General features: G+C 39.1%; 49 protein-coding genes and 2 pseudogenes (1 of these 51 running past the window's edge). 10 read left to right on the forward strand and 41 right to left on the reverse strand.

The window, feature by feature from the left end; translation table 11 throughout:
• The 41 genes and pseudogenes from BCU68_RS03235 to BCU68_RS03435 form a co-directional block, all read right to left on the reverse strand.
• Window positions 1-152, reverse strand: a pseudogene (locus BCU68_RS03235) (3-deoxy-manno-octulosonate cytidylyltransferase); the annotation flags it as partial.
• A gap of 9 nt (window positions 153-161) precedes the next feature.
• Window positions 162-887 carry an HAD family hydrolase gene (locus BCU68_RS03240; protein WP_102563371.1) on the reverse strand — a complete coding sequence of 242 codons (726 nt, stop codon included), beginning with the start codon at window positions 885-887 and terminating at the stop codon, window positions 162-164.
• Window positions 888-985: 98 nt separating this feature from the next.
• Window positions 986-1,786, reverse strand: a pseudogene (kdsA, locus tag BCU68_RS03245) (3-deoxy-8-phosphooctulonate synthase); the annotation flags it as partial.
• Between the two features lie 116 nt (window positions 1,787-1,902).
• Window positions 1,903-2,667: a hypothetical protein gene (locus tag BCU68_RS03250; protein ID WP_102563373.1), complete on the reverse strand. Its 765-nt coding sequence runs from the start codon at window positions 2,665-2,667 to the stop codon at window positions 1,903-1,905.
• A gap of 90 nt (window positions 2,668-2,757) precedes the next feature.
• Window positions 2,758-3,489: a 3-deoxy-manno-octulosonate cytidylyltransferase gene (locus BCU68_RS03255; protein ID WP_241901260.1), complete on the reverse strand. Its 732-nt coding sequence runs from the start codon at window positions 3,487-3,489 to the stop codon at window positions 2,758-2,760.
• Window positions 3,486-4,142, reverse strand: coding sequence for an HAD hydrolase-like protein (locus BCU68_RS03260; RefSeq protein ID WP_102563374.1), 657 nt, complete (start codon window positions 4,140-4,142; stop codon window positions 3,486-3,488). The genes BCU68_RS03255 and BCU68_RS03260 overlap by 4 nt, the downstream gene beginning before the upstream one ends.
• On the reverse strand, window positions 4,126-5,742 hold the full coding sequence (locus tag BCU68_RS03265) for an aldolase catalytic domain-containing protein (protein ID WP_102563375.1): 1,617 nt from the start codon (window positions 5,740-5,742) through the stop codon (window positions 4,126-4,128). The genes BCU68_RS03260 and BCU68_RS03265 overlap by 17 nt, the downstream gene beginning before the upstream one ends.
• Before the next feature lie 573 nt (window positions 5,743-6,315).
• Window positions 6,316-10,962, reverse strand: a complete 4,647-nt coding sequence (locus BCU68_RS03270; protein ID WP_102563376.1) for a hypothetical protein — start codon at window positions 10,960-10,962, stop codon at window positions 6,316-6,318.
• Between the two features lie 12 nt (window positions 10,963-10,974).
• On the reverse strand, window positions 10,975-11,967 hold the full coding sequence (locus BCU68_RS03275; protein ID WP_102563377.1) for a KpsF/GutQ family sugar-phosphate isomerase: 993 nt from the start codon (window positions 11,965-11,967) through the stop codon (window positions 10,975-10,977).
• 13 nt (window positions 11,968-11,980) lie between these two features.
• Window positions 11,981-13,096: a Wzz/FepE/Etk N-terminal domain-containing protein gene (locus tag BCU68_RS03280; protein WP_198591675.1), complete on the reverse strand. Its 1,116-nt coding sequence runs from the start codon at window positions 13,094-13,096 to the stop codon at window positions 11,981-11,983.
• Complete coding sequence (locus tag BCU68_RS03285; RefSeq protein WP_102563379.1) at window positions 13,080-13,865, reverse strand: ABC transporter permease; 786 nt, start codon at window positions 13,863-13,865, stop codon at window positions 13,080-13,082. The genes BCU68_RS03280 and BCU68_RS03285 overlap by 17 nt, the downstream gene beginning before the upstream one ends.
• Window positions 13,866-13,870: 5 nt before the next feature.
• Window positions 13,871-15,091, reverse strand: coding sequence for a phosphoribosylamine--glycine ligase (locus tag BCU68_RS03290; protein WP_102563380.1), 1,221 nt, complete (start codon window positions 15,089-15,091; stop codon window positions 13,871-13,873).
• 2 nt (window positions 15,092-15,093) lie between these two features.
• Window positions 15,094-16,866 (reverse strand): polysaccharide biosynthesis/export family protein, encoded by a 1,773-nt coding sequence (locus BCU68_RS03295; protein ID WP_102563381.1) that lies wholly within the window; start codon window positions 16,864-16,866, stop codon window positions 15,094-15,096.
• A 6-nt stretch (window positions 16,867-16,872) separates the two neighbouring features.
• Window positions 16,873-17,298, reverse strand: coding sequence for a hypothetical protein (locus BCU68_RS03300; protein WP_102563382.1), 426 nt, complete (start codon window positions 17,296-17,298; stop codon window positions 16,873-16,875).
• A gap of 439 nt (window positions 17,299-17,737) precedes the next feature.
• Window positions 17,738-18,904 (reverse strand): nucleotide sugar dehydrogenase, encoded by a 1,167-nt coding sequence (locus BCU68_RS03305; RefSeq protein ID WP_102563383.1) that lies wholly within the window; start codon window positions 18,902-18,904, stop codon window positions 17,738-17,740.
• A 121-nt stretch (window positions 18,905-19,025) separates the two neighbouring features.
• Window positions 19,026-20,822 (reverse strand): hypothetical protein, encoded by a 1,797-nt coding sequence (locus BCU68_RS03310; RefSeq protein WP_102563384.1) that lies wholly within the window; start codon window positions 20,820-20,822, stop codon window positions 19,026-19,028.
• 52 nt (window positions 20,823-20,874) lie between these two features.
• Window positions 20,875-21,435: an outer membrane beta-barrel protein gene (locus BCU68_RS03315; RefSeq protein ID WP_102563385.1), complete on the reverse strand. Its 561-nt coding sequence runs from the start codon at window positions 21,433-21,435 to the stop codon at window positions 20,875-20,877.
• A 45-nt stretch (window positions 21,436-21,480) separates the two neighbouring features.
• A complete protein-coding gene (locus BCU68_RS03320; protein ID WP_133126124.1) occupies window positions 21,481-23,664 on the reverse strand; it encodes a YjbH domain-containing protein in 2,184 nt (727 codons plus the stop codon).
• 126 nt (window positions 23,665-23,790) lie between these two features.
• Window positions 23,791-25,737 (reverse strand): nucleoside-diphosphate sugar epimerase/dehydratase, encoded by a 1,947-nt coding sequence (locus BCU68_RS03325; RefSeq protein WP_102563387.1) that lies wholly within the window; start codon window positions 25,735-25,737, stop codon window positions 23,791-23,793.
• Window positions 25,738-25,861: 124 nt separating this feature from the next.
• Window positions 25,862-27,040, reverse strand: coding sequence for a DegT/DnrJ/EryC1/StrS aminotransferase family protein (locus BCU68_RS03330; protein ID WP_102563388.1), 1,179 nt, complete (start codon window positions 27,038-27,040; stop codon window positions 25,862-25,864).
• 4 nt (window positions 27,041-27,044) lie between these two features.
• The gene (locus tag BCU68_RS03335; protein WP_102563389.1) at window positions 27,045-27,677 is read right to left on the reverse strand and encodes an acetyltransferase; all 633 of its coding nucleotides are present in this window, start codon (window positions 27,675-27,677) and stop codon (window positions 27,045-27,047) included.
• A complete protein-coding gene (locus tag BCU68_RS03340) occupies window positions 27,670-28,266 on the reverse strand; it encodes a sugar transferase (RefSeq protein ID WP_277868776.1) in 597 nt (198 codons plus the stop codon). The genes BCU68_RS03335 and BCU68_RS03340 overlap by 8 nt, the downstream gene beginning before the upstream one ends.
• Window positions 28,266-29,384 (reverse strand): glycosyltransferase family 4 protein, encoded by a 1,119-nt coding sequence (locus BCU68_RS03345; RefSeq protein WP_102563391.1) that lies wholly within the window; start codon window positions 29,382-29,384, stop codon window positions 28,266-28,268. Before BCU68_RS03345 ends, BCU68_RS03340 begins: the two co-directional genes overlap by 1 nt.
• Before the next feature lie 425 nt (window positions 29,385-29,809).
• The gene (locus tag BCU68_RS03350) at window positions 29,810-30,880 is read right to left on the reverse strand and encodes a glycosyltransferase family 4 protein (protein WP_102563392.1); all 1,071 of its coding nucleotides are present in this window, start codon (window positions 30,878-30,880) and stop codon (window positions 29,810-29,812) included.
• 5 nt (window positions 30,881-30,885) lie between these two features.
• Window positions 30,886-31,779 (reverse strand): glycosyltransferase family 2 protein, encoded by an 894-nt coding sequence (locus BCU68_RS03355; protein WP_102563393.1) that lies wholly within the window; start codon window positions 31,777-31,779, stop codon window positions 30,886-30,888.
• Window positions 31,780-31,782: 3 nt separating this feature from the next.
• Window positions 31,783-33,003 carry an O-antigen ligase family protein gene (locus tag BCU68_RS03360; RefSeq protein ID WP_102563394.1) on the reverse strand — a complete coding sequence of 407 codons (1,221 nt, stop codon included), beginning with the start codon at window positions 33,001-33,003 and terminating at the stop codon, window positions 31,783-31,785.
• Complete coding sequence (locus tag BCU68_RS03365; RefSeq protein ID WP_102563395.1) at window positions 32,993-33,886, reverse strand: glycosyltransferase; 894 nt, start codon at window positions 33,884-33,886, stop codon at window positions 32,993-32,995. The genes BCU68_RS03360 and BCU68_RS03365 overlap by 11 nt, the downstream gene beginning before the upstream one ends.
• Window positions 33,876-34,397: an acyltransferase gene (locus BCU68_RS03370; protein WP_102563396.1), complete on the reverse strand. Its 522-nt coding sequence runs from the start codon at window positions 34,395-34,397 to the stop codon at window positions 33,876-33,878. Before BCU68_RS03370 ends, BCU68_RS03365 begins: the two co-directional genes overlap by 11 nt.
• A complete protein-coding gene (locus tag BCU68_RS03375) occupies window positions 34,382-35,764 on the reverse strand; it encodes a hypothetical protein (protein WP_102563397.1) in 1,383 nt (460 codons plus the stop codon). Before BCU68_RS03375 ends, BCU68_RS03370 begins: the two co-directional genes overlap by 16 nt.
• A gap of 73 nt (window positions 35,765-35,837) precedes the next feature.
• Entirely contained in the window at window positions 35,838-36,377 is a 540-nt protein-coding gene (rfbC, locus tag BCU68_RS03380; protein ID WP_102563398.1) for a dTDP-4-dehydrorhamnose 3,5-epimerase, read from the reverse strand.
• Between the two features lies 1 nt (window position 36,378).
• Window positions 36,379-37,263 (reverse strand): dTDP-4-dehydrorhamnose reductase, encoded by an 885-nt coding sequence (gene rfbD, locus BCU68_RS03385; RefSeq protein WP_102563399.1) that lies wholly within the window; start codon window positions 37,261-37,263, stop codon window positions 36,379-36,381.
• Window positions 37,263-38,150 (reverse strand): glucose-1-phosphate thymidylyltransferase RfbA, encoded by an 888-nt coding sequence (rfbA, locus tag BCU68_RS03390; protein ID WP_102563400.1) that lies wholly within the window; start codon window positions 38,148-38,150, stop codon window positions 37,263-37,265. Before rfbA ends, rfbD begins: the two co-directional genes overlap by 1 nt.
• Entirely contained in the window at window positions 38,150-39,247 is a 1,098-nt protein-coding gene (rfbB, locus tag BCU68_RS03395; RefSeq protein WP_102563401.1) for a dTDP-glucose 4,6-dehydratase, read from the reverse strand. Before rfbB ends, rfbA begins: the two co-directional genes overlap by 1 nt.
• A gap of 4 nt (window positions 39,248-39,251) precedes the next feature.
• Window positions 39,252-40,274 (reverse strand): NAD-dependent epimerase/dehydratase family protein, encoded by a 1,023-nt coding sequence (locus tag BCU68_RS03400; protein ID WP_102563402.1) that lies wholly within the window; start codon window positions 40,272-40,274, stop codon window positions 39,252-39,254.
• 110 nt (window positions 40,275-40,384) lie between these two features.
• Window positions 40,385-41,665 carry a Vi polysaccharide biosynthesis UDP-N-acetylglucosamine C-6 dehydrogenase TviB gene (tviB, locus tag BCU68_RS03405; RefSeq protein ID WP_102563403.1) on the reverse strand — a complete coding sequence of 427 codons (1,281 nt, stop codon included), beginning with the start codon at window positions 41,663-41,665 and terminating at the stop codon, window positions 40,385-40,387.
• A gap of 82 nt (window positions 41,666-41,747) precedes the next feature.
• A complete protein-coding gene (locus BCU68_RS03410) occupies window positions 41,748-43,955 on the reverse strand; it encodes a polysaccharide biosynthesis tyrosine autokinase (protein WP_102563404.1) in 2,208 nt (735 codons plus the stop codon).
• Between the two features lie 138 nt (window positions 43,956-44,093).
• Window positions 44,094-44,534, reverse strand: coding sequence for a phosphotyrosine protein phosphatase (locus tag BCU68_RS03415; protein ID WP_102563405.1), 441 nt, complete (start codon window positions 44,532-44,534; stop codon window positions 44,094-44,096).
• A gap of 82 nt (window positions 44,535-44,616) precedes the next feature.
• Window positions 44,617-45,738: a polysaccharide export protein gene (locus BCU68_RS03420; RefSeq protein ID WP_102563406.1), complete on the reverse strand. Its 1,122-nt coding sequence runs from the start codon at window positions 45,736-45,738 to the stop codon at window positions 44,617-44,619.
• Between the two features lie 863 nt (window positions 45,739-46,601).
• Complete coding sequence (locus BCU68_RS03425) at window positions 46,602-46,943, reverse strand: hypothetical protein (protein WP_102563407.1); 342 nt, start codon at window positions 46,941-46,943, stop codon at window positions 46,602-46,604.
• A 2-nt stretch (window positions 46,944-46,945) separates the two neighbouring features.
• Entirely contained in the window at window positions 46,946-47,419 is a 474-nt protein-coding gene (locus BCU68_RS03430; RefSeq protein ID WP_102563408.1) for an N-acetylmuramoyl-L-alanine amidase, read from the reverse strand.
• Window positions 47,406-47,999, reverse strand: a complete 594-nt coding sequence (locus BCU68_RS03435) for a hypothetical protein (protein ID WP_102563409.1) — start codon at window positions 47,997-47,999, stop codon at window positions 47,406-47,408. Before BCU68_RS03435 ends, BCU68_RS03430 begins: the two co-directional genes overlap by 14 nt.
• Window positions 48,000-48,493: 494 nt before the next feature.
• On the opposite strand from BCU68_RS03435, the gene BCU68_RS03440 reads away from it, so the two are divergent.
• The 10 genes from BCU68_RS03440 to neuC all read left to right on the forward strand — a co-directional run.
• Window positions 48,494-49,120: a helix-turn-helix domain-containing protein gene (locus BCU68_RS03440; RefSeq protein WP_157935158.1), complete on the forward strand. Its 627-nt coding sequence runs from the start codon at window positions 48,494-48,496 to the stop codon at window positions 49,118-49,120.
• Window positions 49,107-49,571 carry a replication protein P gene (locus tag BCU68_RS03445; protein WP_102563411.1) on the forward strand — a complete coding sequence of 155 codons (465 nt, stop codon included), beginning with the start codon at window positions 49,107-49,109 and terminating at the stop codon, window positions 49,569-49,571. Before BCU68_RS03440 ends, BCU68_RS03445 begins: the two co-directional genes overlap by 14 nt.
• 92 nt (window positions 49,572-49,663) lie before the next feature.
• Window positions 49,664-50,170 carry a hypothetical protein gene (locus BCU68_RS03450; protein WP_102563412.1) on the forward strand — a complete coding sequence of 169 codons (507 nt, stop codon included), beginning with the start codon at window positions 49,664-49,666 and terminating at the stop codon, window positions 50,168-50,170.
• A gap of 106 nt (window positions 50,171-50,276) precedes the next feature.
• The gene (locus tag BCU68_RS03455; RefSeq protein ID WP_102563413.1) at window positions 50,277-50,510 is read left to right on the forward strand and encodes a hypothetical protein; all 234 of its coding nucleotides are present in this window, start codon (window positions 50,277-50,279) and stop codon (window positions 50,508-50,510) included.
• A 134-nt stretch (window positions 50,511-50,644) separates the two neighbouring features.
• Window positions 50,645-51,370 (forward strand): YjbF family lipoprotein, encoded by a 726-nt coding sequence (locus BCU68_RS03460; protein WP_241901261.1) that lies wholly within the window; start codon window positions 50,645-50,647, stop codon window positions 51,368-51,370.
• Complete coding sequence (locus BCU68_RS03465) at window positions 51,370-52,236, forward strand: capsule biosynthesis GfcC family protein (RefSeq protein WP_102563414.1); 867 nt, start codon at window positions 51,370-51,372, stop codon at window positions 52,234-52,236. The genes BCU68_RS03460 and BCU68_RS03465 overlap by 1 nt, the downstream gene beginning before the upstream one ends.
• A 3-nt stretch (window positions 52,237-52,239) precedes the next feature.
• Window positions 52,240-54,612 carry a YjbH domain-containing protein gene (locus tag BCU68_RS03470; RefSeq protein ID WP_102563415.1) on the forward strand — a complete coding sequence of 791 codons (2,373 nt, stop codon included), beginning with the start codon at window positions 52,240-52,242 and terminating at the stop codon, window positions 54,610-54,612.
• 232 nt (window positions 54,613-54,844) lie between these two features.
• Window positions 54,845-55,525, forward strand: a complete 681-nt coding sequence (locus BCU68_RS03480) for an acylneuraminate cytidylyltransferase family protein (RefSeq protein WP_102563417.1) — start codon at window positions 54,845-54,847, stop codon at window positions 55,523-55,525.
• Window positions 55,525-56,568: an N-acetylneuraminate synthase family protein gene (locus BCU68_RS03485; RefSeq protein ID WP_102563418.1), complete on the forward strand. Its 1,044-nt coding sequence runs from the start codon at window positions 55,525-55,527 to the stop codon at window positions 56,566-56,568. The genes BCU68_RS03480 and BCU68_RS03485 overlap by 1 nt, the downstream gene beginning before the upstream one ends.
• 1 nt (window position 56,569) lies before the next feature.
• Window positions 56,570-57,671, forward strand: partial view of a UDP-N-acetylglucosamine 2-epimerase gene (gene neuC, locus BCU68_RS03490; RefSeq protein ID WP_102563419.1) — the 5' portion only. 26 nt of this gene lie beyond the right edge of the window; 1,102 of the gene's 1,128 nt are visible here — the first part of the coding sequence; it begins with the start codon at window positions 56,570-56,572; the stop codon falls past the right edge of the window.

Below are 57,671 nucleotides of genomic sequence, written 5' to 3' on the forward strand. Positions count from 1 at the left end.
TCATCAGTCGCGACATAAATACGCTCAAAGTACCCTAAAACTTGCTCAACAACTCTCGCGATCATCGGTTTACCGCAAATATCGAGTAATGGTTTTCCTGGTAAACGAGAAGATCCAAAACGAGCAGGAATAACAATTCTAATTTTAGACATAAAAAACCTTTAATTAATAGATTGGCTATGCTGTTCAATTACAGCAAACATTTCATCGGGGTGGTCAATAGTATAATTAGCTAAAGATGAAGTCGTTTCTGCCTGATAAGATACCCATACCGATGCAATATCACTATTTGCAGCACCAATAATATCGCACTCATAAGAGTCACCAATATGAATAACTTCACTGGCTTGTACTTTTGCTAAGTTAAGTGCCTTAGTAAAAATAGATTGAGCAGGCTTCTCTTCTGGCTCATCACCTCCCACAATAATATGATCGGCATATTGGCTCATTGCAACAGCTTTTAATTTAGGATGCTGTGAAAACCCAGGGCCATTAGTAATAACAACAAGGGTATATTTTTCTCTAAGTGCAACAAGCTTATCTTCAACGCCAGCAAAAAAGTCAAAGTGATCCATTCTTGACTGATCAAAAGTAACCTGTAAGGCGAGAGCTTCCTCTTTGCTGATCAATACATCCTGCTCTCTAGCAATTAGGATAATAAGATGTGTTCGATACTCTAATTCATCATTTAATAGCGTTAGTAACTCAGGATAATCTGCATGAAGCCGTTTATAAAAACCATCGGTATAACGCTGTACAAAAAGGTTAGAGTCCATCATTGGGTAATGACGTTCAATCGATTCTGTTAACGCCTCACTTGCTTTTCGGTTTGAATAACTTGTATCGCAAAGTGTTTCATCCATATCAAAAAATATAGCTTTTAACATCTGTATACCTATTGCAAAAATCAGATAAAAATAAAGCAACCATCGGTTGCTTTATTTGATTATATTCCATCTTTATTACACGGAATCTAATAACTATCCTATGACAGGCTATCTTCTAGATATGGACGACCTTTAACAGCTTCATTGATTTCAACTAGCACCGTTAGCATCTCTTCCATCTTATCTAATGGAATCATATTTGGTCCATCACATAAAGCATTGTTAGGATCTGGATGGGTTTCCATAAAGATACCATCCACGCCCACAGCAACCGCTGCACGAGCAATAGGCGGAACATAAATACGGTTACCACCAGTAGAACCATTTAGCGTTCCTGGCATTTGCACACTGTGTGTAGCATCGATAATAACCTTACATCCAGTTTCACGCATAATTGCTAAACCAGGCATATAGTTAATTAAAGCCCCAAAACCAAAGCTCGTACCACGATCGCATACCCAAATATCATCATTTCCAACAGCACGGCACTTTTCAACAACAGGCATCATGTCATGAGGTGACATCCACTGCCCTTTCTTGATGTTAACCGGCTTACCTAAAGCAGCAACGCGTTGAATAAATTCTGTTTGACGAACTAAGAAAGCAGGCGTTTGCAGAACATCTACAACCGATGCAACTTCATCAAGTGGTGTTGTATCATGAACATCCGTTAATACTTTTACGCCTAGCTCTTTTTTTGCTTTTTCTAGAATACGTAGACCTTCATCGATACCAGGGCCAGTGAAAGCTGAAGCACTAGAGCGGTTTGCTTTTGTAAAAGATGACTTAGCAATATATTCAATGCCAAGTTTATTCGTAATTTCTTGTAACTTCCCAAACGTATCTAGTACCAAACCTTCTGACTCGATAACACATGGACCTGCGATTAAAAACATATTTCTTCCTGTTCCTTACAAAAGGTAATGAGTAAAATTATAATTTCTACTATTAAAGTAATAACAAATATTTGACTTTAAATCCTAGAAACCTCAACAAACGCAGCTATGAATAATATTTAACAGTCAGACTCCCCTTTAAAAGGATATAAATTTTTATATTTCATCATCATTTTTTTAGCTTTTTTTGTTCTATTTCTCATCCATGATTTATTATTTAAAGGCCTAGGTAGTGCAGGAATACCTGCTGCTATATGTCGAGAAGGCACATCTTTAGTCACTACTGAGCCTAAAGCAATAATACTGCAAGCTCCAATACGAACATCTTTAAGAATGCTAACTCCATAACCAACCCAAGTATAAGGCTCTATAATAACAGATTTTTTAGGTTCATTTATTTGCACCATAGATTCCATATCAACAATAGGATGTCCATCAGCTCCACGAATGATAACATTTTCAGCTAACATGCAGTCATCACCAATTATAATAGAAGCAGCAAAACCAGTTGTTGATCCACCTAGGTTCCATGTATTATTTGAGGTAGTTGTAACTCCATTGCCTACCACTATAGAACCTTCACTTCTATTAGCTAAAATTGAAGTACTTTTAAGATCACAATTATCACCAATATAAACAGTAATATTGGATTGCTTTATTGATATAGATGTTTTTTTTAATTTTACATTTTCACCAATATAGATTTTAGTATTATTAACCCCTTCCCTAATTTTAATAATTAAACCAGGTAATGATTTTGTTTTAGTGTAGATTAAATTATTAAGTTTGAAATTTAATTTTTCTGAGTAATCCATATAATTACGTTCTGACAAATCAAAGCCATCTATTATTTTCAAGGATTCTGATTTGGTTATTTGATCCATTGAGTTAAACCTTAAGTCATAATAATTTGAAATGAAATACTTACTATTTAGTTGTTTGATTTATGCAACTTAAAAATAGCATCATTACCACTAGGACAACTTATCAATAACCCTCTGAACATCATGTGGAACATCTACTGCTAAAGAGCCAGAGTCAACTTCGACCATATCAACTAAATAATCAGATTCTAAAAATCTTAAAATTTCAATGTCTTCTACCTGCTCATGCTTTGTTTTTTCTTTATTTTGATAGAAAAAATTTAGCTGTTCTCTTGAGAAGGCATAAATACATACTTGCTTATAACCAAAATGATATTTCCCAGCTTTAGTCAAAGGTATACCTGATCTACTCATATAAAGTAATCTGCCAGATTGACTGAATGTAACTTTTGGCACAGTATATGAAAAGAACTCGGCCTCTGATGCTATAGGGCACATAGCGTTAGTAACATTGCCTGTTTTTAAAAATGCTTTAATAACTGTATTAATATCATCAGGGTTAATTAAAGGCTCATCTCCTTGGACATTAACAATAAAATCACAATTAAGCTGCAAATTTGCTTCTGCTAAACGATCTGTTCCTGTCAGACACTCAGCACTAGTCATTATAACTTGCCCACCAAAAATTTTAACTGCATCCTTTATACGTTCATCATCTGTTGCAACATAAACTTTATCACAGCCAACCGCTTCACAACATCGCTCCCAAACATGTTGAATCATAGGTTTTCCGCAAATATCAACAAGAGGTTTTCCAGGAAAACGACTTGAAGAAAAGCGAGCTGGGATGACTACAGAATAAGTCAATTTGTTATTAATCACTGATGTACCTCATTAAAATCATCTATTATTTGAAATTGATATGTGAGCTGTAAATCAATAACTTTATTCCTAACATTTGAATAAGGTAAGTATCCAATAAATTCAATTTCATTTATTTTTGAAGCTTCAAAATCAGATACAGCATCTCCAAACATAACAGCGTTAGTTGTTTTTTCAGCCTCTAAAATAGACCGTACCAAATCATTTTTAGGTGTTGGCGACCCATATATTTCTTTAAAGTATAGATCTAGTCCTCTTTGTACAAAGATGTCCCTCAACTCTTGTTGCTCAGAGCCACTTGCTACATATTTATTCCCATTCAACGAGCTAATTAATGATATAAAACCAGGTGTAACATCTGCATTTAAATATAACTCTTTACATTGGGATGAAAATAAAGATAGTAATTTACTTTTAAGCGTATCTTTATTTTCTTCCACTGGTAAAAAGTCATTAAAAAACACATCTACATGATGAAATCGTGATCTACCAAAATTATTCGAAAAATAATTAACACATTGATTAATTTCTTCATCTTTAAAAGAAAGAGCACGAAGTGCTCTTTCCATTGCGTCAATTTTCAATTGGTTTGAATTTAAAATAACACCATCACAATCAAAAATATAAACATCATAATTATGAATGGATTGCATAAATAGAGCCTTTTGTTATTGGGTAAGAGGTTGGTGTTAAAGAAACAATAGATTGTGCTTTTGATAAATTTCCGTATTGAGCAATGATATCTAACATTTCAGTTTGTCGACGATCACCTTTATCATAGCCATCAAACCCAACTAAATTAATTTTACTTGGGTTTGCCATAACCAACAAACCAAACAAATAAGCGCTAGTTAAATCATAAGGTGCATTTATCAATTCATCTTCAACTGAAAAATGATTGCAATTGCTATTAAATCCTACATCAAGAATTGTTAAATCTTTAATTACATTGATTTCTTCACTACTAAACCGATGCTTAGGTAAAATAACAGGTACCTGAATATCTTTATATAATACAGATTCAGATAGGAACTTAGCATTATGTGAAACAACAACATAATCCATCAAAGCTTCATCTAAATGCTTATTTAAATTAACCGATATAACAATTGGTTTCTTTTCTTTTATATATAACTCAATTGCATTTTTGTAGCGCTCGCAACTACTACCATTTGCCACAACTAATACTTCTTCACCTACAAACTTATTCACTAAATCTGTTGTTCCACCAATATCTTTTGTCGATGATGTAAAGCTCAATGCTGTTTCAAGTACCGAACCATTATACGAAGTGGTTCCTTCAAGGTTATTTAAATAACCAATCGCACCTACGATTTCTTCAGTGCCATAGTGTTTATTTGATAATAAATTTTGAATATAGGTTGGGTGTACATCATTTTGTGCACCTAGAAAGTACAGTAAGTTGCTTCCCCAACCATAATTTTTTTGCATTGACTCAAAATGACGAATGACAAGATCGTAGACTGGTTTGGCATTATATTTATTGCAACCTTGTTTTTCTATCACTGCCAATAGGTTTTCAGTTTGAGTATTACCTGCGCCACGTCCCATACCAGTAATAGTTGTATCTAACCAAGTCACACCTGCTTTTGATGCAGCTAATGTATTATCAAGCCCTTTTCCCATGTTATTATGAGTATGGATTCCTAAATCGCCCTCCCACTCTTGACGTAATGCTGCAACAATGCGTTCAACTTCTGTACTATCCATATTACCTAAAGAATCAGCAAAATAGAGCGTATCTAAAACTTCCCACTCTTTAGCTTGTCTAGCCTTATCTGCAATAACTTCATTAGGCTTTCCACCTGCTTGCATAAGATTATAACCAACAAGATAACCCATCGATTTTAATTTTTTCACAATAGGTCCAGAGTGTTCAACTTCAGTGAAGTGAGCAGCAACACGAACGAGACTAATCTTACTTTCGACTGCAGGAATAAATAACGCATCAATTGCTGCTTCTACACCTAAAGGTGAAGATAAAATTGTTTTAGCATCAACCATTACTCCATATATTGGACCATCAGGTAAGTTTAATGTTCTCAGGTGCTTTTCTGTTGTATAAGCATACGCACCTAAAAAGCCGACTTGAGGGAAATTCCGTAAGCCTAACTCTACATAATCAATATTTGCCTCCATCACTGAGGCTAAATAAGCCTCAACAACTTCAGGAGCAAAGTCCCAATTATTGTAGTAGCCACCATCTCGTAAAGTACAATCTAAAATTTTCATATAAGCACACTTTAATATTAAAAAAACAATTATCTCACAATGAAGATAAAATGAAGTAAACATGTTTTTAAATACATAGCAAAATATAATGACACATACTCTACAGGAGTATCAAAAAACTTATTCAGAAGATACGACCAAATAAAAAACAGATTATAAATCAACTTCAACCATCATCAAAAAACTTCTTTATATTGCTTATTAAAACAACAGCAAAGTAATATCTAGCACTTCAAGCCCCTGATATTAAAACTAAATATTTACAATAAACCTAAAAATAAGCACAGTAGCTTTAAATTAATATTCATCCTTACATTCACTCAGTAATAATACGTATCTTCATGACTTAAAACACATAGACAGTACGGCATATGAGTTAATGATGATTTCCGTTATATTATATATAACCAACCATAGATAAATAATCTTTCACTTTCACTTTCACTTTCACTTTCAAAGTGAAAATTAATATTGAATAGTGAGCACCTGAAGTTAATAAACATCATTTATAGAATGCAAATTATCAACGAAGTGCGCACATAAAAGTGATGTTACCTAGTCAAGTTTAATGCATCACCTTGTCGCTAAATTAATAACTGGATATTCTGGCTTATTTTCTATAATCCATTCAATGCAATCGTCAATTTCGCATCGTTGATGTGTTTCTGGATGAAAAAACATTGTGTAATTAAAGTAAAATCCTGCGAACAAAGATTCTATAGATATATCTCGTCTCGGGTTATCCATTTTTACCATATCATGGGTAAGTCCCCACCCAGAGTAAAAAGGAACACCGAAGCAACGTACTGACTTTTTAGCTAATAAAGCTTCAAAACCAACACCACTTGTCATAACATAGACTTCATCTACTTGTTTAATTAGTGAAATCACATTACATTGCTGATCGATAATAGTTAATTTATCGTTGCTTAAAAGGTGGCTAATTGCATTCAAATTCCCTCCTTTTGCACCAGCGACGGTTTCAGGGTGCAACTTTAATATCACCTCACTATCAGTTTGAGATAAAGCAAATTCAACCATATCAGTAAATGAGTAACTTTCACATTGACCATAAATTATTGAGTTATCATTTTCAGTTTGATCTATAACTAATATTCTATGACTGGTTTTTTTTCTTTCCAAGATAATATCTGGTGAATTATTATATTTCGTAATATTATTATCAACTATCTTATCTATCATTCTTTTTGCATGAACAATTTTATCAATAGATAATATTTCCTGACTAGAATTAAGAATACTCTCTATTCTAGATGGGCTGGTCGTATCATAAAAAATACCGATATCATCAAGTATTAATGAAAAATTAAATTTTTTGTCACTTGGTAAATTCATCGATGAAATAAAACCATATTCAACCAATATATAATCACCATTATAATTTAAAGCATGGTTTTTTGCTGCAATACCTGTAGGTGAGCGACCAAACCCTAATATACAAGGTTTAAAGTCCATTTCTGACTTTAGGTTTTTTAAATGATTATCTAGTAATGCAGGGCTTATAAACTCTGCATTGTTACTGTTAAAATCATATTGTTGTAAAACTTTAGAAGTACATATTAATGGGTTTGAACCGTTGATTTTTTCAATTGAAAATTCATTATTTGCTTCAGTACAACTATGAGTACTTATTGTGTTAATATTATTTCCTATTCGTTTTTCTAATGACTCTTTTTTCATTAAAAATGATTGAGGGGTAATTATATCACTTCCTGGTTTAAAACAAATTTCATCAAATATTTTTTTCTCATTAGACCAATTATGACGAATTCCAGCATAGGCACTTGAATCACTACAATGATACACTTCATCAATATCACTCTGTTCGGAAAAAGATACACCATAATAATGATGAGGATGAAGTGGACCTATTAGCTTATACAGTGAATAGCACATCATTAAGCCTGATGTTGGAGGGCAACCTAGTTTTGATTGTAGTTCATAAAAATGATTTTTATTAAAAAAGCTTAATGAAATGCTTTCATCGACATAACCAAACATCGATTCCCAATCAGGGTATGGTCTATTAATTCTATTCGAGCCACTGAAAATAATTAATTTTAAATTTGGATCTATGTTATTTTTCACGTATGGGTGAAAAGGCATTCTAACCCATACATCTACTTTTGACCCATAATCTTGGCAATGTGGATAATCTGTTGAGTATGAATTAAATCTAATTACTAAACTGGTACTATCAATTAACGAACCTTTCTTCTTACCAATTTCATTTGGAGCATTTCCTACAATACAAACTGAACCGTTAGCTTTTAAAACAAGTTCTTCAAATTTATTTTGTTCTGATAAAACTTTTGAAAATCCTTTGTCTTCTGAGTCGGTAATTAAATTTTTGGCTACATTGCTTGCTTTACTTAGCTTGTACCTTAAAGGTAAAAAATTTTTTCCGTTCACATTAGTAGTTAAAGCTTTTTTATAAAATAAATTTGATTCTGAAATCTTTCCTATTTCACTTAACATTGAAGCATAAAGTAACGATAAATTGCCATATGCTTTAGATTTCTTTTGCTCAGAAGAGCAAGATGCTAAAACATTTTTTATTTGTTTTAATATATCTTCTGATAAGTTAAAAGCTTCCCACATGAAATAAAAGTAAGCATAGTAGCGATGATTAAACGTAGGGTCTAATGATAAAGAACGCTTAAAATCATTTGCAGTGCTCATTGTTAACTCACCAAGTTTTAATCTATACTGAGCTCTTAAATAATAAGCTTGAGATGTTGCCCCTTGGATAATCATTTTTTCATCTAATAGAGAAATTAATTCTTTATATTCACCTTTAGATGATAATAACAATTCATTTACTTCGAAGTATTCATTACTACCTTTAATTAAATTAAGAGTATTTATGTCATCTTCGATGCCTTCATAAATTAATAAATTTCTTAGGCACTGAACAATGTTATCGTACCTATCCGTTCTAACAAAATCTTTTGAGTTATTTTTACATGAATTATTCGATACCTTTTTCATTCTAATTAGTAACTCAATACATTCCTCTACTGTAATATATTCTTTTTTATATGGGTCAAAGTATTTAGGGTATAGTATGTAAGCGCCAGCAACCAACTCTTGAATTGACAATTCACGTTTTCTTCTTATGTTACTTTGTCTATCATCTGTCAACCCCCAACCAGAATAAAAAGGGCAACCTAAAGTTGTTACTTTTGTCCCTCTTAATAAAGCTTCAAATCCAGCTAAAGATGTTATTGTATAGACATGATCAATTGTAGTAAGTGATTCAGAAAGTGGTATATCACACTCTATAACCTCACAAATATGTTTAAGCTTATTATGAACAGAAATGGCTTTACGCTTATTGTTTATAACATCTGGGTGAGGCTTATATAAAATTTGCGAGTCTGGGTTCTCCAATACTGCAATATTAATTAAGTCATTATTTGTTAAATTATCTTCGCACCCATACTTTATTGAAGTATTATTTTCAATTTGACCTATAACTAAAACCCTATGTTTTGTTTTTGCTCCATATATATCTTCAATATTAACTGAATTAGAATGGTTGTATTTACTTAACTTATTATCCACCAGATTCTTAATAAGATTATCAGCTCTTTGTAATAATTTTTCATCTAATGAAAAGTCATAATTATTAAAAATATCCTCTAAATCAGAAGAAGAGCGCGAATCAAAGTATAAAGTCCCACTTTTATCTAGCACAAGAGAAGCTGGTAATTCATGATCAAATCCCAAGCCAATTGAATGAAAAAATCCATCCTCCATTCTATATAAGCTTACTCCCCTCTCCTTAGCTAAAGTAGTAAATTCAGGGTCTTCATTATAACCCCAAATAATGATTCTATGATTTATTGAATCTCCATCTATCTTAGCAAAAACTTTTTTCGCTGACATGCTGAATTTATAAAAAACCCAATCATATTCTGGGTATTTATTTTCTATATACTTTCTTTTCCAGTCATTAATTAATATACCATGTGCTACTGGTTTTCTTTTCACTTCAATTAATGAGTGGTTTGAATTGTTTTTTTCAATAAGGTAGTGCATATTGACTAAAACATCTTTTAATTTTATTCTTTCCGGTAAGAATGGATCAAAATAATCAGGGTATAATATATAAGCACCAGCAAAAACTTCTTCTACTGTCAATGTTCTAGTGCGTCTTGGGTTATATTGTAGATCTTGAGTCAATCCCCATCCACTATAAAATGGGCAGCCCATTGTTGTAACTTTTATGCCTCGAAGAAGTGCTTCAAAACCTGCCAATGACGTTATAGTATAAAGTTCATCAATTGAATCAAATGAATCAACTAAAGACAATGGCTCTGTAACTACATAAGCAAATTGGCTAATAACATCAAGCGAAGTTACTACTTCTCTCTTCCCTGCAAGCGTATCAGGATGAGGTTTAAAGAATATTTGAGCATCTGGGTGATCTTTACGGGCTTGAGAAACTAATGCACCATTATTCAATTTCCTATCTGCACCATATTTAATAGATGCATCACTTTCTACTTGTCCAATAACTAATATTCGCTTTACACCCTCAACTGCTGAGCAATATTTAGCATATATTTCTTCTGCAGATTTCCTTTCAATATGATTATATTTACTAACACCATTATTTAAAAGTAAATTCAATGACTCTCTAGCATTCGCCATTAATTCCTTATCACCACTAAAGTCATAAGTATTTAAAATATTCTCTAAATCAGAAGAAGAGCGAGAATCAAAGTATAAAGTCCCACTTTTATCTAGCACAAGAGAAGCTGGTAATTCATGATTTGCTCCTAACCCAATTGAACGAACGAAACCATCTTCCATCCTATATAGTTTAACTCCTTTCGCCTTAGCTAAGGTAGTAAAGTCAGAAATTTCATTATAACCCCAAACAATAATCCTATGCTTTGTTAAGTCCCCACACATTTCATCAAAAACTATTTTTGCTGATGTTTTAAATGGATAGAATATCCATTGATATTCAGGGTATTTCTCTTCAATATAAGCCCTCTTCCAGTGGTTTATACGTATACCATGAGCTATAGGACGAGAACTAGAATTAATTAGTTTGGCATTATTTCTTTTTCTTACACATTTCATTATAAAGGAATGGGATAAGAAACCTTTAAATATTGAAGTGTACTTTAATATTACATCTTTAGGTTTAAATATTACTGTTTTTATTTTTGATTGAATACTCATCCTTGATTTACCTTAATATAATGTATTAATTTGAATTAAACCTGTAACACTTTCAGAACTATTAAGTACAATAAGCGTCGATATATCATTGCTTTTCATTATTTCTTCAGCTTCATTTAGCATTTTACTTTCTAAACACGTTTTAGGTGACTGGCTCATCACACTCTTCGCTATTAATTCACTTAATGGTTTATCTGAAACCAATGAACGACGTAAATCACCATCTGTAATAATACCGACAAGATTGTTATCTTGGAGAACAATGGCAACACCTTTGCGTCCTTCGTTCATCTTAACAATAACATCCGTCATTTTATCTTCAGCATTAACAAGCGGTAAATTATTGCTTGTCATTACATCTTTAACTTTCGTTAATAAACGCTTACCTAGTGAACCACCTGGGTGGAAGCGTGCAAAATCATTAGGTTCGAATTGACGCATTTCCATTAGTGCTACAGCTAAAGCGTCACCAACGGCAATCGTTAATGTTGTTGATGTCGTTGGTGCTAAGTTATTAGGGCAAGCTTCTTTATCCATGACTAACTGCAATGTAGCGTCACTATTTTTGCTCAGCGTTGAGGTTGTCTTACCCGTAATCGCAATGGTTTTATTACCAAAAGAACGTAGAGAAGGGATAAGTTGAAGAACCTCATCAGTCTCACCACTATTAGAAATCAAAATAATGACATCTTCTTTAGTAATCATCCCTAAGTCGCCATGGAATGCTTCACTAGGATGTAAGAAAAAAGCTGGGGTGCCAGTCGATGCTAGTGTTGCCGCAATTTTAGTCCCTACATGGCCAGACTTACCCATGCCACAGATAATAACATGACCTTTACAGTTAAACATAAAGTCTAACGCTTTAAGATATTCTTCATTATCAATATTACTAGCCATAATATTGAGTGCATCGGCTTGCTGTGAGTATGTATTTTTGATGGAGCATACCGAAAACTCTTTTTTTTCATTTGACGTATAGTAAGTAGCAATATCTAAGTTTTTCATTGTTATTCTCAGTTTATTTTAATTCATTAATTGTGGCAAAAACTATTTTCATGGTCCCGGAAAAAATTATTAGTAGTAAAGCAAGTAATGAAATATTGTAAAATACTTCCGGATATTTGTTTTTTTCAGGTACTTTTGCTTGGTCAACAACAATTAGGAACTTTAACTGTCTATAAGCTTCTATGCGGGATTTTTCCATTGAAACCGTTGATGATGTAAATGATCTTATTGCCAGTTCTAAATCTATTTTTAGATTAGCAAACTCACTCAATACATTATTTATTGACTCTGAAGATTGTGAATCTGTTAATCGTGATTTTTCTTTTATCAACTGAGACTTTAAAGAGTTTAATTCATTCTTTACCGCTAACACTTGTGGTGCACTATCTGCCATCAAAGCTTGTAATGCTGTCAACTCAGTATTTTTTTTCGCTATTTCCCCTTCAATGGAATATGAAATTTGGCTTAATGCCATACTCTCCGTCTCAGGATCAAGTAAGTTATGTTTATTCTGAAAATCATTAATACTCTTCTGAGCACTTTGTAACCTAACTTCTACCTCTTGGTGTTCTTTTTTTATAAATGTTAGTTGCGCTTCAGCAAGTTGATGTCCGATATTATTGATAAACCATTCCGATCTTTCTGAGATGGCATTAACAATTTCATAAGATAGTATAGGTTCAAAAGCTTGGGCATAAACACTAATAGTTGATGACTTCTCGTCTATCTCAATAGTTAATAACTGTTGGTAATATTGATAAAAATCTTCATAGGAACTATCTTTACTCAAACGACTAAAAATATCATACTGATTATCAGTATAGTGTTCTTTTATGCTTAGATTGTCTTCTAGATAGTTAAGCATATCACTAGAATGTATATAAGACTGAACCAACTGAATATCTTGACTATTATTTGCAACTCCTAAACCGCTCAACAGTGCCATACTAGGATCCATGGTTGACATCCCGTCTGGTTGTTGAATGGTTAATTGTACTTTAGATTCATACCTTGGACTTGCTAATAAAAGTTGATATATAGAAAATATAACTAAAGGTACAACTATAATAAGAAGGAAAATTTTTTTCTTGATATATTTAATCATTGTATATCTATCTGTTGATTGCATGTTTCCACGTAGCATGATAACAGCATAAGGAAAAGAAAAAGAAAATAAGCGTGACAAAGTTTAGGTACATAATATCTAAACCATCAATACTATAAGTTGAATAAGCAAAGTGTCGAGAGTACTCTATCGCATGTAAAATGGGATTCCATGTGAAGTACTTCCATAACTCTGGGGGAATATCCTGCAGACTAAAAAATGCTCCCGATATAAAAATCAACGGCCTGAGTAGTAAAGTCCTTACTTTATTAACCTCTGGAATATAACAAATAATTAAAGATAGCAGTAACCCAATACTTGTAGCTAAGATCCAAATTTGGAAAAAGCAAAACATGACACCTAGTAAATTACTTATGCTTATTTCAACCCTAAGAAAGTAGGCAATAATAAAGATACAGATAACAACAACAATTCGGCTTAACAACTCAAATAAAGCTATTGCAATCACAGCACTGATAGGTTGAACTTGTCTAAAGGCAAAGAGTGGTTTACTCGAATTAATGGAAGAAGAAATTACACTTAATGTTTCCATGAAAAATCGAATTAACAGTATTCCATAGACCATAAAGAAGAATGTGGGCAAGGTATGGGTTTCCCCACCATCAATACTCCCCCTGATTAAAGTTAACACCATTATAAATATTAATGGTGAAACTACTGACCAACTTACTCCCAATTTATCATTAAATTTACTACGAATTTGTCGAACAAAGATAGCAAATATGACATCTTTCCAAACGGCAAGTATTGATCTCTTTCTTACTGAACCCATTAATTTTATACCAATAATTGATTTAGCTTATTTTCTAATAATTCACTTTTGTATGAATAACCAGCACCATAAACTAAGTAATTTTTTTTAAGTTTATTTAAATACTCTTTCCTTAATGCTATATCTTGTTTTTCTAATAAAGAAATGTCACTAATGGAACTATGTGTTGCTATGTTTTTATATTTATACGATGAGTCACCAATAATATACAATGGCGTTGCAGTGGATAACACGGTAATAATTGCACTTGAGTTAATTGAAATAACTAGCTTTACTTCTTTTGCTAACTGCTTAACACTACCTGATACTAAATTAGATGAAGGCTTTATTTGATATCCACTATCATCTAATGGGTGCTTCTTTATTAATAAATTCAGGTTGTTAATGGTACAGAAATGCTCTACTTTATCTATCAAATCTTGATTTGAGAAAAATGAACTATACATTAAAAATTGTGAATCTGACTCTAACTGTAAGAGTAACAATACACTTTTAGTATTAACTTCTACATCATCAAAATTTTGTTTATAGCGTATGTTTAAGGTCCTTCTAAGATATTTCCTAATGCTATACCCATTATGCATGTAGCTTAGTATTCCTTTCGATGCTAGTTTTTTTTCTATAAAGAACAGACTAAGAAACAAACAAAAGAAAGCTTTAGATTTACGAGAATCATGCCCATGCTTAACTCGGAAAGGCGCTGATGATGCCACTTCTTTATCCAAAAGACCCACATTTGCTGTGGCATTAACGCCTTGGTTATCAATCACCGTAGTATTTGGCCTAATTAAGCCCTGCTCCGTGACTAAATATTGTATCTCTAATTCTTTACACAACATAACAGCAATAGCATGATACCAGCGAGTATCATTGTGTAAGACAACGAGGTTCACACCTTTAGTAGTAATAAACTCTTTTAAGCCAAGATAAAATTTAGCCATATAGTTGAGTTCAGAAGCAGTTAACCTCCTACCTTCTACTTTTTTGGCATAAGCATGGTGATAAGTAGAGAGTGACGTAATTTTATTTAATAGACCTTCATCAACTGGGGCTTTTACAGAGTTAATCAGAGATGTCGCTAAAGTCATTTTAAACGTTGGTAAGTAAATTCTCTTCGAGCGACATGATGTAACGGCATACTTCTTTTTTGCTACGATATCAGCAATATGTTCATGTAACGGTGAGTACATTGGATCTAAAGAAAGTAACGTATAATCTTTCTTCATCACTAATTAACCACCACATTCGCTGCAATGGCGATTTGATAGATGATTTGAGTAATATCTTTAATCGATTGCATGGTTTTGGTATCCACTTTAGGTAGTACTAAAATTTGGTCACCTTTGGCAATAGGTTGCTTGCTGGCAAATTCGACCAAACCATTCGCACGTACAATGGCAATACGGGTATCTTCAGCGCGATCGGTAAAACCACCTGCCCATGCAATGTAATCATCCACGCTGGCATCAGGGTTAAACACCACGGCTTGCGGCATTAATACTTCACCCGCGATTTGCACTAAGTCGGTTTTGTATGGGATCACGACTTTATCGCCCTGCTCTAGACGAATATTAGCAATGTTACCGGCATCAGACACAATCACTTTACCGAGTGGCTCAACCTTGCGCGCACGTTCAGTAAACTGCATCACCATTTCCGCTTCTTTAGCACGAATTGCTGCTTCACCATCAGAAGAAGCAGGTGCAGTAAAGACACTGCGCTCTAATCGATCAAGAGACTCATTGAGCATCTCTTTTTGCTTTTGCGCCACACTATCACGCAGGATATAAATCGACTGGTAATCTGTTAACTGCGGCTCAATGGGAATATGACTAAGCAGGTCATGTAAACGCGTGGTTTTATTCACAGCAAAATACGATGGGCCTAGATAGCTACCCATGAGCTGCACATCAATAACCTGTGCGTGTAAATCATCATTAAAAATCACTTTATCGCCATCTTGCAGCGTAAAGTTCAAGAAATCATTATATGGCATATAAAGCGAGAACGGCCCAGACTCACGGTTACCAATAATACCGACATGGCTCACTTTCGCTAACGGACGAGAGTATTGCGTTAATTCCGTGCCCGTTGCCGCCGCATCGTTTTCTAACTCAAAGCGGAATGGATTTCTTACCCCACCAGACACGGTAATCGCCGCTTGCTGAGGTTTCACTAAAATCACATCACCATCTTTAAAGCTCACCTCTGGCATCGTACCAAGGCGAATAAAGTCATACAGATCAATATCAGCAACAATCTTATTATTACGCAGCACCTGAATCGCACGGTAACTGCCTCGCTCTGGATCAATGCCCCCAGCGCGCTTTAAATAATACAACACACTATCTGATGCCATACCTGCATATTGACCAGGGCGAATAACCGGCCCAGAAAGATAAATACTCACAGGTGTTGAAGTCAGAAGGTTAACGTACACATTGACGTTATTGGTGTAGATCGTTTTAATCTTTGAGGTCACAAAACCGTTAACTTCACTGGCTCGTAACCCTTGAACCTTGATTGGTCCAATTTCAGGAATAAAAATATTACCTTGGTTATCAACGGTCGCGACATTGGAGTAGTTCACCGCACCCCATAACCAAATATTAATTTTATCACCGGCAGCAATCAGATAATTATCGTTTAAGCCATCACTACGCTCAGTTTCATAACCACCAGCAAACAAGTTAGCACCATATGGCGGTGGGTACGCTTCGCCACTCGAAGGCAATAACTGGCGAACATCAGTCTCACCTGGCAGCAGTAAATTATTACGATTCTCTGCGCTATATGACCCTTGTGACAATGCCTCGTTTGGGCTTAATGCCGTAGGTGGAACATTCGCACCACTGGTTGCAACAGAACTAGCAGGCAGAGCGTAAGAGCTTGCATTACCTGATTGCTGAGCTAAAAGCGGATTAGCAGAGACAGAAAAAGTCGCAGCTTGCGTAATAACAGCCACTAAACCGGACCAAAGAGATAAACGAAGAATTTTCATAAAAGCCTACAGCTGAACTGAAGAAGAAGACTGGATGATATTAGGCACGAGGAACCACGCACGCTCTAATAACTCATCGCTAGCAGGAATAGTCGTTAATTGCTGGTTTGTACATGCAACGCGAATCGATGGACCTTGCTCAGAACCGTGTGCTGTCATAGAAACAGCATTCACTTTTGCGAAGGTTAGCTCGCGACAAGTGTGACCAAGGCTTGAGGTATAAAGCGGCCCCATTTGAATACGATACTCAGGGTGGATCAGATCGACCTTTCGTCCATCTTCTAAATCTTGGCTATATTGCTGGGGTACTTGAATACCGAGTGGCTGAGTGCTTGGCTGCACTAAAGGTAAACTAGCTTCTACCTGCCTTGGCTGACTGCTACACCCTACTAAAAAAGCAAAAACCAGAGTCATATAAAATCGAGGTTGCATGGTAAGTTATCCATATTTAGGCACGCTACCGCCCATTGATATTAGCGAGAAATCAAACGTCGCAAGATGAAATACTGTAAGAAGTGAGGTAAAAAAATAAACAAACGATTGCTTATCTCCTACCTATTGAAACCTCTAGGATTATACCGATTCATGCTAAAAATGAAAGATATCAGAAATTAAATCAGAATTTTGTTTCATAGTAAGTTCAAGTACCTTAGTACAAAAATGATAACAAAAGCGGTAATTTAAGGTTAAAAATGATTAAATAACAAACATGTAGAGTAATTAGACTATTCTCTTTAGGTTTATTATAAATTAAGACAAAATAGGCAGGAAAAAACAAAGAACAATGTAACTGGCCATCAACAATAAAGGAGATGTATATAAGTACACCCCCCTATTTCGACCGTGTATATATCGAGTCAACTAGCTCTATTTAATCAGAACCAAATAGATCACGAGTATAAACTTTATCTTCCACATCACGAATCTCATCGACCATACGGTTTGAAACAATGACATCACAAGACTGCTTAAACTCATCAAGCGATTTAATGACTTTAGAGTGGAAAAACTCCTCCTCATCCAGTACAGGTTCATAAACCACAACCTCAATACCTTTTGCCTTTAAACGCTTCATAATGCCTTGCACAGAAGATGCACGGAAATTGTCTGAGCCCGACTTCATGATCAAACGATAAATACCAACACGCTGTGGGTTACGCTTTAAAATAGAGGCAGCAACAAAGTCTTTACGAGTCATATTGGCATCGACAATCGCACCAATAATATCATTAGGTACATCGGCATAATTTGCACGAAGTTGCTTAGTATCTTTTGGTAAACAGTAACCGCCATAGCCAAAGGACGGATTATTGTAGTGATTGCCAATACGAGGATCTAAGCCAACACCTTGAATCACCTGACGAGCATCAAGATCATGCGTTTCAGCATAACTATCAAGTTCATTAAAGTACGCCACACGCAAAGCAAGATAAGTATTAGAAAACAGCTTCACCGCTTCTGCTTCAGTTGCGTCAGTAAATAGAACATCAATATTCTCTTTAACTGCACCTTCCACTAATAAGTTAGCAAACACTTCAGCACGCTCACTACGCTCACCAACAATAATACGTGATGGATGTAAATTATCGTATAGAGCACGACCTTCACGTAAGAACTCTGGCGAGAAAATTAAATTATCACAGCCAAACTCCTCTTTAATGCGTGCCGTATACCCAACAGGGACAGTCGATTTAATCACCATCACCGCATTTGGACTCATCTCCATCACCTCTTTAATTACCGCTTCAACAGAAGAAGTATTAAAGTAATTCGTTTCTGGATCATAATCGGTTGGCGTAGCAATAATGACATAGTCTGCATCTTTATAGGCTAACGCTTTATCTAAAGTAGCTGTAAAGTTCAATGCTTTATTAACAAGAAAATCTTCAATCTCCACATCAACAATAGGCGATTGTTTATCATTAAGCATGGCTACTTTTTCAGCAATAATATCCACCGCAACCACTTGATGGTTTTGCGCTAGTAACATCGCATTTGATAAGCCAACATATCCTGTTCCTGCAACGGCAATTTTCATCTTAGTCACTCTATCTATATGCTCATAATTATTTACATCATACCACTGAATAACAACAATAATATGTCAAAAAAAAAGAGAGCCACAAAAGCTCTCTTTTTATTTCGGTTAAAAAGTGGAATTAATTACCACCACCACCGCCGCTACCACCGGTTGTAATACAAGAGCCAGCATTGAAGTCTAGCGTTGCATCAACAACCAGTTCATCACCGGTTAACACAACGGTTTCAGAAGCACTGCTTTCACCTTGCACTTCACCATTTAATAAGCCTTCAACGAAATACGTACCAGGCTCTAAGGTTAATGTTTGTGAAGAACCAGCATCAACCGTAAAGGTACTTAACGCATAGTTAATACCACCAATCACACGATAGATAGTGACTAAGCCCGTTTGCGGCGTCACATCATCCGTGTCAGAACAAGTACTTTGTAGTGCTAATGAGTAATCAATATCAGCAACAGCACCAACGCCTTCTAGAGTAATAGTTGCACCATCAAGCGCACAGAAGTTTTGATCTTGCAGCGTTCCATCCGTCACAGTAAGCGCATTACCGTCCGCATCGGTAGCCTCAGTAATTAAGCTTACAGGATCTTCCGAGCGATATTTCGAAATGTACACTTCACCTTCAGCCTTGGTTGGAACTTTCGCTAAAGTAATTGCACCGAAGTTTTCTAGGTAACGCTGCGTCCAACCACCGCCATTACGGGTGAGTACAATATCAGACTGGTAACTCTCCGATGTGCCATCGACCAAGGTGATCGTTGGTGCTGGACAGTTAGTTTCTAGATACGCAAGACTGAAGTAGGAAAGGTGGTCGATCTGGGCAGCAACTGAATAAGTATTGGCATCGGCGTTGAACTCACCAATTTGCTCTTCACCTTGAGACTTCCATTGACCATCTTGCTCATTGTAAGACCACACAGGAATGATATCGCCAGTTTCAATTGGGTCACCATCGGCAGAGAGTGTTGCGGCTGGCACTTCAAAGTTAAGGGTAATCGCCGGGTCGAAGTTAGTGATTAGATCGCCACTTTCGGTTCTCATCTCAATCGCCGTAAAGCCAGCTGTTACAAATGACACGTCATCTGTCGTCGCTTCGCCATCTTCATCAAGAATAGACGATGGTGCTAGACCACCAGGGAAGGCAAGAAGTACTGAATCGGTCGTAGTATCAGTAGAGCCGCTTGGTTCATTAGAAAAATAAACCACGTTCGCTTCAACTGGACCTGTTACCGGTTCGCCATCTGCAGTCATCATTTTTGTGCCCGCAGGCATATCAACATTGACCGTACCACTGGCAACGGCCGCCGCATTGTTGGCGTCTTCATCAGGTACCGGCGTTGCAATCACAATCGCTTCTGTTGTTGCACCATCATCACCGACAGCAACCGTTTCTGTACTACCCGTTGCTGCTGTGGTGGATTCACCTGAGTTATCGACCACTTGCGGTGATAAAGTGACAACACCAAATACCGTTGAACCTTCTGGCACATCGGCATCAGCAGGCATAGTAACTTGCGTACCACCGGTAAAGTAGCCATCCGCCGTCACGACCAAATCAAGCAAAATCGCTGTCGTTGGTGATGCATCAGTACGGGTAAGAATAAAGCTGCCTGTGTCTGTGGTGTAGGTTACTTTCGTTGTATCAGAGGTCGCTTTCGTTGCCGCGCTTTCAACTGCAGTCGCACCCGTTATTTCTAACGAGCTTAACTCATCCGTTGTGCCTTCTAAGGTAAAGCTAGCTGCTTTGGTTAGCGTCCCTTCACCAATACCTTCTAAAAAGACCGTATAAGGGGATTTAAATGCTTCGGCTTCACCTGGTGGGGTCACAACCTCTGCATAGTTTTTATTGTCTGATCCGTCACAGCCAGTCAGTACTGCCAGACCAATCATTGTGGCTAATATCGTTTTATTCATGTTTAAGCCCTATCACTTAAGTTATCCATTGCATTATGAGACCGCGTTATTGTTAAAACGCGTATAGAACACCAATGCTGTAAGTATGGAAGTCCGGTGACCCCCCGATATTGTTGTAGAACTTGTAATCAACAAGTGCGTTCCAATTTGGGTGGAACTTATAACCTGCGCCGAACCCTAACGTGCCCGACAAACCATTATCATCACAACATGCTGCGCCATTGCCTCGCCATCCATAAGAGATCGCACCGACACCGGCAAACACATCAAACTTTTCATTGATGTCATAAACATATTTCGCAGCCAACTCAAAACCCGTCGCAGTAAAATCACCTTGTGTATCTTTCAGTTCGATTTTACCCAGATCAACATAACTGACTTCAAGCGCCAGCCAAGGCACTTGATGAAAGCGCATACCCGCAAACACACTCCAAGCAGTGGTACTTTTGTCGATACCTGTGACATTAGTCACCGCTTTGTCCATATCCGCAACTTGGCCTCCACCAACTTTGGCACCAACATAAACAGTAGGGTGAGTTGCCTCCTGCGCATAAGTAGAAAATGCTGCGAAGGTTGATACTACTGCGAGTGCCAAACAACGTTTTTTATCCATTGTATTTCCTTTTTTCCTAGCCTAATGAATTAGAATAAGAGTGACTTACCGATAGAGAACGTAAGCATCCTTAAGTCGGGTGAGATTGGCATTAATATAACGAGCTGACAGCCTATCTCGGTTGTAATAACTACGATCTAGTTTGTTTTGTAGATCGGAAGTTTGTGCCAAGTCACCATCAATCCTATTGACTTGATTGCGAACCATTGTCCGATAACCCCACGTCCACTCTTCCGTTCCTTTAATTTGAATCGGGTCGGGAGCCATATCTTTTCTAAAGCTAAGCGGTATAGAAAAATTTAGGCCAGCAAAACTTTGATCGGTATGTTGGTAAAAAATACTCACAGCAGTATCACCAAACCAATGCTTACTGGTTACGGTAAAGCCACTGTCTCCATGCCAATACTCACCGGCATTCGCTTCAAGCGCCCAGTCGTATTGATCGAAATAGTAACGGTAGTGAGCTAACACTGGCGTTGCGTCTTGCTGTGTCGAATCTTCTCTATTCTCATAATAAGAAGCTTCCAAACCTAACTTATGCGCCCCTTGTGGTGACTGCCAACGAAACTCCGCCGTCCCCCCTACATAATCACTTTTGATTTGCCCAACACTGAATTGAGTGAAGACATCGGCAGGAAGCTTAAAGCCTTGGTGGAATAAGATTCTATCGACCGTGCTTTTATGTCGAGCATCAGCAAAGGCCTTACCATCTTCAAAATCATCGGAGTGTGAAAGCGGTAACAAGTGACGCACATCCAACGAACCGCCCGTCCAAATCGGCAGTTGTACATTGGTAGAAAGTGCCAGAGAATAATCAAACACGCCTCTTTCTGTACCTATCGTTGAGTACAAACTTGGCGATAAAATCACTCTTGGTTTAAAGGTATGGGTATTATCGCGATCGGTTAACCATGTGGCTTTATCGTGGGTACGAGGAGAATTATTCACCGCTAAACGAGGTAAAGTGCTCGGCGAACTATCCGCTTGGAAAATCGCGTGTAAGTCCTGCTCCGAGCCAGCAACACTGAGCACGGGAATATTATTATTAAGCAGCACAAACTCAAACGACGGGTAATTCGAAAGCTCACTGATCACCCCTAAAATCACCCCAATCGCATCTAGTTCATTACGGTTAAAGAGGTTATTTTCCGCTTTCACTAACAAGGTGTGCTGACTTTCACCCACTGATACATTTTCAAAGCCATAGTCGACTAACAGGTTACTAATCAGGGTTAATTCAGAGTAGTTAGCGGCCGGTGATACGCTCGCATCCACTTTCTTCTCACTCACGGGCTTAGCGATCACAACATCTTCAATGACCACAGGCTCAGCAATGACCGCATTCGTTGGTCGAGCAGTATCCACACCAACATCACCTTGCCCACGCTCATAACGAGAAGATAAATGAGTACCAGCAAGAGGAACCGTTAACCCTAAGCCTAGCCACTGATTGTCTCTGCCATAAGGCGCATCTGAATTGGAATAAGCTTGATAAGTAAGATTGGCAGTCATGCCAAGTGGAAGCCATTCTTGCGGCGTAAACGCTTTAATACCGGCATTCATCCCCGAGCCATCATAATCAGCAACCACTTGTAGCCATTGCCAAGGTTGATACTCAATGCCGCCAAAAGGACCAGAAAGGTAATTAGGCCCCATTTGGTGTTCACTATCGCCACCATTTTCTCCAAAACCGAGCGACAGACGAAACTGATCTAACTGCTTACTCGCCACGCCATAATAGGTTCGGTGATGCACCGCCTGACCGCCAAGATCACTACCACCAATGGCAAACTGAAACCAATTATCAGGAATAAGCCAATCAAAGCTTAACTTCGCAGATGCCGACAAATCACAATGGTTGGCACAAGAGCTAAAATCTTGATACGTATTTTGAAACGAAACCTCTAAATCAGGAAACAGACCGACCGCCAGCAATAACGTATTGTGCGGCCCCCGGCTATTACCGAGATCGCTATCGACCCCTTCCTCTTGATGGTAATTAAACGAGACTTCACCAAACGGTAGGGTTTCGGCATTCGGGGTACGTAACAGCCCAGAACCACCGGTCTGCGCCATTGAAGTACGAAAATACACGCTGTCACGGCTATGACTTTCCGCTAATGCATAAGGCGACACGCACAGCGATAAATAACACACTGGTGCGAGTGCCCACTTTATCGCAATGGATAGATGTTGATATCTCACGCTTTCTTTAAGATTTATAAACAAGACTAAACTTCCCTATCAGTCATTCATAACAAGAATTAATTGATCAAAAAATGAGCACACCAATTAACAGTATAGTTGCATAAGCGCCATTTCACATAGATTACCGATCAGTTAAATTTAAATACTTTAATGCAGCTCACGGTGGTCTAATACACCTTCATTAAGCGCATCTTCTTGGTGCTGCCAGACTAAATCACCAATCCCATCGGTTGGACAAAATCCGGTTGGAGCTTCCAGCATTAAATCTCGGATCATTTCATAATCCATACCATGACAAGCTTGATCGATCTTACCTAAAAGCGTAGTAAACTCAGCCATAGGAAGACAAACCTCATTGGCCCTCATGATGCGTTTATGCGCCGTCTTCAACACATTGTCACCAATCAACAACTCTTCATAAAGCTTCTCTCCCGGACGCAAACCAGAGAAGTGAATCGCAATATCACCAAATGGATTATCTTCCGACTTCACTTCCAGCCCAGAGAGCTGCACTAAATTTTCAGCCAACTCAAGAATCTTTACCGGCTCGCCCATATCAAGCACAAACACATCACCACCTTTTCCCATCGCACCCGCTTGAATCACCAACTGGGCAGCTTCAGGAATGGTCATGAAATAACGCGTAATGTCTGGGTGAGTCACCGTCACTGGCCCACCACTCGCGATTTGCTGTTTAAATAATGGGATCACCGAGCCCGACGAGCCCAACACATTGCCAAAACGCACCATACAAAAACGCGTTCCATTCGCTTGCTTTGCTTGATCTTTTGCCAACGCTTGCAGTCCCAACTCCGCTAAACGTTTCGTCGTCCCCATCACATTGGTCGGACGCACCGCCTTATCGGTAGAAATAAGTACAAACGACTCCACACCAGCATCAATCGCAGCTTTAGCCGTGTAGTAAGTACCAAATACATTATTTCGCACCCCTTCCACCACGTTATACTCCACCAAAGGAACATGCTTATAAGCGGCGGCATGATAAACCGTCTGCACATGAAAAGACTTCATCACACTCTCTAAGCGATACGCTCTTTGCACCGAACCAATTAAAGGCACCACCTCAATATCAAGCCCTTCCTTTTGCTTTAGACGACTTAAATCTTGATCAATCAAATACAAACTATGCTCAGAAAGATCAAATAAAATCAGTACCTTTGGTTCTTGGCGAAGAATTTGACGACATAACTCAGAGCCAATCGATCCCCCCGCCCCTGTCACCATCACCACTTTGCCGCGAATATTGGCATCAAGTAGCGCTAAGTTCGGTTCAACCGGATCACGGCCAAGCAGATCTTCTAGCGGCACCTCTTTAATTTCATCAATATTCGCCTGACCAGAAACAATATCGGTCATGTCAGGCACAGTGCGAATTTTTACTTTCAAAGGGGCAAGCAGCGCTAAAACGGTCTTTTTACGTGCACGGCTCGCACTTGGTATCGCCATCAATATCTGATGAATTTCATGCTTATCCAATTGATTCGGCACCTCTTCAATTTGAATAACCGGTAAGCCCATGATCGTGGTATTGGTTAAAGTTGGATCTTTATCAATAAAGGCACGAACTTGATATTTACCTGATGTACCTAAAGCAACCGCGAGCTGACGGCCTGCAGAGCCAGCGCCATAAATCAGCACTTGTTTCTCTCTAACTGGCGAGCTAGAAGCAATTAAAGAGCGCACAATAATGCGAGGACCACCACACAGCAGCGCTAAAAACGCGCAATAAATAACCGGGGTTGTTTTCGGTAGTGGTTCAAAAAAAACTACACTAAATAACATTAAAATCGCGGCTGAACCTATCGCCCCGAGCGTAATAGTAAATAAGGCTTTAAACGTGAGATAACGTAATATGGCGCGATATAACCCAAGTCGGGTGAACATCATTACCGTTAAAATAACCAGTAAACCTTGCACGCCCCAAGTATCAGAGCTCGTTAACATGCGCCAATCGCCAAACCTAGCCCATAGAGAACATTGAAGCGCGATACAAATTAAAACCGTATCAATGCACACACTGAGAATACGTTTATCCGTACGAGACATTTGCCAAAAAATCCGCAAGCGATCCATAGTAAGATTCCGTTGTTATATGAAATTTAAGCCGAGACTAAGCGCATAAGATGAATTGCAGCCAACAATGACGCACCTTATGAGTTTCTGTTTAGTCGTATTTTTTTATTATAAGAGGATGGAGCTAATTTATTTGAGCAAGATGGAGCACATCATAAATAACCTGACACGTTAGTTTTATTTCTGCAGGCGTTAAAGTAGGGTGAACTAAAAACATCAAACTTGTCTCACCAAGCTCAATGGCATGAGGAAGGCGATTATCCGGTCTAAAGCCAGTATTATCAAACGCTTTCTCTAAATAAACTTCCGAACAACTTCCCTGATATGCTGGTACACCTCGCGCCACAATTTCTTCAACGATGCGGTCACGGGTCCAACCTTTTGCTAACTGTTCAGGGTTGATAAATAAATAATGTTTATAATGGGCATGCTGAATATAGTCGGCAACGTGTATAGCACGCACCACTGACAACCCCTCGATAGCCTCATCTATTGCCTGACTATTGCGTTGCCTTTGTTCCATCCAATCTGACATACGCGTCAACTGAATACGACCAATGGCCGCTTGCATCTCCGTCATGCGCCAGTTGGTACCAAAACTCTCATGTAACCAGCGAAAACCCGGTGGATGGTCACGATGATAAATCGCATCAAAACTCTTACCATGATCTTTATAAGACCACATTGTTGACCACAGAGCTTTATCATTGGTGGTGACCATACCGCCCTCACCGCCAGTCGTCATAATCTTATCCTGACAAAAAGACCAAGCGCCAATATGACCAATAGTGCCAACGCTGCGACCTTTATATTTCGCACCATGCGCCTGAGCACAATCTTCAATCACCTTAAAACCATGCTGCTTTGATAACTGCATAATCGCATCCATCTCTGCCGGCATACCCGCAAGGTGAACCACAATGACCGCTTTAGTACGCTTCGTCACAACGGCTGCAATCGACTCGGCCGTAATGTTTTGGCTATTAAGATCAACATCAGCAAAAACAGGCGCAGCCCCCGATGTCACTATCGAAGAGGCCGACGCTAAAAAAGTACGAGAAGTGGTAATCACCTCATCACCGACGCCGACGCCAAGTGCTTTTAATGCTAAGTCTAACGCTAACGTGCCATTGGCAACCGCGACCGCATATTCACACTCTGCCCATTGCGCAAATTCCTTTTCAAACTCACGCCCTTCTTGCCCTGTCCAGTAATTCACTTTATTAGACAAAACAACCTGACTGACCGCATCCGCTTCTTGTTGAGTAAACGAAGGCCAAGGGGAAAACGAGGTATTTAACACGAATCTATTCCTTATGATTACGTGGTTGTGCAGGCGTTCCCATCACAACCAATCCATCTGAGAGGTTATCAACCACCGTTGCACCAGCAGCAACCACGACATGATGACCAATGGTGATTAACTGCTTAACATTCGCACCAATGCCGACCCAACTAGACTCACCAACATTCACTCCGCCAGCAAGATGACTACCAGGACTAATGTGAACACCATCAGCTAGACAGCAATCATGATCAACCGTTGCTGAAGTATTAATGATGCAAGCATGACCAAGCGAGGCAAAAGGGTTGATCACCGCAGCAGCCATAACAACGCTTCCTTTGCCAAGCGTAGCATATTGACTAACCGTAGCGACTGGGTGAATGAGAGTCGGGAAATGTGCATGATGTCGAGTGAGCAGGGTTTGTTTTTCTAGCCGAATGACGTTGTTGCCAATGGCGATAATGACCCCATCATATTGAGTACAGCTATGTAGTAAGCTTTCCGTGTTTCCGATGACCGGCCAATGCTCGATATGATTGAGTTCAGGCCAGCGATCATCAAAGAAACACACATCAGAATAGCCATTGAGTTGCGCTATTTCTGCCACCACTTTGCCATGCCCACTCGCCCCTAATATGGCGCAACGTTTAGTCATTGACGCTTCCTTTAAAAGGTTCAATAGTGACATGACCATCAGCGGAAATGCCCTCTTTGATAAAGACTTTCTTTACCGTTAAGAAGAGAATTTTGATATCAAGCAATAACGAACGGTTATCGACATACCAGACATCGAGTTTAAATTTACTTTCCCAGCTAATGGCATTGCGCCCATTCACCTGCGCCCAACCCGTAATGCCGGGGCGAACATCATGACGACGCGCTTGTTCAGAATTATAAAGCGGTAGGTACTGCATCAATAACGGCCTTGGCCCCACTAAGCTCATATCGCCTTTTAATACATTCCATAAGCCGGGTAACTCATCCAAACTGGCATTACGCAGTTTTTCACCAAAAGGGGTCATGCGCTCTAAATCTGGTAAGGTATTTCCATCTTTATCCACGGCATCACGCATCGAGCGAAACTTTATCATTTCAAACGGTTTGCCATGCAGCCCCGGACGTTGTTGACGAAAGATCACTGGAGAGCCTAAGTTTTTACGAATTTTCCAAGCGACGAGAGCAATGACAGGAGAAAGAAGAAGCAGTGCAACCAGTGAAGCAAAGCAATCAAAGAGACGTTTCATCATTTAACCCCCATAGCACTTAGCATGGCATGGTTAACTTTGTGTACATCAAATTTATTTTCAGCGATTTTACGAGAAGATAATCCCATTTGTGACACAAGGCCGGGAGACTCTGCTAATTGAACCATTTTTTGGTACAAAGACTCAGTATCTCTCACAGGTACTAGGTAGCCATTTTCACCATTAACTACAGTTTCTCGACAACCTGGAGCATCTGTAGTAATAATTGGGCGTCCCATAGCCATCGCTTCTAACACTGTCCTCGGTGTACCTTCACGATAAGATGGTAGTACATATACAGAAGTTTGCTCGATGGCTTCTTGAACGTCACTGAGTTTCCCTAAGAACTCGATGTAACCTTCAGAAATCCACTCATCAAGTTCAATTTGGCAAATCGCATCGGGGTTTTCATCAATCCACCCAACCAGTCGGCAAGTCAAATTGGGGTGAGAAGCTTTTAGTTTTTTTGCAGCTGCAGCGTATTCACGAACGCCTTTATCACCTAGTAGCCTTGCTATCAAAAGAAAATCACACTGCTCGGGTTGTGGGACCGATACAAACTTTTCAACATTGATACCCGAACCATTCACAACGATAGGGGCTAATGATTTTGGTAATAGATTGAGTTTTTGAAACAAAGCTTTATCATCTCCATTTTGAAAGAAGATAGTGCTATTAAAGCTAAGCGCTAGTTTATATAACTTATGCAAAATAGACTGTATAACTTTACGCTTACCTGCTGCTTCACCCGTAAATGCATATCCTAAGCCAGTAATCAGCGAACCTATATGCTTAACACCTGCTAACTTGGCAGCAAACGATCCATAAATAACCGGCTTAATGGTATAACCTAAGGTATATTCTGGCTTAATTTCTTTAAGTAGTTTGACCATGGTAATAATAGTCTTAAAGTCATTTACTGGGTTTAAGCCTGTGCGCTGCAATGGTACATCGTGTACTACTACCTCATTAGCTTCAAGTTCAAATCGAAGTTCGGATGAAGCATCGGGGCACAACACATGTACTTGATAACCCTGATTTTGAATTGCTGTAATAAGCACACCGCGGAAGGTTAATATTGAGCCAGGGTAACTGGCTATTAATACAAAGTTTTTCATTCTTTATTTATATTCTCTGATGCGGCAATGATAGAAATTAATAAAAATACTAATACTGGTACAAACATCCATTTTTGACGCATAGCAATGCCAAGATTAGCTGTAGTCATGGATAGTAATACCCAAGCAATCAATGCATACCACCACATAAACACACGATTACCAGGAAGCGTTAAATTTCTTACTATAGCTCCAGCTTTAAATATTACGATAGCTAAAGTATAAAAGCATCATATTATCGATTGAAGCTAACAACTGTGTAATTGAGCGAGCCTCGAAAGGCAATGACCTGAATAAATACGTAAACATTTGCAGCGGGTAGTGGTAACGAAGCAATGTCCTAACTTAACAAGTTCACCACAAAAATTTAAAATAGACGTAGGGAGCACACCAATAATTAAATTTCTTCAACTTTGGACACCATACTATTTAATACTATTAAATATCGATACAAGTTTATCCCTAGTCACATTAAGGCAATATTCATTCTCTACCGCGTGAAATCCATTTTTTCCCATGGTAACTCTTAATGATTGACTATCAATTAAATTCACTAAATAAGTCTTCCACTCAGATTCATTAGACGCTAAAAAACCATTCTGACCATGAGTAACGATATCAACATTACACCCAACAGGAGATGCTATTACTGGCTTTCCACAAGCCATATATTGAATCAACTTGTAGCCACATTTCCCCCTTTCCCAAGCGCTATCAATAAGAGGCATAAGCCCTATATCAATGGAGTGTAAACTACTAACCTCAGATTCTTGGGTCCAACTTTCATAAACTATATCCAATTTACTTATTCCTTCAAATTGAATATTAGACCCAATAATTTTAAGTTGTATATTTTTCATCTGAGAAATTTCATCTAAAACATTAATAACAATATCTAAGTACTTACTTGTTGATTTTGTACCAATCCATCCAATAACAATAGGTTCATCATGTGTAAGAACAGGTTTATTATCTTTTTTGTATAATTCAAGATCAACGACTGTCGGTACTATAGCAACATTAGAGCACCCCGAACTTATAGCTCTGCTAGCTAAATAATTATTCCCTGAAACAGTAAATGAAGAAGACCTCATCAGTAAGTCTATTTTTTTCTTCAAGAAGTGCTTTTTATAAAACCCTGAAGATAAATCGTAATTATGAAAAATAGCATCATCAAAGTCTAGTATATATTTCTTATTATTTAACAGCAGTTTTTCAAAAAAATATGGTATATATGGAAGAGTTTCAGCTTGAATCCAAATGAAATCATATTCTTTCGCCTTCATTAACGTTAAAATCCGATTAAAATATGACTTCAAGATATTAATCTTATTGTATTTACCATCAGAATATAGCAACTCCAATTCAGACGAGGAGATAAGATGAGAATACTTAAAATTAAACTCATCTTTTAACATATTATTATATTGATAAAAACGCATTCTTGAAGATGCACCTAAAGATCCATACTTGGTTAACACTAAAATACTTTTCATAAAAATCACCCTTTAGAGAAAAACCATTCATATAGAACCTTATAAGCATCAATTACTTCTAAAACAGAAGGTAAATCCTGTTTGAAAATTGAGTTAAGCACGCGAATTAGAGGTTCAACAAATAAATAAATAAATATCAAAAAATATTTATTTAAAGTAGAACAGTGTTTATCTGTAAATTTTATTCTACTTTTTAGTGAATAGAACAACCTAGTAGACTTTATTCCTTCCGATGTACCACCGCCATAATGATATGCTGATATATTTGCATTATAAAAGATGTTAAACCCAAGCTCTTTAACTCTTTTTGATAAATCCAAATCTTCGAAATAAACAAAAAATCGGGGGTCAAACCCACCTAATTTATCAAAAATATTTTTAGGCATCATATAGAATGCACCAATCACATGATCCACATATCTCGAAGATAAATGATCCCATTCTTGCATATGATAACCAGTTTTTTTAATTAGTCTCGATAGTCCAGTCGAGTGGCTCAACAATGAAAAGAAACTAGGGTCTCTAGCACAGCTTCTTGAAACTTTATCATCATCAAACAATTTAACTCCCAAGACACCAATACTGGAGTCCTTTTGTAAAAATTCTACAGAATCCTTAATTGTATTTTCAAGAACATAAGTATCTGGATTCAAAAAAAGGAGATAAGGTGATGATGAGCTCTGAGCGCCAACATTACACGCTTGTCCAAAGCCAATGTTTTTCTCTAAAATAATTTCTTTTATTTTAGGCGAATATGGAAGCATCCTCATTGAATCATCCGAAGAATTATTATCAACAATAATAATCTCACCTATATCATGACCGAAATTAATTAATGACTGTACACATTTTTTCAATTGAGCACCTGAATTCCAATTCACAATAATGACTGATAACATTTATTAAACCTTATTCTTTGATAAAACAATTGAAGCAGGTAAAAATATAACCCACATATAATCAAACTTAGCCAAATACGGGTTTGTAAATGTGGCAATGAGAAAACTAACCATACCTGACAAAATTGAGATATAATAAACATCATACTGAGAATAAAAGATTTTCTTTATCATAGAGGCTATCAGGTATATAACGCCTACTAGATAAAATATAAAACCAATAAGTCCATATTGGAATAAAAGAGAAGCATAATATAACTCATATGCCCAAGGGTGTTCGTAGGAACGTATGTATGACGCCACAGCCCCTGCTCCAGCTCCAATTAGTGGCGACTCACTAAACCCATCGTATAATGCGTAAAGTTGAAGTAAGCGTTCATTATTACTTGGATCAGAGTTAAACTGTACTATTGATAATATACTCTCGTATAACATATCCGTATTAATCACATTAAGCATAACAGCAAGTAAGAATGAAGCAATAAAGGTAACACTAATGACAGTAATGGACATCAGCACCTTAAACTGGCTAAATCCAGCCAAATAACCAATAGGGATTATAAGAATTAAAGTTAAAAATGTAGCTAAAAAGAAAGCTCTCCTACCAGTTAATAAGATAAGGGCAACTAGTCCCAACAATAAAAATAAATCACTAAAACTAGTGTTTTTATTATAAAGAATATAGACTAAAAAGTAAGGAATTATAAATAGAAGACTACTCACATTAGGTAAAGTAAATAACAAGAATCCATCACCAGAATTAACAACAGCTAGATGGCCATAAAGTCCTTTTATAAATTCACTAACCCCCCCCCCATCGATACCTAAAGAAGATAATATAAAAGCAATTTGAATTAAGAGAATTGAAAGTCCGCCGAGTTTAATCAATTTATGAAGGCTATGGAGAAGGTTATCTTTATAGTACACAGTTAACAAGCCAAATATAATTGGATAAAAAAACATTACCGTTATAACTCTACTTGCTCCTGGATTACCCTCTACCTCCCCGTATACAGACCATGCAATACCAATTAATGAGTAAAAAAATGAAAACATCAAAACATTTTTATTTATTAATAGAAGTCCTCTATAACTTAGTATTACCGTTACAAGTAATATAGCCATTAATATGAACATTTTTAATGGCTGAAAAACAACTGGAAAAACAATAGATAGGAATAATAAAAAACCTATACAAAGTCTCCCAAAGTCTTTAGCTAACATTTTTCACCGATGATAATATATATAGTATAATAGAGTTAACATTGAACATATTATGCTTGATTGACACTTTTGATAACTCTTTTGCTTTTTGATAATCTCTAAATTTAAAACAAAACCTTGCATTGTTAAACTCAAATGTAGACTTAAGTTTCTCGTTTAACTCAAAGTATTTTTGTTTTTTTCTAATAACATTTGCTACACCCAGTCTTTGCCTTATTTGTGTTGAATTATCATCAGTTCTTGCTGACATGCTTGCATGTAACCGATACAGACAGACAGGAGAGTTTAGATATAAAAAGTTAGTTTTTTCAGAAAGTCTAACCCACAACTCCCAATCTGCTATTTGATACTCATCAACTATATGTATATTTGACCTATCAATTAAACTCCTTCTAAACATAGCTGCGTGAACTGCGAACAAATTTCCATTGATGATTTTTTCGAAAACATTCCCTGAAGCTTGCTGTCCAGGAAATTTTTCAGACTCTAAGCTGACTTTATTCAAAAACTCATCACAATGCCAAGTATCACCATACACAACGCCCACATCATCTGCTGAGTCTAAAATATTGACTTGCAACTCAACTTTATCTGATAACAAGGTATCATCGGCATCTAAAATAATTATATATTCACCAGACGAGACCAAAAAACCATTATTTCTAGCAATAACTGCACCAGTATTTTTTTGAGTTACAAGTATAATTCGTTTATCATTTGTATACTGGCTTACTATTTCAGCTGTGTTATCTGTCGAGCCATCATTTATAATTATCAGTTCCCAATTATCATATGACTGACCCATGACACTTAAAATTGTTTCAACAATATATTTACTCGCATTATAAGCTGCAACTATAATCGACACTTTTTTATTCATCATGCAACCCCATAGTCTTTTGTTGTTTATAAATCTCACGATTAGTTATTGGTCGTTTCCAATTAAAAGAAACCTCAGATAAAAATTCTTCTTTCTTTTCATATAACTCTTTAGTTGTACAAATAATTTTTGCTGGATTACCTGCCACAACCAAGCCCTCTGCAACATCTTTAGTCACAACACTATTTGCACCAATGACCACATTACTTTCCACCTTAATACCAGGTAAAATGACAGCACCATATCCAACAAAGACATTATCATCAATACGTGTTTCTCTAAAAACATACTTGTCAGAATAAGGAAGCAAGCAGGCATCATGTGTTAAAACTACTGATTTGGGAGCAAATACACAATTCCTACCGATTACAACTAATTGAGGAGTAATACCATCTAAGTTATCAAGCTCTACATGTGTATTATCTCCTATGCTAAGATTCCTATATTTATTCCATCTCTTTTTTTCGAGATTCCTCGTAATTTTTTTAATAAGACTAATCATGCCTTCTCCCATAGTAACTTTCTATAAACTGCTGAAAATGAAGCTATTAACAATAATAAAAGCCCCCCATACAAGATCACTCTATCAAATAAGCTATAATCAGCAATGAAATAACAAAGCAGCAACAAAACAACAGCAATAAAATAAATAAACACAAACATAACTATTGAAACTAATTTACTTTCTTTAACGACACTATAAACTTGATTTACATAAAAAACAAAAACAACAAGATTTGCCATCAAATAAGAAAAAGCAATGCTCACAACTCCATAATGGTCAATAAATAAATATGACGTAATTAACAATGCAATTGCACCTGAAAAAAATGCAAATATCGATTTTTTTGCATTACTACTAACTACGTTATACAACACCATTATACGAGTGATTCCGTAAAGATTAATACCTATGCAAATATAAATAAAAAACAACTTACCAGCATAAAGTTCTTCTTTAGCAAAAAACTTCAGTATATCTAATCCAAAAATAACCATAAAAAAAGTCATCGAAAATGTAATGAATGAAACCACTCCGATACCGATGATTGTAAATTTATGTCTATCAGTTGAAATATAAGGAAATATCAACGCAACCAATGGGTTTATGATTGAACTAATAATAATTAATGTTGAGAATGATGATGCATACACTGCCAAAATATTTAAATCAAACTTTGAAACAATAATGAACCGACCTGAATTATTGATAATCCAAATTACAAAAGTCATAAACAACAAAGAAAATGCTATTTTAATGTTATCTTTTAACCACTGAATCGAACGTTTATTGAAAAACAAAAATCTTCTATAATTTACTTTAGCCAATGTGCTCAATATTAAAGACATCTCTAACATGACCAATAACGCTAAAATCACATGTTTATTAGAAAAAACAACACCTATGAAAATAGCAAGTAGTTGACATAAACTTTGGTATATTTTATACCTTGCATATAAGTCTAACTTTTTCTTGTACTGGAAAACTAATAGTAGCCGAAGGCTAACAGCTTGGATGAAAGTATATATAACAACGTATTTAATAAAGTTATGAAGAGAAGAATCATTCCACACAAGCTCACTATAATACACTTTATTTGGAAGGATAATAAATATTGCAATTATAATGAATAATATAAGCATTATATTTAAAGCGCCATTTATATCACCTTCAGACTGACCACTTATTATTGAGGAAACCATTGGTGCATCATAATTTAGAAACATAACCTGAGCTAGAAATGCTGATATAACTAAAAACTGTGATATGAATGCATAGTTATAATCACCAAGAGTAACTAAAAGCTTAAGACAAATGACACCTTTAATTATAGAAAGAGCAATATTTGCTCCTTGGAGAGTTATGTTTTTTATATTCAAATATATAGCCTTTAATCATAGTGGGTATGACTTTAGTAAAAAAAATCAATAAAATACTACACGATTGCTTCAATCAGGATCGAGTAAATAATTCACCCATCTTGTCTTTCTCTGATAACAAAGGAAAGCAATCTCCAATTGGCCAATTTACATTCAAGGTGGGGTCGTTCCATAAAATTGAAACTTCTGAAGCTGGGGCATAATAATCTGTACACTTGTATACAAATTCTGCCTCATCACTGGTTACATAAAAACCATGTGCAAAGCCTTCTGGAATCCAAAGTTGACGTTTATTTTCAGCAGATAGGTACTCACCCACCCATTGGCCAAATGTTGGTGAACCCTTTCGAATATCAACGGCTACATCGAAAACTTCCCCCGAAATTACACGAACAAGCTTGCCTTGGGTGTTTTCAGTTTGGTAATGTAACCCACGTAAAATACCTTTCTTAGACTTAGAATGGTTATCTTGTACGAATTGTGTCGGCTTACCCGTGACTAATTCTTCAAATTGCTTCTGATTCCAAGTTTCCATAAAGAAACCCCGCTCATCACCAAAAACGGTAGGTTCGATAATTTTCACATCCGGTATTTTCGTATCGATGACTTTCATTTTATAATTCCGTATAAGCTTTAATATTATTCAGAGCCTTTAACCAATCACTTGCTTCAATTGAAAATTCATTCTCAATTTTCTCTGTTGACAGCTTTGAATTACTTGGTCGTTTGGCAGGCGTTGGGTATTGCTCGGTCGTTAGGCTATTAAGTTTAGGCTTTTTACCTATAACTCCCTGGTCAACTGCTTGATTAAAAATTGCATCAGCAAATTCAAACCAACTGACATGAGGTAAGCCAGAGAAATGGTACACGCCACTCTCAACATCATCGCCTTGCTCAAAACGTTGAGCTATCTGAATAAGTGTATTTGCGATATCGCCAGCATAAGTTGGACCACCAAATTGATCTCCAACAATACCTAACTCATCTCGACTAGCGCCTAGGCGAAGCATAGTTTTGACAAAGTTATTACCATTTTCGCCAAATACCCAAGCGGTACGTAAAATAATATGCTTGTCGCACGCTTTCGCTACTTCGATTTCACCAGCAAGCTTACTCGAACCATAAACGCCTTGTGGATTGGTTATATCAACTTCTAAATAGCTGCCGACTTTATTTCCGTCAAAAACATAATCCGTCGAGATATGCAAAATCGCAGCTCCCACACTTTGTGCTGCTTGTGCTAAATACTTAGGCCCGTCACGGTTAATCGCATAAGAAAGGTCGATTTCCTCTTCAGCTTTATCTACTGCAGTATGGGCCGCTGCATTAATAATGATGCTAGGCTCAAACTCAGTAACCACTGCATTGACGGCATCTTGGCTAGTAATATCAAGATGCTCTCTATCCAGAGCTAGCACTATTGTATTTTCATTGTTCACTAGTTGCTTTGTTAGGCAGGAGCCAACTTGACCATAACTACCGGTAATTAATACACGCATTAAGCCTCTGCCTCCTTTTGACTTTCGTTCACTAAACGAGTCAGATACTGGCCATATTCATTTTTCATCATCGCTTTTGCTCGATCTAAAACTTGTTCATCAGTTAACCAACCATTACGCCATGCTATTTCTTCTAAACAGGCCACTTTTAAACCTTGAACATTTTGAATGGTTTGCACAAAGTTAGACGCTTCTTGAAGGCTTTCGTGGGTACCTGTGTCCAGCCACGCAAAGCCACGACCGAATAATTCCACATTTAGCGAGCCATCATTTAAATACATTTCATTTAGTGTGGTGATTTCAAGTTCACCTCGATGAGATGGTTTAACTTGCTTTGCCATTTCTACCACTCGATTATCATAGAAATACAAACCTGTAACCGCATAGTTAGATTTAGGAACTTCCGGCTTTTCTACAATCGAGATAGCCTTCATTTCTGCATCAAATTCAACGACACCAAAGCGCTCTGGATCTTTAACTTGATAACCAAAAACAGTAGCACCTGACTTTCGAGATACTGCATTTTGTAAAGTTCTCGAAAAAGACTGACCGTAGAAAATATTATCACCTAACACTAAACACACGCTGTCATCACCAATGAACTCTTCACCAATGATAAATGCTTGTGCTAAACCGTCTGGGCTTGGTTGTATCGCATACTCAAGATTAATACCAAAGTAAGCTCCATCCCCCAAAAGACGCTTAAAACCAGCACTATCTTCAGGTGTCGTAATAATTAAAATATCTTTAATTCCAGCGAGCATTAAAGTGGAAATTGGATAAAACACCATTGGTTTATCGTAGATTGGTAATAACTGTTTTGATACACCACGGGTTAGTGGATATAGACGAGTACCAGAGCCGCCAGCAAGTACAATCCCTTTCATTATTTCATTTCCTTTTCGACAACTGATTCAACGCCTAAACGTTCTCGCTGATAAGAACCATCTTGTACGTTCTGGCACCATTCAGAGTTATCTAAATACCATTGAACTGTCTTTTTAAGACCCGTTTCAAACGTTTCTTCTGGCACCCAGCCTAGTTCGCGCTGCATTTTACTTGAGTCAATAGCGTAGCGACGATCATGACCAGGGCGATCTTGCACATAAGCAATTTGATCACTGTACTTAGTCGCTTGTGGTACTAACTCATCCAAAATAGTACAAATAGTTTGTACTACATCTAGGTTCTGTTTTTCGTTATGACCACCAATATTGTAGGTCTCACCAACCTTACCTTCAGTCACAACTTTATAAAGCGCTCGAGCATGATCTTCTACGTATAGCCAATCACGAATTTGATCGCCTTTGCCATAGATTGGTAATTGCTTGCCTTCTAATGCATTTAGAATAACCAATGGGATCAGCTTTTCAGGGAAATGATATGGACCGTAGTTATTCGAGCAGTTGGTTACCATGGTTGGCAAACCATAAGTACGTAGCCACGCACGAACTAGATGGTCAGAACTCGCTTTCGAAACAGAGTATGGGCTTGATGGCTCATAAGAAGTTGTTTCCGTAAACAATGGCAGTTCTGTACCACTTTCAACTTCATCAGGGTGTGGTAAATCACCGTACACTTCATCTGTTGAGATATGATGAAAACGAAATGCTTCTTTAGCCTGTGAAGATAACTCATTCCAATAAGCACGAGTCGATTCAAGTAATTTATAAGTACCAACAATGTTCGTTTCAATAAAAGCAGCAGGTCCAGTAATTGAACGATCGACATGAGATTCGGCAGCTAAGTGCATTACCGCATCTGGTTTATGTTGTAGAAATACTCGGTCAAGTTCTGCACGGTTGCAAATGTTTACTTGCTCAAATGCATAACGTTCATTTGAATTAATAGAAGTAAGTGACTCTAAGTTGCCTGCATAGGTTAGGCAATCCAGATTGATTACTGAGTCAGTGGTGTTTTCAATAATATGGCGAACTACTGCAGAGCCAATAAAACCTGCACCACCAGTAACTAATATTTTCATAAGGTTAACCTATAAATCCTTTATACCAAGGCATAGCTTTATTGATGCCATCTTGAATGCGAAATTCTGGTGCGTACCCTAAGTTATCTTTGGCTTTTGAAATATTAGCTTGTGAGTGGCGTACATCGCCTACACGAAAATCGCGATAGGTTGGTGTTGTATCTAAGCGAAGCCCTAATCCATTCAGTGCATTTTGAATTGAAGCGTAAAGCTCATTTAGAGTCGTTCTATCACCTACCGCTACATTATACACTTCATCTTTAGCATCATCTGATGCAGTTGCTGCTAATAGATTCATTTGCACGACATTGTCGATATAGCAAAAGTCTCGGCTTGTTTCGCCATCACCATTAATGTAAACGTCTTCGCCATTGATCACGGCTGCAGTCCATTTTGGAATTACCGCAGCATAAGCGCCATTTGGATCTTGTCTGCGCCCAAAGACATTAAAGTAACGTAGCCCAATGGTTTTAAATCCATAGGTACGGGCATAGACGCCAGCATAAAGCTCATTAACATATTTTGTAACGGCATAAGGCGAAAGCGGATTACCTATATTTTCTTCGACTTTAGGTAACGCAGGGTGATCGCCATAGGTGGAACTTGACGCTGCATAAGTAAAACTGGTGACTTGCGCCTCTTTTGCTGCATCAAGCATATTTAAAAAACCAGTAATGTTGGCAGCATTTGTCGTTAACGGATCGGCAATAGAGCGAGGAACGGAGCCTAATGCCGCTTGATGTAAAACATAATCAACGCCAGCTACGACTTGCTGACAAGTGCTCGGTTCTCGTATATCACCTTCGACAAAAGTAAACCTATCCCACTGCGCTTCCGATACTAAGCTTTTTACTTCATCTAAGTTATGTTGATGCCCCGTTGCAAAGTTATCTAACCCCACGACGGTTTGGTTGAGTTTTAATAATTTTTCTAATAAATTTGAACCAATAAAACCCGCAACACCAGTAACCAGCCAACGTTTTGGTGATGTGATTAGCTCTTGCTGAATTTGCTCATATTTAGTCATTAACTATTCCATGTATAACAGCACTAATTAAAGCGATATTTTAAAGCGATATTGAAATAAGGCCTTACACTTATTAAGACAGAATAAATGTAAGGCAAAGAAGGAAATGGTTACAGGCGCATATCGACGCTGTCTTTATTTAGTACATATTTGAGATCGTAAATAACGTGCTGTGGCTTGCCGAGTGCGTGAATTTTATTTTCACCCATCTGCTTAAACTCTTCATGAGAGACCGCCATAATAATTGCATCATAATGACCTGATTTCTCTTTCTCACATAGACTTAGCCCATACTCACGCTCAGCGGCATGACTCTCACACCATGGGTCCATAATATCGACATTCATGTTGTACTCTTTAAGCTCTGAGATAATATCAACGACTTTGGTATTACGCAGATCTGGGCAGTTTTCTTTAAAGGTTAGCCCCATAACTAATACATTGGCACCTTCAACTTGAATGCGTTTTTTCACCATGCTTTTAACTAACTGGGAAACCACGTATTGTCCCATTTCATCATTCAGACGACGTCCAGCGAGAATCATTTCAGGGTGATAGCCAACCGCTTGTGCTTTATGGGTCAGATAATAAGGGTCAACACCGATACAGTGTCCTCCCACTAAGCCCGGTCGAAATGGCAGGAAGTTCCATTTTGTTCCTGCAGCTTGCAGCACTTCTAAAGTATCAATGCCTAATTTATTAAAGATAATAGAAAGCTCGTTAATCAGTGCAATATTGACGTCACGTTGTGTATTCTCAATCACCTTCGCAGCTTCAGCGACTTGGATAGAGCTTGCCTTATGTGTGCCTGCAACAATAATTGTTTTATAAAGCTGGTCAACAAACTCTGCCACTTCTGGTGTTGAGCCACTGGTGACTTTAAGAATATTAGTGACACGATGCTCTTTATCTCCTGGATTAATACGCTCAGGAGAATAGCCTGCAAAAAAGTCTTGATTGAATGTTAAACCTGAAATCTGCTCAACGACTGGAATACAATCATCTTCTGTTGCACCAGGGTATACCGTTGACTCATAAATGATGATATCGCCTTTTGATACAATAGTTCCCAATGCTTCTGACGCTTTAATTAACGGACTTAAATCTGGACGCTTATGCTCATCTATTGGTGTAGGAACCGTCACAATGTAAACATTGCACTCTTTAAGATCATTGAGCGAAGCACTATATGAAAGGTGAACAGCCTCTGATAACTCTTCATCTGAGCACTCTAATGTACTGTCGTAACAACGAGTCAGCTCATCAATTCGAGCTTGGTTTATATCAAACCCTACGGTTGGAGACTGTTTGCCAAACTCGACCGCAAGAGGAAGCCCGACATAACCTAGACCAATAATACCAACGCGCGTATTTCCATATGGTAATTGCATATCCTGATACCTAAATTGTGAATTATTTAATATGACAGCCTCAATATTTTAAGCCTGAGGCCCTTTTGAGTTTCACTAAATTCTATTTCTTCGCACTCGCATAGCTGTAGTTATAATACCCATAACCATAGCCATAATTGCTGGAGGCTTTCTTCTCAACCGCGTTAAGAATTACGCCTTTTACTTCAATACCCGATTGCTCAAAACGCTGGCGAGCAACATCAATCTCTTTCACGGTATTCTCACCAAAACGTGCCACCATTAAGGTAGTGCCGGCTAATGCGCCCACAATGCTTGGGTCAGTCACGGCAAGAACAGGGGGAGTATCGACAATCACTAAATCGTAGTTATCTGAGGCCCATTGCATTAAATCGGCAAAGCGTGGGTGCATTAATAACTCGGATGGGTTGGGTGGCACTTGGCCACGGGTGATCATATCTAAGTTTTCAATGCCGGTGTGTTTGAGCGCTTGTTCTATGCTCATCTGCCCACTCAAAAAGTCTGACAAGCCACCAGCAACGTGCAAACCAAAGTCACGCTGCATAAAGCCTTTGCGCATGTCGGCATCAATAATCAACACTCGCTTACCCGTCGTTGCCGCAACCGTGGCAAAGTTTGATGAAATAAACGATTTACCAATGCTTGGCGCTGGACCAGAAATCATCAGTACGTTGTTTTTCGCTTCCATCATGGCAAAGTGCAAACTGGTACGCAGGGCGCGCAATGCTTCAATCGATAAATCGGCAGGGTTGGTTTCCGCTAAGACATAACGCTTACCACTGCTCTCCTTTTTGCCATTATTCGTACCCTTTTTCGTGCGAGGCCCTCTGCGTGACTCACGCTTCATCTCAATGTTGCGCTGAAAGTCTGATTTTGGAATGCTGGCATAAACCGAAAGACCAATGGCTTCAATTTCATCTGGGTTTTCCACCCCTTTATGAAAGGCGGCTTTCACCAATACATACGCCACACTTAACATGCCACCCAATAGCGTTGCTAAAACCACAATCAGCGGCTTCTTAGGTTTCACGGCATGAGTGTAGGCCTCTGCGCCATCTAAAATACGTACATTACCCACAGTGCCCGCTTTCACAATGCTTAGCTCTTGCGCCTTATTAAGTAGCTGCAAGTAAATATGCTGGTTCACTTCTACATCACGTGTCATGCGTAATACTTCACGCTGGGTTTTCGGCAGTTTCTGAACTTGTTTATTTAATCTATCTTGCTCACCAAGTAAGGTTTTACGCTTGTCTAGCAGTGATAAATACGCAGGGTGATCTTTGGTAAAGCGCTGGCTAATTTCCGCTTCTCTAAAGGTTAACTCGTTAAGTTGCGCTTCGAGTTCAACCATGACGGCCAGTGTCGATTGCGCTTCTAAGCCTAAATCGATGGATTCGTTATCTTGACGGAAGGTATTGAGCACATCTTCGGCTGAGGTGAGTTCGGCTTTAACATCTGGCAAGTGGCGCTGCAAGAAGGCTAAACTTTTTTCCGCTTCAGCTGAGTTGCGCTCGACGTTTTGCAGAAAGTAATCTTGGCTGATGCTATTTAAAATCGCTTCAATTTGAGCGCGATTCTCACCTTCAAAAGAGAGTTGCAGTATGCCTGTGGTTTTACCTCGCTCACTCACAGCTAAACCTTGTTGCAGCCATTGAATCGCATCTAAACGTGAGCGCTTGGCTAGGCTGAACTTGGCTCCAGTCACACCTTGGATATCACTAACAAACAGGCGAAGCTCACCTTGAATGGCTAACTCATCGGCTTTACCGCTTAAGATTTTGCGCTCTTGACCATCAAATAAGGTGTAAGTCTGCTGCTCGGCATCGTTTAAGACTAAAGTAAACGCCTCTGACGCGTGGTAGCTTGCCACCTCAAAGCGGTTCACTTGAATGCTGGCTTGCTGATTGGTTAAGCGCGCTATGCCTTTACCGATAACGGGTGGATAAACTGGTTCGGCGATGGTCTGTAGGTTGAGCTTATCGGCTGTGCCACCTAAGATCATACGTGATTTTATGATCTCGATTTCAGTGGTGGCTGACGATTCTGCAGCAAACATATCGCCCATGTCACCTAGCATTGAGGACATGCCCGTGCTTTTTTGTTCGACTTGAATCAGTGCATCGGCTTTGTAAATGGGGGTAGAAAGCAGTGCAAACGCCACACCAGAGACAGCAAAGATAAAGGTCACCATTACGATCAGCCATTTGGCATCCAGTAATATTCCCAGCAGTTTACCGAGATCAATTTCATCGGCAGTTGTATCAACGGATTTAGAAGGTTGTGTCGTCATTATAAAAGTTCGTTCCAAAAAGAGAGGCAGACGATTAAACGTTTTGATATCAACGTTAAAGCTAGATTTTTATATGAAAAAGCGTCGTATAAACTGAATCGTATAAGCAGAATTATAGAAACTAAGCACGCTATAACGTTACAGCTTCTTAACCCATGCATTGGCCGCTTGTTCAATAAGGCGATAAGCATGAGTAAAGGCTTCCCGGCTTAAGCGATAAGGGTCGGGTATGTCGGTTTGATCGATCCAATGCCCAAACAACATGGTTTTTCCTCGTGCTTCTGGAGCAATGCGAGTAAGGGCTTCCATATGGCCTTTTTCCATCACTAAAATCAGCTCATAGTCTCGGCACAGTTCGGCGGTGAGTTGTTGCGCTTCATGCCCAGCCAGTGATACACCATGTTCTTGGGCTAATTCAGTGGCTAACTCATCGGCTGGCTTGCCAATTAAGTGACTTTTTTCTGTGGCGATCCCAGCTGATGCGATGGTTTTATCTGGCAGTAACTGCTGTAGTACTCGTTCGCCTGTGGGTGAGCGGCAAATGTTGCCCACGCACACCACTAAAATTTTATCAAACATACGGCTTCTTCTTATTCGATAGGGATTAATGTTTAAGCTCTGTTGTATCAGGCACTAGTAAGACGTTCACTGTGTCGCGTTATTACCAGTTTCTGATGCGCAGTGCACCTTCCGTTAATTCATTAAAGCCATAGATGGTTGGCATGAGTTGGCTGATCACACGGTTCCAACGGGTAATAGGTGCAGCGGTCACATAAACGATGTCATAAGGCTGTAGGTCAAATTCGGTGCCGATAACCAGTGCCGAAGCATCTTTCATGTTGAGCTGGTAGATGTTGGCTAATCGCTCGTCACGCTCTGCCCCATTTGTGCCACGAATAACAAATACGCCTGTTGCATCTGCTTGCAGTTCATTGATGCCACCAACGCTGCTGAGCGCTTCGGTTAGGCTCATGCCACTGCGATCCATTTTCAGAAGTTGTGGATCGTTCACTTCCCCCATCACAAAGACTTTTTGGTTGTCGTTACGTGGTACGTGGACGATATCGCCCGCTTGCAGTAATCGATTTTGCGTTAAGTCGCCACGTTGCATGAGGGCATATAAAGAGAGGTTTTCTTCCACGCCATCGCGCGTCAAGGTGACATTGCGCCAATCGGCTTCGCTAGAAATACCACCGGCATTGTTGACGGCATCTAAAAGCGTTAAAGGAATATTGCTGATGGGTTGTTGACCGGGATTGGAGACTTCACCTGTGATGTAGGTTTTTTGCGAGCGAAAGGCGGCAACGTTCACATCAACTTGTGGGCTTTCGATGTATTTAGCTAAACGCTGAGCCAGGACACGACGGATCTGACGCACGGTTTTGCCTTCGACAGGAATGGTGCCAATGTAAGGGTAAAAGATGGTGCCGTCTGCATGTACCCAGTTCCCTGCATCGGTCGCGCTACGGTAAGAGCCGGCTGGAATGGTGAGTTCTGGGTGATCCCAAATGGTGACGTTTAGGATATCACCCGGGCCAATTTTGTATTCGTATTTGGCAATGCTGAGATCAAGCTGTGGATTGGCTTGTGAGGCGATTGACGCTGTTTTGTATTGACGTACTTCTTGCGCAGTCAAAGGGTAAACGTTGATTTGATCAGATAATGCATTGCTCGCATTATCTTGTTCGATAACTTGCTTGTCATCTAAGGTTAAGTTTGAGCCTGGTACGGCACAACCAACGAGCATGATTGGTACTAAGGCTATTAAAAGTCGTTTTTTCATAGTATGTCTTAATATCCATATAAAGATCAGGGGGCAGCGATGCTATAGCAATGATGGTATAAACGAGGCGTTAATGGCGAAGCGTTAGCAGTTATCACTTTTCTTCAGGTGTGCTAAAGCCGCCACAAAAATGAATGTAAATTTCGCCTGACTTATCCATAAGTTTTACGTTGCGAAAGAGGTATTCATCAAGCAGTAAACTTGAATTTCATTGTGTTGTTATGTGTTGCTAAGGTGTACAGATGAACTAAAGAGTAAGCCTGAGGGGGGTATAGCACTATTAATAGGTTAATCGCAGAATTTTATCGCATGACATACTCGCTGTTGAGTATGAATTAGGCATGCTACCGCCCATGGATGTAACGCAAATCCTACTGCGCAAGTACTATATTTAGGGCTAAAAATAAGATTGAAAACAATCAAAATTTATTACCCTTTTTGTTTTTTATTAATCGCTTATGCAGTGTAACGAATTAAAGCCACTACTCCAACGCTCAACCAGTTAACAAACCACCAACATTTACTTGTAGACGATTATCCACACTTCTTCACAACTTTCAATGAGTAAATACAAATCAAGATGCATATTGCGCACTTGCTTGCAAAAATACAAGCTGGTGATATTTCTATCAGCCCATGCCATTTTAAAGTGGATCTTGAACAAGATTTAATCTACACGTCATTTCAAGGTCTATAAATCAGGAGCCACATGATATAATGACTCCTGATTTACTTTGACTAAACTCAACTTTTTATCTAGCTCAAAAACTAACCTACCAAGCAAATGTTGCAAAATGGTTGCAACTGACTGAGCATTTTCTCAGTTGCCCTTTATCGATTTAGCTTGGGAGTTTTGGCTGTGTTTACGATCGCTTTGGCAACACCCCACCACTGAGGTATAAACCAACTGCAGCGAGAACCGGATAACCAAAGGCTTCGTTGATCATCACGCCGATGTAAGCCCAGTCATAGCCATGCAAACTGCCGATGATCACCACGCTGTGCAGTCCGACATAGGGCACGGTGAACAACAAAACAATGTAGCGTTGCAGCAATCGAAACGGCTGATAGGCTTTAAGCAGTTCGATTTTTTGTTGCGCTTTCTCTTCGTCGGTAAAGATAATCATATCTCCCGTGTTGATGATCGCTTCTAGCCCTTTTTCTACGGCTCGTGGGCTACCAAATAAACGTCCGAATAACCCCATCGTTACCCCTCCTTGTTGTGTTTAGGGTGATCGCTGCCCTGCTTATTATGTGTCACTAAAAAACGCTGCACATCAAACGACGGACACGCTTTGGCCGCTGACCAATCTCGATGCCCTTTGATCTGCGTATGGCTCAGTTGGTGCTGCGCCATCAGTTGAGTGAGCAATTGCCAGAGCGCCTCTTTTTGCTCAGTAGTGAAGTTATCTTGCGCTTTAAGTTGCTCATCGACCCCACCGACTAAGCAGATACCTAGGTTGGCGCGGTTATGCCCTCGAACGTGTGCGCCGGTTTGATTGAGCGGACGACCTAACTGCACCTCGCCACTGCGGGTAATAACAAAGTGATAACCTATGTCTCGCCAGTGACGTTCGTTAACATGCCAAGCGCGGATCTCTTTGACGCCGATATCGCGTGACGCTGGTGTAGCAGAGCAGTGCACCGTCACCCATTGGATCTCCTTATTAGAGCGCGTCATTATTCACCTCCTTAATTACCTGCTTACTCACCGCCTTGTCTGCGACTGATAGGTCTAAGTCCACCAGCAAGGTTTGCTCTAGCTGTTCGACATAACGTTGGCAGCGCTGCTCGAGTTGACTGACTTGGCTAAAAATACTTTGCGTGGCTTGGGTTGGGCTCAAGGGATCGAACAAGGATAAGAATTCGACGCCGCTGTTGGTGAGCAAGTTGGCATCGTAGGGCGCAGGCGGTTTATTGGCTTGCACCGCGCGACCATTTAATGCAAAGCGCGCTAATGCCATGTGGGCGATCACTCGACTGGCGCAATGGGGATGAACCAGTTGCAAGCTTTGGCTGGTGTGCGCCATTAACCAGCGATGGGTTCGTTGATAGACGCGCTGCGAACGTGGCAGGTAGCGTAAGGTGAAAAGTGCATCGCCAAGTGGGTGGTTGCGAGCGTGTCGGGCTTGGCTAAAGAGCAGCATTTCCCGCGTTTCGTCCCACCGTTGATTGGCCAAACTGCTGATCCCAGGGTGGGATAATGCACCTGTAACAGATTGATTATGGGCTTTAATTAGCCATTCTACTAATAAAGTCATCGTGTTCCTCATTTGAAAAACAGCATCAAAGAAAAATTTCCCTCGGTTTGGCTGAGTTCAATTTCCCTGTGCGTGACAGCAATATTTCTGTCACTAATGACTTTAAGTGTGAGCAATGCAGATTGGAAACGATAAGAGCGTGATCGAGTTACTATTAATACAACAAAATCTGTGAATGGTTTTCACTCTCTTAGCTGATAAATGCAAAGAGTAAATGCCAACTTTTCAATATTTTGAACTCAACCACAAAACTGAATGCTGTTTAAAATTTGCACTACCAATCTGAGTTTTTGCTCGTTAGTCTCTAGAGCACCTATCTGGTAACATTTAGATAACAATGAAAACATTCGATAAACATGCGCGCTGTATTTGGCATTAAGTTTCAGTCAATGCATGTAATTTATAAAGAGCTAGCATAACCGCACTAATAATGAGGACTTACCATGTGTAAACATCTGGTCGCCAAGACCATGCTCGTAGAAACAGGATCACCAATGGCCAAATTGGTTTTGCTGAAAATCGCTGACAATGCCAACGTTCACGGACACTGTTTTCCTTCCTACGGCTACCTAGCCAAAATGTGTGAATTGTCACTGCGCACTGTACAAAAACACGTTAAGGGCTTGGAAGAAAAGGGCCTGCTCACCATCACTCATCGTCACGCTAAAAATGGTCGTCAAAGCAGTAATTTATTTATCCTCAATCTAAAAGAGATAGAGCGCAGAAGCTTCGCGGCACTGGGCGTTGATGATGCACCATCGGAGGTGGAAGCAGATGCCACCATAATCAGTCATAAAGAATCTAAAGATAATAATTCGTTTGAAATGACCTTCAGCGCTACTGATGGACAATACATTCTTAGCCAAACGGAATATGAACTTTGGATCTCTTGCTACCCTGCCCTGGAAATTGAACATGAGTTGTTAGCCATTCATGCTTGGCTTGAGTCAAACCCGACCAAACGTAAAGATCTCAATGGCACGAAAAGTTTTATTAATGCCTGGTTACGTCGCTCGCAAATCAAACCGGCCACAAGCAAAGCTTCATCTGAGCACAAAAAAGATAACGACTCACTCATCGACGATCACTGGCTAAAAGGAGTGGAAAATGACCTATTTTGATCCCTCTCGTGAGCAAGTAGAGATGATCGTTAATCAGCTTTTTGCTCAGCTACAAGGTTTATACCCGGCATGGCGACAAGCGTTTGCGACTACCGAAGAGATGAACAATGCCAAACGCGCTTGGGTGAAGGCGTTTATTGAGCGCGGCATTACTCGTATAGAGCAGATCCAACTGGGGCTTTCAGCGGCTCGTCACGATACTAATAGCTTTATACCTAGTGCCGGTCAGTTTTGTAATTGGTGTTTAGAGATCGATATGGATGCGGCATTTGCTCGTCATATTGCGGGTCAACCAAAAGGTGAACGTGAACGCTGGGTAATGGGCCAAGCTAAGTTTAATACCAGTCGTTTACCCTATCCGCAAGCGCGTAAGTTATTTTGCTCCTTCTTTCAGCAAGCCGTTGAGCAGGAAGCTAAGAGCAGAACAAAATTACAACTTAATCGTAGTTAAAAGAGGAGAGATAAAGATAAGTAATTAGACGTAAGGTTGGCGGTCAATAAAGCGGAAGTAATAATTAAATTTGTTAGAAAGGAAAGATTAATATGCCAAAGTTTCTTAAGCAGCATCCTATTTGTATTCAAATTGAGGTGGGTGGGATTTCGTTTAGTTATATAAGTGTACAACCTAATGCTCAACCTTTATCGGCAGATGAGCGTAAGTACCTTAAGAATAAATTAGCGCGCTTGACTGGTAAGTCGCATACCATTGCAGCAGCTTTAGTTCATGTTTACCCCCGTGCCCTCAGTGCTGATACATTATGTCAACTGGCGGATCTAAAAAGTGAAACCGCTCTTAAATCACAGCTTAATATTATTCGCGATACCTTCAAACTCTATTATGCTCGAACTCATTCACATCTCTGTTACGGTCCACAGGGTAATACTAGCGAAGATATGAATGAGGGACAGCATCAAACCTTGTATGAAGACAGTCATCAAAACACAACAAAGAACCAGCATAGTAACATCTCGATAAATACGTGGGCGATAGATGCCAGGCAATTGCGTGATTTTCGTGCCAATAAGTTATTAAATAAGAGTTTTTGGTAGGTAAATTAATCGGTGTACTCTCGCTTCGTAATCAACTAGTATAATAATAGGGGGTTACAAGCCCTCTACATCGATGTAACAAATCTATAGATAGTAAGGGAATATCATGAAAAATATCGCATTAGCAATGTTACTTGCTTTAGGTGCATCTTCTGCTTTCGCTGCAACTGAAGTTGCTGGCACTGCAGCAGGTACTGCAACTGGTTCTACCGTAGCAGCAGGCGGCGCATCAGGTACTGCAATTGCTATGGGTACAGCAGCGGTTGTTGTTGTAGCTGCCGTTGCTTCAAGCGGTGACGGTACTACTGGTACAACTGGTACAACTGGTACAACAAACTAATTGGATTGATTTAATTAGTTTCTTACCCCTAATCCGAAATGATTTATTCGTATATTATTTGTTATGATTAGGGGTGCTTTACCCTCTTTTATATTACCCCTCGATTATCAATAAGCTATTAACAAGGTTGTTGTATGCTCAGACCCATGTGCCAGACTCTGGTTCGCTCTCTTGGTTACCTTGCTCGTCCCTCTTATCTTACTGCGCTTTTTATCCTGACAACCGCAGGCTGCTCACAACAATTTTCCGATGTTAACGCCACACTTAAAGAAGGCATTTACGGCTTTCAAGATATTGAAATGACCCAAGAACATCTGGCTAACCTGCCCTATGCGAGTACTTATGTACGTATTAATGGTGGGGCGCAAATCTTTATGGTCTTGGCGCTGGCTGAGAAAAATACGCAAACGGGTGTCACGCAGTTAAAGTGGGTATCGGCTGATAAAGCGATGATTGTTACTGAAGATGGGCGGATTACAAAAACCTTACGTCTGCCTATTTATAACCTGGCTGGGCTAACTTCTTCTTTTTCTGATTCTTATTTTTCTGCTACGACCAATCAGCAGTGGCAAGCGACCTATGATTGGGATAAAAGTGACTATTTAGATAAGCGTTATCACTACGGTTTTGATGCTCAGGTGAGTATGACTGAGCATGACACGAGCACTTTAACTTCCGCGCTATGGACGAAAAATGTCACCCAATGGCAAGAGCAGGTTTATTTTACTCAGCTTGATCAAACGATCACCAATCAATATTGGCGTGACGAGCAAGGCATGGTGGTGAAATCGCTGCAATATCTTGGTCCTGATATGAACAAAATTGAGATGGAAATTCTTAAGCCTTACCTGGAGCGTTAATGGTTATGTTGTTTTCTTTTTTTGCTACCTTGCTGCTTAGTTTTGTTAGTGTTGCTCAAGCCAATGTTCAGCCTAGCTCTCAAATCAATAGCCAAACCACCAGTAGCCAACCGGCACTCACCGTTGATGTGACACCAGCGGCTTTGGTGCAACTGCAATACCCACAAGCAGTTCGTCTTGATCAAGTGATGAGCGATGGCTTACTTCACCACCAACAAGCGCTGCAAGCTTCTTCTCATCGACCTTATGCGCCCTACTCGCTGGCGAATAAACTGTTTGATAATCATAAACAAGCACAAACCGATCGCCTTTATCATCAGGTTATCGATCAATTAGCTTTGCTCGCTCGCTATGAAATTATCGACAAGAATAAAACCATCACCGCCAACAGCAAACGACAAATGGCTGGCATCATTATTGAGCAGTTAAAAGCGCACCGTTATGGCTATCGTGAGTTGATCAGTCTTGATTTTGATTTGATCCGCCTGGATGAGCAGCATAATCCGCAATTACAGGGCAGCTATGAACTGCAACTGGCGCAGCGTCCTACTCAAATTCAGGTCTATGGTAATGTCCATCAAGTGGCGAAGATTGATTTTGTTGCCTCGCGCTCGATTACTGACTATTTAGCTTTGGTTTCTCCGTTAGAAGCGCCGGGCAATAACAGCAATGTCTGGTTGATTTTCCCTGATGGCAACATTGAAAAGTCCGGTTATGCCTATTGGAATGATCAACATGCGACGCTGGCACCGGGCACGATGATCTTCTGGGGCTTTAACCGTGATTGGTTTGCTAACCCTGCTGATATTGACCTTGATGAACTTGAAAGCAATATTGCCACTCTGCTCACTATGGTAAGGGGCTAACTTATGACTCGCTATTCTCAACCGCTTATTGTTGGCTCTCTTGCTGTGCTTTCTCTTGCGCCGACACTGGCGAACGCACAATCCAATGCTCAACCGGTGAATCTAAATCCTGTCATGCTGCGCCCTTCGATGGGGGATTTTGGCGGAGTGGGTTTGATGCAGATGCGCACGGGTCGTATGGCTCCGGTCGGTGAATTTAACGCTGGCTTTAATTACAACGATGACTATTACCACTACAGCGCAACCATGCAGGTTTTCTCTTGGCTAGAAGCAACAGCGCGCTATAGTCGAGTTCCTCACCGTAAATTCAATACAAACCCCGACTTTAGCGGTGACAATATTTTTACCGATAAGGGGTTTGATTTTAAGATCCGCTTATGGGAAGAGAGCTACTGGCTACCGGAAACGTCTTTGGGTATACAAGATTTTGCAGGTAGCGGCCTATTTGATAGTGAGTATATTGCCGCTACCAAGCAATTTGGTAACCTTGATTTTACTCTTGGCTTTGCTTGGGGCTATTTAGGTCAAAGCGGTAATATGCCTAACCCATTTTGTAAACTCAGCAGCAAATACTGCGATAGGGATGCAGGTTATAACCCTGATGGTGGTAGTGTTGAATTTGAGCGCTGGTTTAAAGGTAACGCTTCAGTTTATGGTGGGATTGAATACCAAACAACTCACCAGCCGCTACGATTCAAGGTCGAATATGATGCTAATGATTACACTAGTGATCGTTCTGGTATAGAAATGCCGCAACATGCAAAATGGAACTTTGGCTTGCTTTACCAGCTCGGTAATTGGGCAGATATGAAAGTCAGCTATCAACGCGGTGATACGTTGACTTTAGGGGTGAATTTATTTACTAACTTTAATGAGTTATACGCAACCTGGCGTGATGTTCCTAAGCAGACCATTACTCAATCACCAAGCTCGGCAGATTTAGTCGCTGGTTCGGGTTCTTCTGATCCTCAAGACGCTTCTAATCCTCAAACAGCAAAAGCCGAGACAGATTGGGACGCGGTGGCGAAGCTGCTAGAAGATAATGCCGGTTATAAGCAAAACAGTCTCTCGCTGGTTCATGATGCTTCATTGGTTAATGGTGACAGTGGCGGTCGTGATACTTTAGTTTTAGTCGGTGAACAAAAGAAATACCGTGACCGTGATGAAGCGTTGGATCGTGCGGCAGCGATTTTAGCCAATGCGTCTGATGCTGACACCTATCGCATCATTGAGCAAAGAAATGGTGTACCAATGACGCTAACCGATATTGATGCTGACCTCTATTATAAGGTGGCAAGCAATGGTTATATCGGTGCTAAGTTAGACGATGCGATTATCTATCACGGAGAAGTGACGCAAGAAGGTGCGAATCAAGATGATAAACAAGGCGATCAACAAACTCGTTTAAGTGATCAGACATTGGCAGAGAATAAAACGCGTTGGGATGCGGGTTTGTCTCCTATCTTAGCTCAGTCGGTGGGCGGTCCTGAATCTTTCTATTTTTTCCACTTAGGCGTTAATGCAGGGGCAAGTCTTTGGTTAACCGATAAGGTTGAGGCAAGTGGCTCTATCTATTTCAATATTGCTGATAACTATGACAAGTTTAACTATGTCGATAGCTCTCCTCATATATCTAATCATGCTGTGCCACGAGTGCGTACGATGTTCCGCTCTTATGTTCACGATAACCCAATCCGCTTAAATCACTTACAACTGACGTGGTTTGATCAAGCGGCAGAGGAAGTCTACACCCAAGCCTACGCGGGTTATTTGGAGATGATGTTTGCAGGTATCGGTGGTGAGGTGTTATATCGCCCGATGGCAGAGAACTGGGCATTAGGTTTGGATCTTAACTTAGTCAGTCAGCGTGATCCTGATAGTTGGTTTGGCGTGTTTGATGAAGCCTATTACTACTTTGATGGTTATGATAGCAGCAACTGTGATGGCTCGGCCTCTTGTCAAAATTATGTACTGGATAAAGGCGTTACTGGTTTTATCACCGCTTATTATATGCCGCAATGGGATTGGTTAGAAAACTCACTACTTAAGGTCAGCGCAGGACAATTCTTAGGAGGTGATATTGGTGCTCGACTAGATATATCTAAGCAATTTAAATCAGGAATGATTGTCGGTGGTTATGTTACAAGGACTGAACTAAGCACTGTTGAATATGGTGAGGGTAGCTATAATAAAGGTATCTATGTATCGATTCCATTTGATATTTTGACAGTGAAACCGAGCACTAGCCGTGGTCAATTTGGCTGGCAACCGATCACCCGCGACGGCGGTCAAATCCTTAACCGCAAGTACCAACTGTTCGACGTCACCGACGCCCGCTCCCCATGGTACCAGCGCAAGAATGTAGCAACACCATAGGGGATCGCAATATAGAGGTCACTACGCAGATCGTTCAAGCCCACACACCTTGAACGATTTGCCGCTTGCCTTTGCTCTTACTTTCCCCTTTTATCTTTCCCCTTTTATCTTTCCCCTGCTCTTCGCTCTTACTGCTCTTCACTTCCCACTTTCTCTCACTGCTCCTGCTCTTAACTTTTATCTTTCCCTCAATTTTTGATAAACTCAAATAAAACATACGAGTCCAACCCTAATGAATATCGCATTAATTACCGCTCGAGGTGGCTCAAAAGGCTTGCCAAGAAAAAATGTTTTACCATTGAACGGCACGCCATTAATCGGCATAACGATACAGGCAGCTCTAGCAAGTAAGAATATTGACCGCGTTTATGTCACTACCGAAGATGATGAAATAAAAAAAATAAGTGCTCAATTTGGGGCGGAGATCATCGATAGGCCTCTTGAGCTTGCCTCTGATACCTCAACAAGTGCAGAAGCCATTGAACACGCCATCCAATATTTAAATAAAACCATTAATTTCGATACGATTGTTCTACTGCAGCCAACGTCACCATTAAGAACCTCTCATCATATTGACCATGCTTTAACTATTTATCATGAGAAAAAAGCTGATTGTGTATTGAGTGTATTTGAACCATCTCATACACCGATTAAAGCTTATATCGAACAAGAAAATGGGATGATTAGCGGCCTTTTCAGTCCTGATGCCCCATATACAAGGCGACAAGACTTACCTAAAAGCTATCAACCAAATGGCGCTATCTATATTTTTTCTGTTACGAAATTCAAGCTTCACAACCTAATTCCTAGAGATAATGTATTCCCTTATGTAATGTCTGAACTCGAATCTGCTGATATCGATACCATTGATGACTTTACTTATGTTGAACAACTATTAAAGAGTAGAAAATAATGACAAACCCAGTATTTGAAATTTCAGGACGTAAAGTTGGGCTAGATTATGCGCCCTTAGTTATTGCTGAAATTGGAATTAACCATGAAGGCTCTTTGAAAGTTGCCTTTGAAATGGTCGATGCCGCTATAGAAGGTGGCGCTGAAATTATTAAGCACCAAACTCATGTCGTTGAAGATGAAATGAGTGGTGAAGCGAAAAAAGTTATTCCAGGTAATGCCGATGTCTCCATCTATGAGATCATGGCACGCTGCTCATTAAATGAAGAAGATGAAACAAAGCTAAAAGAATATGTAGAATCAAAAGGGGCTATTTTTATCAGTACTCCTTTCTCTCGAGCGGCTGCTGAGCGATTAGAACGCATGGGGGTAAGTGCTTATAAAATTGGTTCTGGTGAGTGTAATAACTACCCTCTACTTGATTTAATTGCAAGCTACGGCAAGCCTGTTGTTTTAAGTACTGGTATGAACGATATCCCTTCAATTGAGAAAGCGGTTAAAATATTTAGAAAGCATCAAACCCCTTTCTGCCTACTTCATACGACCAACCTGTACCCAACGCCTGATCACCTTATTCGTATTGGTGCAATGGAACAACTACAACAAGCTTTCCCTGATGCGGTTGTCGGTTTATCTGACCATAGTATTGATAACTTAGCTTGCCTTGGCGCTGTAGCCACTGGTGCTTCTGTTTTAGAACGCCACTTTACCGACAGCAAAGATCGTCCAGGTCCTGATATTTGTTGTTCAATGGATGTAAAAGAGTGCCACGAGTTAATCACTCAATCAGCAAGAATGGCAAAAATGCGTGGCGGCAAGAAAGAAGCAGCGAAAGAAGAGCAAGTGACTATCGACTTTGCTTATGCAAGCGTTGTTACTATTGCTAAAATTGAAGAAGGTGAAGTATTTACCAAAGATAACTTATGGGTAAAACGCCCAGGTACGGGTGATTTTTTAGCAGAAGATTATGAAAGTCTACTTGGTAAAAAAGCATCTCAAGCTATCCCTTTCGATGTGCAATTAAAGAAAGAGTTTATAAAATAGTATGAGCAAAAAGATATTATTCCTAACCGGTACTAGAGCTGATTTCGGTAAGCTAAAAAGTTTGATCTTAAAAGTTGAAGAATCAGAAAAACTTGAAGCTCACTTATTTGTTACTGGCATGCATATGATTTCTAAATATGGCATGACAGCAAATGAAGTTGAAAAATCGGGCTTTAAGTCGATTTTTAAGTACATAAACCAAAATAATATGGACTCTATGGATGTTATTTTAGCCAAGACAACACTTGGTTTATCGGACTATGTCAAAGAGTTACAACCAGATATGATTGTTGTGCACGGTGACCGTGTCGAAGCAATGGCTGGTGCAATTGTTGGTGCCTTGAATAATATCTTAGTCGCTCACATTGAAGGTGGTGAAGTATCCGGAACGATTGATGAGTTAATTCGTCACTCAGTATCTAAAATGTCCCACCTTCATTTTGTTTCTAATGATCGCGCAAAAGAACGACTATTACAGCTTGGTGAAAATAAAAACAGCATTCATGTGATAGGCTCTCCCGATCTCGATATTATGACATCACCAAACTTACCTTCGTTAGAGCAAGTTAAACAGCGCTACAATATTCAGTTTGACGATTATGCTGTCTTTATGTACCACCCAGTAACGACTGATATTGATAATTTACCGCAAAATATCAAACAAACGGTTGATGCGATTATTGCTAGTGATCAGAAGTTTGTCGTGATTTATCCTAATAATGACCATGGCTCAGAAATTATCATTAATGAGCTCAACCGCTTAAAAGAAAACCCTAACTTTAGAATTTTTCCAAGCGTGCGATTTGAGTGTTTTTTAACATTACTCAAATACTCACAGTTTATGATCGGTAACTCGAGTGCGGGTGTTCGTGAAGTTCCTTTCTATGGTATTCCATCCATCAACCTTGGGTCTCGTCAAGATAATCGCTCAAATGCAAAATCTATTTTCCATGCAGATGAGAAATCAGAATTGATTCTAGAGCTTATCAACCAAGCATTATTGAGCCAATTTGAACCAGAGGTCGAGTTTGGTAATGGCAATAGTGACGAACTTTTTGTTGAAATGCTAAATAACGATGATATATGGGCGACATCAAGCCAAA

Origin of the sequence: Vibrio sp. 10N.286.49.B3 (assembly GCF_002873395.1) — a bacterium.
Taxonomy (GTDB): domain Bacteria; phylum Pseudomonadota; class Gammaproteobacteria; order Enterobacterales; family Vibrionaceae; genus Vibrio.

What these genes read in the sequence shown, in the direction of transcription:
- BCU68_RS03240 (WP_102563371.1), bottom strand. Translation starts at nt 887, where the DNA reads ATGTTAAAAGCTATATTTTTTGATATGGATGAAACACTTTGCGATACA.
- BCU68_RS03250 (WP_102563373.1), bottom strand. Translation starts at nt 2,667, where the DNA reads ATGGATCAAATAACCAAATCAGAATCCTTGAAAATAATAGATGGCTTT.
- BCU68_RS03260 (WP_102563374.1), bottom strand. Translation starts at nt 4,142, where the DNA reads ATGCAATCCATTCATAATTATGATGTTTATATTTTTGATTGTGATGGT.
- BCU68_RS03265 (WP_102563375.1), bottom strand. Translation starts at nt 5,742, where the DNA reads ATGAAAATTTTAGATTGTACTTTACGAGATGGTGGCTACTACAATAAT.
- BCU68_RS03270 (WP_102563376.1), bottom strand. Translation starts at nt 10,962, where the DNA reads ATGAGTATTCAATCAAAAATAAAAACAGTAATATTTAAACCTAAAGAT.
- BCU68_RS03275 (WP_102563377.1), bottom strand. Translation starts at nt 11,967, where the DNA reads ATGAAAAACTTAGATATTGCTACTTACTATACGTCAAATGAAAAAAAA.
- BCU68_RS03280 (WP_198591675.1), bottom strand. Translation starts at nt 13,096, where the DNA reads ATGCAATCAACAGATAGATATACAATGATTAAATATATCAAGAAAAAA.
- BCU68_RS03285 (WP_102563379.1), bottom strand. Translation starts at nt 13,865, where the DNA reads ATGGGTTCAGTAAGAAAGAGATCAATACTTGCCGTTTGGAAAGATGTC.
- BCU68_RS03290 (WP_102563380.1), bottom strand. Translation starts at nt 15,091, where the DNA reads ATGAAGAAAGATTATACGTTACTTTCTTTAGATCCAATGTACTCACCG.
- BCU68_RS03295 (WP_102563381.1), bottom strand. Translation starts at nt 16,866, where the DNA reads ATGAAAATTCTTCGTTTATCTCTTTGGTCCGGTTTAGTGGCTGTTATT.
- BCU68_RS03300 (WP_102563382.1), bottom strand. Translation starts at nt 17,298, where the DNA reads ATGCAACCTCGATTTTATATGACTCTGGTTTTTGCTTTTTTAGTAGGG.
- BCU68_RS03305 (WP_102563383.1), bottom strand. Translation starts at nt 18,904, where the DNA reads ATGAAAATTGCCGTTGCAGGAACAGGATATGTTGGCTTATCAAATGCG.
- BCU68_RS03310 (WP_102563384.1), bottom strand. Translation starts at nt 20,822, where the DNA reads ATGAATAAAACGATATTAGCCACAATGATTGGTCTGGCAGTACTGACT.
- BCU68_RS03315 (WP_102563385.1), bottom strand. Translation starts at nt 21,435, where the DNA reads ATGGATAAAAAACGTTGTTTGGCACTCGCAGTAGTATCAACCTTCGCA.
- BCU68_RS03325 (WP_102563387.1), bottom strand. Translation starts at nt 25,737, where the DNA reads ATGGATCGCTTGCGGATTTTTTGGCAAATGTCTCGTACGGATAAACGT.
- BCU68_RS03335 (WP_102563389.1), bottom strand. Translation starts at nt 27,677, where the DNA reads ATGACTAAACGTTGCGCCATATTAGGGGCGAGTGGGCATGGCAAAGTG.
- BCU68_RS03340 (WP_277868776.1), bottom strand. Translation starts at nt 28,266, where the DNA reads ATGAAACGTCTCTTTGATTGCTTTGCTTCACTGGTTGCACTGCTTCTT.
- BCU68_RS03345 (WP_102563391.1), bottom strand. Translation starts at nt 29,384, where the DNA reads ATGAAAAACTTTGTATTAATAGCCAGTTACCCTGGCTCAATATTAACC.
- BCU68_RS03350 (WP_102563392.1), bottom strand. Translation starts at nt 30,880, where the DNA reads ATGAAAAGTATTTTAGTGTTAACCAAGTATGGATCTTTAGGTGCATCT.
- BCU68_RS03355 (WP_102563393.1), bottom strand. Translation starts at nt 31,779, where the DNA reads ATGTTATCAGTCATTATTGTGAATTGGAATTCAGGTGCTCAATTGAAA.
- BCU68_RS03360 (WP_102563394.1), bottom strand. Translation starts at nt 33,003, where the DNA reads ATGTTAGCTAAAGACTTTGGGAGACTTTGTATAGGTTTTTTATTATTC.
- BCU68_RS03365 (WP_102563395.1), bottom strand. Translation starts at nt 33,886, where the DNA reads ATGATGAATAAAAAAGTGTCGATTATAGTTGCAGCTTATAATGCGAGT.
- BCU68_RS03370 (WP_102563396.1), bottom strand. Translation starts at nt 34,397, where the DNA reads ATGGGAGAAGGCATGATTAGTCTTATTAAAAAAATTACGAGGAATCTC.
- rfbC (WP_102563398.1), bottom strand. Translation starts at nt 36,377, where the DNA reads ATGAAAGTCATCGATACGAAAATACCGGATGTGAAAATTATCGAACCT.
- rfbD (WP_102563399.1), bottom strand. Translation starts at nt 37,263, where the DNA reads ATGCGTGTATTAATTACCGGTAGTTATGGTCAAGTTGGCTCCTGCCTA.
- rfbA (WP_102563400.1), bottom strand. Translation starts at nt 38,150, where the DNA reads ATGAAAGGGATTGTACTTGCTGGCGGCTCTGGTACTCGTCTATATCCA.
- rfbB (WP_102563401.1), bottom strand. Translation starts at nt 39,247, where the DNA reads ATGAAAATATTAGTTACTGGTGGTGCAGGTTTTATTGGCTCTGCAGTA.
- BCU68_RS03400 (WP_102563402.1), bottom strand. Translation starts at nt 40,274, where the DNA reads ATGACTAAATATGAGCAAATTCAGCAAGAGCTAATCACATCACCAAAA.
- tviB (WP_102563403.1), bottom strand. Translation starts at nt 41,665, where the DNA reads ATGCAATTACCATATGGAAATACGCGCGTTGGTATTATTGGTCTAGGT.
- BCU68_RS03410 (WP_102563404.1), bottom strand. Translation starts at nt 43,955, where the DNA reads ATGACGACACAACCTTCTAAATCCGTTGATACAACTGCCGATGAAATT.
- BCU68_RS03415 (WP_102563405.1), bottom strand. Translation starts at nt 44,534, where the DNA reads ATGTTTGATAAAATTTTAGTGGTGTGCGTGGGCAACATTTGCCGCTCA.
- BCU68_RS03420 (WP_102563406.1), bottom strand. Translation starts at nt 45,738, where the DNA reads ATGAAAAAACGACTTTTAATAGCCTTAGTACCAATCATGCTCGTTGGT.
- BCU68_RS03425 (WP_102563407.1), bottom strand. Translation starts at nt 46,943, where the DNA reads ATGGGGTTATTCGGACGTTTATTTGGTAGCCCACGAGCCGTAGAAAAA.
- BCU68_RS03430 (WP_102563408.1), bottom strand. Translation starts at nt 47,419, where the DNA reads ATGACGCGCTCTAATAAGGAGATCCAATGGGTGACGGTGCACTGCTCT.
- BCU68_RS03435 (WP_102563409.1), bottom strand. Translation starts at nt 47,999, where the DNA reads ATGACTTTATTAGTAGAATGGCTAATTAAAGCCCATAATCAATCTGTT.
- BCU68_RS03440 (WP_157935158.1), top strand. Translation starts at nt 48,494, where the DNA reads ATGGCCAAATTGGTTTTGCTGAAAATCGCTGACAATGCCAACGTTCAC.
- BCU68_RS03445 (WP_102563411.1), top strand. Translation starts at nt 49,107, where the DNA reads ATGACCTATTTTGATCCCTCTCGTGAGCAAGTAGAGATGATCGTTAAT.
- BCU68_RS03450 (WP_102563412.1), top strand. Translation starts at nt 49,664, where the DNA reads ATGCCAAAGTTTCTTAAGCAGCATCCTATTTGTATTCAAATTGAGGTG.
- BCU68_RS03455 (WP_102563413.1), top strand. Translation starts at nt 50,277, where the DNA reads ATGAAAAATATCGCATTAGCAATGTTACTTGCTTTAGGTGCATCTTCT.
- BCU68_RS03460 (WP_241901261.1), top strand. Translation starts at nt 50,645, where the DNA reads ATGCTCAGACCCATGTGCCAGACTCTGGTTCGCTCTCTTGGTTACCTT.
- BCU68_RS03465 (WP_102563414.1), top strand. Translation starts at nt 51,370, where the DNA reads ATGGTTATGTTGTTTTCTTTTTTTGCTACCTTGCTGCTTAGTTTTGTT.
- BCU68_RS03470 (WP_102563415.1), top strand. Translation starts at nt 52,240, where the DNA reads ATGACTCGCTATTCTCAACCGCTTATTGTTGGCTCTCTTGCTGTGCTT.
- BCU68_RS03480 (WP_102563417.1), top strand. Translation starts at nt 54,845, where the DNA reads ATGAATATCGCATTAATTACCGCTCGAGGTGGCTCAAAAGGCTTGCCA.
- BCU68_RS03485 (WP_102563418.1), top strand. Translation starts at nt 55,525, where the DNA reads ATGACAAACCCAGTATTTGAAATTTCAGGACGTAAAGTTGGGCTAGAT.